Annotated in this window: 38 protein-coding genes (2 of these 38 running past the window's edge); 10 read left to right on the plus strand and 28 right to left on the minus strand. The window is 63.1% G+C overall.

Annotation, left to right across the window (positions count from 1 at the left end):
- On the minus strand, positions 1–756 hold the 5' portion of the coding sequence (locus PW792_15775; GenBank protein ID MDE1163382.1) for a hypothetical protein. Its footprint begins 2,205 nt before the window's first position; 756 of the gene's 2,961 nt are visible here — the first part of the coding sequence; its start codon is at positions 754–756; its stop codon lies beyond the left edge, outside the window.
- Positions 757–826: 70 nt separating this feature from the next.
- On the opposite strand from PW792_15775, the gene PW792_15780 reads away from it, so the two are divergent.
- Positions 827–2,068, plus strand: coding sequence for an MFS transporter (locus PW792_15780; protein ID MDE1163383.1), 1,242 nt, complete (start codon positions 827–829; stop codon positions 2,066–2,068).
- Here PW792_15780 and PW792_15785 read toward each other — a convergent pair.
- The gene (locus PW792_15785; GenBank protein ID MDE1163384.1) at positions 2,065–4,791 is read right to left on the minus strand and encodes a glycoside hydrolase family 31 protein; all 2,727 of its coding nucleotides are present in this window, start codon (positions 4,789–4,791) and stop codon (positions 2,065–2,067) included. The genes PW792_15780 and PW792_15785 overlap by 4 nt on opposite strands.
- 222 nt (positions 4,792–5,013) lie before the next feature.
- On the opposite strand from PW792_15785, the gene PW792_15790 reads away from it, so the two are divergent.
- On the plus strand, positions 5,014–8,220 hold the full coding sequence (locus tag PW792_15790) for a putative Ig domain-containing protein (protein ID MDE1163385.1): 3,207 nt from the start codon (positions 5,014–5,016) through the stop codon (positions 8,218–8,220).
- A gap of 66 nt (positions 8,221–8,286) precedes the next feature.
- On the opposite strand, the gene PW792_15795 is transcribed toward PW792_15790, so the two are convergent.
- The 17 genes from PW792_15795 to PW792_15875 all read right to left on the minus strand — a co-directional run bounded on the left by PW792_15795 (position 8,287) and on the right by PW792_15875 (position 38,122).
- Positions 8,287–9,921 carry a glycosyl hydrolase family 28 protein gene (locus PW792_15795; protein ID MDE1163386.1) on the minus strand — a complete coding sequence of 545 codons (1,635 nt, stop codon included), beginning with the start codon at positions 9,919–9,921 and terminating at the stop codon, positions 8,287–8,289.
- Complete coding sequence (locus PW792_15800) at positions 9,918–11,000, minus strand: hypothetical protein (protein ID MDE1163387.1); 1,083 nt, start codon at positions 10,998–11,000, stop codon at positions 9,918–9,920. Before PW792_15800 ends, PW792_15795 begins: the two co-directional genes overlap by 4 nt.
- Entirely contained in the window at positions 11,000–14,674 is a 3,675-nt protein-coding gene (locus tag PW792_15805; protein ID MDE1163388.1) for a hypothetical protein, read from the minus strand. The genes PW792_15800 and PW792_15805 overlap by 1 nt, the downstream gene beginning before the upstream one ends.
- Before the next feature lie 4 nt (positions 14,675–14,678).
- Positions 14,679–16,925: a GH92 family glycosyl hydrolase gene (locus PW792_15810; GenBank protein MDE1163389.1), complete on the minus strand. Its 2,247-nt coding sequence runs from the start codon at positions 16,923–16,925 to the stop codon at positions 14,679–14,681.
- A 23-nt stretch (positions 16,926–16,948) separates the two neighbouring features.
- Entirely contained in the window at positions 16,949–19,204 is a 2,256-nt protein-coding gene (locus PW792_15815; GenBank protein MDE1163390.1) for a GH92 family glycosyl hydrolase, read from the minus strand.
- 10 nt (positions 19,205–19,214) lie between these two features.
- Positions 19,215–20,783, minus strand: a complete 1,569-nt coding sequence (locus tag PW792_15820) for a VWA domain-containing protein (GenBank protein MDE1163391.1) — start codon at positions 20,781–20,783, stop codon at positions 19,215–19,217.
- A gap of 144 nt (positions 20,784–20,927) precedes the next feature.
- Entirely contained in the window at positions 20,928–23,480 is a 2,553-nt protein-coding gene (locus tag PW792_15825) for a hypothetical protein (GenBank protein ID MDE1163392.1), read from the minus strand.
- Positions 23,481–23,732: 252 nt separating this feature from the next.
- Complete coding sequence (locus PW792_15830) at positions 23,733–26,099, minus strand: hypothetical protein (protein ID MDE1163393.1); 2,367 nt, start codon at positions 26,097–26,099, stop codon at positions 23,733–23,735.
- A 338-nt stretch (positions 26,100–26,437) separates the two neighbouring features.
- A complete protein-coding gene (locus tag PW792_15835) occupies positions 26,438–28,126 on the minus strand; it encodes an alpha/beta hydrolase fold domain-containing protein (protein ID MDE1163394.1) in 1,689 nt (562 codons plus the stop codon).
- A gap of 14 nt (positions 28,127–28,140) precedes the next feature.
- Positions 28,141–28,896 (minus strand): SGNH/GDSL hydrolase family protein, encoded by a 756-nt coding sequence (locus tag PW792_15840; GenBank protein ID MDE1163395.1) that lies wholly within the window; start codon positions 28,894–28,896, stop codon positions 28,141–28,143.
- Positions 28,897–28,995: 99 nt separating this feature from the next.
- On the minus strand, positions 28,996–30,459 hold the full coding sequence (locus tag PW792_15845) for an FGGY family carbohydrate kinase (protein MDE1163396.1): 1,464 nt from the start codon (positions 30,457–30,459) through the stop codon (positions 28,996–28,998).
- Positions 30,456–32,672, minus strand: a complete 2,217-nt coding sequence (locus PW792_15850; protein ID MDE1163397.1) for a bifunctional rhamnulose-1-phosphate aldolase/short-chain dehydrogenase — start codon at positions 32,670–32,672, stop codon at positions 30,456–30,458. Before PW792_15850 ends, PW792_15845 begins: the two co-directional genes overlap by 4 nt.
- 102 nt (positions 32,673–32,774) lie before the next feature.
- On the minus strand, positions 32,775–33,977 hold the full coding sequence (locus PW792_15855) for a TIM barrel protein (GenBank protein ID MDE1163398.1): 1,203 nt from the start codon (positions 33,975–33,977) through the stop codon (positions 32,775–32,777).
- On the minus strand, positions 33,974–34,609 hold the full coding sequence (locus tag PW792_15860) for an LUD domain-containing protein (protein ID MDE1163399.1): 636 nt from the start codon (positions 34,607–34,609) through the stop codon (positions 33,974–33,976). The genes PW792_15855 and PW792_15860 overlap by 4 nt, the downstream gene beginning before the upstream one ends.
- Positions 34,606–36,069 carry a LutB/LldF family L-lactate oxidation iron-sulfur protein gene (locus PW792_15865; GenBank protein MDE1163400.1) on the minus strand — a complete coding sequence of 488 codons (1,464 nt, stop codon included), beginning with the start codon at positions 36,067–36,069 and terminating at the stop codon, positions 34,606–34,608. Before PW792_15865 ends, PW792_15860 begins: the two co-directional genes overlap by 4 nt.
- Positions 36,066–36,824 (minus strand): (Fe-S)-binding protein, encoded by a 759-nt coding sequence (locus PW792_15870; GenBank protein ID MDE1163401.1) that lies wholly within the window; start codon positions 36,822–36,824, stop codon positions 36,066–36,068. The genes PW792_15865 and PW792_15870 overlap by 4 nt, the downstream gene beginning before the upstream one ends.
- Before the next feature lie 134 nt (positions 36,825–36,958).
- Positions 36,959–38,122, minus strand: a complete 1,164-nt coding sequence (locus PW792_15875; protein MDE1163402.1) for a glycosyltransferase — start codon at positions 38,120–38,122, stop codon at positions 36,959–36,961.
- A 58-nt stretch (positions 38,123–38,180) separates the two neighbouring features.
- Between PW792_15875 and PW792_15880 the strand changes: the two genes are divergently transcribed.
- Positions 38,181–38,942: an alpha/beta fold hydrolase gene (locus tag PW792_15880; protein MDE1163403.1), complete on the plus strand. Its 762-nt coding sequence runs from the start codon at positions 38,181–38,183 to the stop codon at positions 38,940–38,942.
- Here the strand turns inward: PW792_15880 and PW792_15885 are convergent.
- Positions 38,923–41,286, minus strand: coding sequence for a hypothetical protein (locus PW792_15885; GenBank protein MDE1163404.1), 2,364 nt, complete (start codon positions 41,284–41,286; stop codon positions 38,923–38,925). The two genes, PW792_15880 and PW792_15885, sit on opposite strands and share 20 nt — an antisense overlap.
- Positions 41,273–42,514 carry an O-antigen ligase family protein gene (locus PW792_15890; GenBank protein ID MDE1163405.1) on the minus strand — a complete coding sequence of 414 codons (1,242 nt, stop codon included), beginning with the start codon at positions 42,512–42,514 and terminating at the stop codon, positions 41,273–41,275. The genes PW792_15885 and PW792_15890 overlap by 14 nt, the downstream gene beginning before the upstream one ends.
- Before the next feature lie 40 nt (positions 42,515–42,554).
- On the opposite strand from PW792_15890, the gene PW792_15895 reads away from it, so the two are divergent.
- The 6 genes from PW792_15895 to PW792_15920 all read left to right on the plus strand — a co-directional run bounded on the left by PW792_15895 (position 42,555) and on the right by PW792_15920 (position 49,611).
- On the plus strand, positions 42,555–43,427 hold the full coding sequence (locus PW792_15895) for a 4'-phosphopantetheinyl transferase superfamily protein (protein ID MDE1163406.1): 873 nt from the start codon (positions 42,555–42,557) through the stop codon (positions 43,425–43,427).
- A 250-nt stretch (positions 43,428–43,677) separates the two neighbouring features.
- A complete protein-coding gene (locus tag PW792_15900) occupies positions 43,678–44,772 on the plus strand; it encodes a WecB/TagA/CpsF family glycosyltransferase (GenBank protein MDE1163407.1) in 1,095 nt (364 codons plus the stop codon).
- A gap of 54 nt (positions 44,773–44,826) precedes the next feature.
- Positions 44,827–45,891, plus strand: coding sequence for a polysaccharide export protein (locus PW792_15905; GenBank protein ID MDE1163408.1), 1,065 nt, complete (start codon positions 44,827–44,829; stop codon positions 45,889–45,891).
- Positions 45,892–45,895: 4 nt separating this feature from the next.
- Entirely contained in the window at positions 45,896–48,061 is a 2,166-nt protein-coding gene (locus PW792_15910) for a hypothetical protein (GenBank protein ID MDE1163409.1), read from the plus strand.
- Positions 48,062–48,100: 39 nt separating this feature from the next.
- Entirely contained in the window at positions 48,101–48,613 is a 513-nt protein-coding gene (locus PW792_15915) for a serine acetyltransferase (protein ID MDE1163410.1), read from the plus strand.
- Complete coding sequence (locus PW792_15920) at positions 48,610–49,611, plus strand: glycosyltransferase (GenBank protein MDE1163411.1); 1,002 nt, start codon at positions 48,610–48,612, stop codon at positions 49,609–49,611. Before PW792_15915 ends, PW792_15920 begins: the two co-directional genes overlap by 4 nt.
- Before the next feature lie 9 nt (positions 49,612–49,620).
- Here PW792_15920 and PW792_15925 read toward each other — a convergent pair whose 3' ends face one another.
- Genes PW792_15925 through PW792_15940 form a run of 4 tightly spaced genes read right to left on the minus strand, consistent with a single transcriptional unit; the run spans position 49,621 to position 53,783 of the window.
- Positions 49,621–50,883 (minus strand): glycosyltransferase, encoded by a 1,263-nt coding sequence (locus PW792_15925; protein ID MDE1163412.1) that lies wholly within the window; start codon positions 50,881–50,883, stop codon positions 49,621–49,623.
- Positions 50,880–51,491: an acyltransferase gene (locus PW792_15930; protein ID MDE1163413.1), complete on the minus strand. Its 612-nt coding sequence runs from the start codon at positions 51,489–51,491 to the stop codon at positions 50,880–50,882. Before PW792_15930 ends, PW792_15925 begins: the two co-directional genes overlap by 4 nt.
- A 22-nt stretch (positions 51,492–51,513) precedes the next feature.
- Positions 51,514–52,503, minus strand: coding sequence for a glycosyltransferase family 2 protein (locus tag PW792_15935; GenBank protein MDE1163414.1), 990 nt, complete (start codon positions 52,501–52,503; stop codon positions 51,514–51,516).
- On the minus strand, positions 52,500–53,783 hold the full coding sequence (locus PW792_15940) for a glycosyltransferase family 4 protein (GenBank protein MDE1163415.1): 1,284 nt from the start codon (positions 53,781–53,783) through the stop codon (positions 52,500–52,502). The genes PW792_15935 and PW792_15940 overlap by 4 nt, the downstream gene beginning before the upstream one ends.
- A gap of 128 nt (positions 53,784–53,911) precedes the next feature.
- Here PW792_15940 and PW792_15945 point away from each other — a divergent pair, with 128 nt between their 5' ends.
- Entirely contained in the window at positions 53,912–55,018 is a 1,107-nt protein-coding gene (locus PW792_15945; GenBank protein ID MDE1163416.1) for an acyltransferase, read from the plus strand.
- 87 nt (positions 55,019–55,105) lie between these two features.
- Here the strand turns inward: PW792_15945 and PW792_15950 are convergent, their stop codons facing one another.
- The 3 genes in view from PW792_15950 to PW792_15960 are tightly spaced (each overlapping or abutting the next) and all read right to left on the minus strand, a layout consistent with a single transcriptional unit that may run on beyond the window.
- A complete protein-coding gene (locus PW792_15950; GenBank protein ID MDE1163417.1) occupies positions 55,106–56,368 on the minus strand; it encodes a glycosyltransferase family 4 protein in 1,263 nt (420 codons plus the stop codon).
- Positions 56,365–57,339, minus strand: a complete 975-nt coding sequence (locus PW792_15955) for a hypothetical protein (GenBank protein MDE1163418.1) — start codon at positions 57,337–57,339, stop codon at positions 56,365–56,367. Before PW792_15955 ends, PW792_15950 begins: the two co-directional genes overlap by 4 nt.
- A protein-coding gene (locus tag PW792_15960; GenBank protein ID MDE1163419.1) for an amino acid adenylation domain-containing protein crosses the window boundary here: on the minus strand, positions 57,336–57,671 show its final stretch. The gene runs 3,651 nt beyond the window's last position; only the last 336 of its 3,987 coding nucleotides appear in the window; its start codon lies beyond the right edge, outside the window — the gene reads right to left on this strand; the stop codon is at positions 57,336–57,338. The genes PW792_15955 and PW792_15960 overlap by 4 nt, the downstream gene beginning before the upstream one ends.

A 57,671-nucleotide genomic window follows, 5' to 3' on the forward strand; every position in this document is an offset into this window, starting at 1 on the left:
CATTCCCAGCGGCTGAATCGGCGAGTGCATCGCCCCGCAACCCAGTGTCAGCATCACGGTCACATCATGCTTCTGCGCCCATCCCAGTTCGCGCTCCAACCGCGCCTGCTCCGTCTTGAACTCTGGATCACCTGGCACATTAAAACCCGCCCCCGTACGCACGCCCTTGATGCCCAGCTTCTGCATCAGCACATAAACGCCTTCGTTCATGTTCTGCGGCCAATCCGTATCCAGCGCGTACGTCGGAAACTGCACACGACCCGCATCGGGAGAGATCACACGCGCCATCGTCGCAGCAAAGGTGCGGCCGCGCTCCGGCACATCGAGCACCAGCGCATAGCCGCCATATCCAGCCGGAATCTTCGGCTCTACCGTCACACGCTCTTCGCCACCACCATGCAGGTGCAACTCCACCGGTATACCCGGCTCCTCGTCCATGCGATACACATGCGGCTTCCACACATCGCCCGCCGGAACCGACGTGCGGTAATGCACCACGCGTAGATAGGCCGTCCCCTCGAACGCCTTACCGCTGTTATGCACCAGCAGCGTCAGCGTCGGCTGCTCGGTTCCAGTCAGCACGTTCGCCATCGTGCCGGAAGGCGTCGTTACCGCCAGCTCCTGCACGGTGAAGCCGCTGTCCTTCGACAGCGAAAACGCTTCGGCATACCCCGGCATACGAGCACCCGTAACCATCTGCGCCGTAGCTGGAACAGCCAAAACGGCCAACGCGCCAATACCAAGCAAAACTCTCACTGGAAACCTTTCCATCATCGCTGGAACTATACTTGCTCCGCACTCAAACTGACAACGCTTTCTGCACCCAATGACGTCTCTCTCTTCCTCGAAGCCGCTCTCTCTCCGCGCCGCCGTTGTGCTCGTCACCTCGCTCTTCTTCACCTGGGGCTTCCTCGTTGCGCTCAACGACGTTCTCGTCAGTGCCTTTCGCGCGCTCTTCCATCTCAGCTATCGAGAGTCAACAGCCGTCCAGCTAACGTTCTACCTCACCTGCTTCGTCATTTCGTTTCCAGCCAGTCGGCTGGTTTCGCGCCTCGGCTACCGCCACGCGCTGACGGTGAGCCTCGCCATGATGGCCGCCGCCACGCTGCTCTTTGCCCGAGCGTCGACCGCTGCGTCCTTCCAACTCTTCCTCGCAGCGCTCAGCCTCATGGCCGCAGGCATTGCTGCGCTGCAAACAGCCGCGTCGCCCTACATCTCCCTGCTGGGAGACGCGACCACAGCACCCAGTCGCTACAGCCTCGCCCTCGCCGTCAACTCGCTCGGCTCCATGCTCGCCCCCATCTTCGGAGCGTGGGCCATTCTTCCGCGAGTCTCCTCCACTGCCGGTTCCCTAGGCTTCCGCACGCCGTACCTAGCCATCGGCGCTGGCCTGCTGGCTCTCGTACTCGTCGTAGCCTTTGCCAACCTGCCCGACCTCCGGCCCGTTATCGCCGCAAAGTCTTCCACCAGCTACCGTGCACTGCTGCGGCAGCACAAGCTGCTCTTCGGCGTTACGGCCATGTTCTTTTACGTCGGCGCAGAGATCGCTATCGGCGGCCTGCTGATTAACTACCTCTGCCTCAGCACGACACTTGCCACCACGCGCGAGCACGCTGCATTTCTGGCTTCGTTCTACAACGGCGGAGCTATGGTCGGCCGCTTCGCAGGCTTCCCGCTGCTGCGCCGCATGAACCCACAGCGCGTGCTCACAGTGCTCGCCGCCGCGGCCACCGTCTGCGTCCTGCTCTCCATCGTGACGACCAGCGCACTCGCGGCCTCGCTTCTGCTCGGCGTTGGCCTGTGCAACTCGCTGATGGTGCCCATCACCGTCACAACGTCACTCGAAGACCTCGGTCCGCTCATCGACAAAGGCTCCGGCCTGCTCGTCGCTGCGCTCATCGGCGGAGCCATGATCCCGTACCTGCAAGGCATCTTCGCCGACATGGCCGGACTTCGCGTGTCGTTCCTCCTGCCAGCACTCTGCTACCTTCCGCTCGTCGCCTTCGGCCTTCGCTACGCTGGACGGCCGCAGCCCATCGCTGCGGCCGGTCCCGTGCTGGAAGCCTAGCTCTTCGCCGCAGCCGCCAGCGCTGCACGCGCTCTCTTCAAGCGAACCTGATTGTCCGCCTGCTTCTTCTTCTGAGCAGCCGCGTCCTCAGCGTCCTTCGGCTTCGGAGCGACCTTCCAGTCCTTGTCCTCCTGCACCGCGAACTCTTCCACACCGCGCTGCGCGCTTTGGATCAAGGCAGGCAACGCCTCCACTTCCTGCAGCGCTCGGTCTGGACGATATCCCATCCGGTCGCCCGTCTGCGAAGCCGCCACCAGATCATTCACCGGCCAGATGTCGTTCATCTGTGCGTAGCCTCGGCGCAGGTCCACCATCTTTCCGGGGAACCCTTGCAGCAGCGACTCACGTTCCATCAGCGCCGGGTCACGCTCCACGCGAATCGTCACCTCCTTCGACGTTGCAAACGAATCCGTCAGCACCACCGTCGTCAGCGTATTGCCCTGGAAGCTCCATCCACGCTCATACAGCGCCGTTACCAGCGGCTGCTTGACGCCGTTCACCAGCACCGTCGAAGGCGGCCAGCCATCAGGAAGCTCAAGCTGGATCGCCCGCGAGCGCACCATGCCTGCATAGCTCCCCTTCGCCGGATGCACCGTAATCGTCGTCACCGCACCATCGCGCTGTGCGCTCAACTCTGTCCGGGCAAACGCAGCGTCTTCATAGCCACGACCTTCACTCGAATCCTCATACAGCGAGTAGCTGGAGCGCTGGTGGTCAGCCAGCGGCGCCACGCGCACAATCAACGGATCAACAGGCTTTTCCCCCACATGCAGCATCGGTGGCTGCATCGGAACGATCGCTCCTGCACGCAGAAACACCGGCGTCTGCTCCAGGGAGTACTCACGCTCCACACGCAGCGGCCCCATAAAGTGCTTGCCGCTGCTCTGCTCAATCCACTCTCCCGGCGGCAGCCAGAGGCTCTCCTTCGCCAACCCCGTGATGCTGTCTACCGGCGTTGTCACCGGAGCCACGATCACACTCTCGCCAAACAGAAACTCATTCGACGCCGTATAAGCTGCGTCCTGCTCAGGCCAGGAGTAGTACAGCGGCCGCAGGAACGCGACACCCGTGTCATACGTCCGGCGCGCCTCCGTGTAGATGTACGGAATCCACGCCGCTCGCTGACGCAGCGTCTCCTGCATGATGTCGCTGTACGGTTCGGGATACGCCCACACCCGACGCTCGGCCTCCGGGTTCTTCGTCGTATGCGTACGCAAAATCGGGCTGAACGCGCCAAACTGCAGCCAGCGCAGATACAACTCCGGCTCGATCGCGCCCGGCATGTGCCCGCCAATGTCGTGGCTCCAGTACGCATAGCCAACGTTTGCAGCGGTCGCCGTAAAGCTCGGCTGAAACTGCAGCGACTCCCACTTCGAAATCGTGTCGCCGGAGAAGCCGATCTGGTAGCGGTGGTTGCCCAACCCGCCCCAGCGATGGAAGAGCATCGGCCGCTTTCCTTCGCGCTCCTGATCGGTAAAGTGCAGGTAGTTCAGCCAGAACGTCGGATCAACACCCGCTGCATCGGTATGCGCCTCCTGCTGCCAGTCCAGCCACCAGAAGTCGATCCCCTGCTTCTCCAGCGGATGATGCAGGATGTCGAAGTAGTTCTCGACAAACTTGCGGTTCGTGATCTGGAACGGAACATACTTGCCATCGGTCTGCCCCATAGCCTTGGCCATGGCTGCGTACGGGGCCTCAAACGTCTGCACGCCCGATGCCGGATGCAGATTCAACGTCGCATGCACACCCTCTTCATGCAGCCGGTCGAGGAACATCTTCGGCTCCGGGAAGAGGTTCTTGTTCCACGTATAACCCGTCCAGCCCTTGCGATGCCCCGACGCGTCGTTGTCATGGCCACGTACCGCAATGTGCCAGTCCATGTCGATCACCAGCACATCCAGCGGCAGGTTGCGCGAGCGGAAGCCGCTCACCAACTCGTTCAGTTCCTGATCGCTATAAGCCCAGTAGCGCGACCACCACATGCCGAACGCGTAGCGCGGCGGCAGCGGAATCCGACCTGCCACGCGGACAAAGTCGCCCATCTCCTTCGCATACTCATGCCCGTAGCCAAAGAAGTACCAGTCCACCCGCTTGCCCGGCATACGCTCGGCAAACCACGGCCACTCGCTCGACATCCCTTTGCTCATCGAGAAGTCCGCCGAATCAAACAGCGGCCGCGCTGAGTCATCCACCACGCTCCAGCCATCGCGTGAAAGCAGACCCTGCTCCAGCTTCACATCGTTGCCTTTCACGCCATCGAGTGTTCGCGCCGTGCCCATCAGGTTGCCCGCAGCCGACATCCCAGGCTTCCACTGCTCGTCTTTGCCCGCCACCGTCAGCGCGATGGAAAGGTTTTCTGCAGTGAACCCCTCCCCAGTACCATCAGGCCGGTAAACAAGGCGCAATTTTCCTGTGTCGATTGTCAGCTCTTGGTGCTCGCCCGAGCCCTTCACATGCTGCGTAAACGCCGGTACCGCCAGGTGACGGTTGAGAAACGCGAACGATGCGCGATCTTCAAAGCGCCCATCCGCCGCCCACTCCATGCGGACCAGTTGCGGCGTGAGCACGGTGAAGCGAGCATGCTCGAACACTACCGTAGCCGCACGAGCAGCCACCGGATCGTACTTCTCGGAACTACCCACCGAAGCACTCCCCGCAGGGTGCTGCGCAACCGCTGCCGGCACAACCAGCAGGCACAAAAGACAAAGCAGAGGATTTTTCACAACAACTCCATAAGGAAGCGGGATACACACTCAAACTACCTGCCGCAAGAAGCTGGTTGACTCCCCATGATGGCAGAAGGTATAAGGTGCTCGCTCGCAAAGTGACTGAACTTCAGCATGGAAACGTTACCACTTCTCCGTGCCGTTTGGCGATTCCCTGTCTCCTGCGATGCACATGTCGTGAAGTCCACCGGTCGTGGGCTTCAGAAAGAGTTCGTTCTCATGCGTAAGATCTTCGTGGCTGTTCTGCTCACCGTTGGCTCTCTCCTCCCGCTCTCTGGCTGCGGGAGTTCCAGCACCGTCACGATCACAGACTCCATCACGCCCTCCGGCACACTCGCGCTCGACGCGGGACAAAGCGTCGCCTTCACCGCCAAGGTCAACAACGACCCCGCCAACGCGGGCGTCACCTGGCAGTTGCTCGATAGCTCCGGCGGCCAGCTTACCCAGATCACCAAGACCTCTGCGACCTACGTCGCGCCTGCCACGCTCACCGCGCAGTACATCACGCTGGTAAACGCCTTTCCCGTCAACGCGCCGCGCTCCTCCGCCACCACGACGATCAACGTCTTCCCGGCGCTTGCTGCAACCACGCCCACGCTGACAGCCGGCCGCGTCGCCGCCGCGTACACCTACCAGTTCGCCTCCAGCGGAGGCGCCGCGCCCCTCGTGTGGAAACTTGCCTCCGGCGCTCTGCCCGCCGGGCTCACGCTCTCGGCCTCCGGCCTGCTCTCCGGCATGCCCACGGCCAGCGGAACCTTCACCTTCTCGGTCAGCGTTACGGACTCCGCCACCACGCCACAAACCATCCAGATCTTCGAAACGCTCAACATCGTCGCCGCGAACCTGGCGATCACCACCGCCACCGTTCCTGCCGGGCTTACCAGCCAGCCCTACAGCGTCACGCTCACGAGCCAGTACGGCACCGCACCCGTTACCTGGGCGCTCGCCGCTGGCAGCGCACTCCCAGCGGGACTCACCCTCAGCTCCGCTGGCGTCATCTCCGGCACACCCTCCACCGCTGGCAGCACGATCTTCAGCGTGCAAGCCACCGACTCCAGCACGACGCCGCTGAAAGCCAGCGCCACCTTCACCATCAACATCTACGCTCCACTCGCCATCACCACAGCATCGCTGCCTGACGGTTCTGTGAAGAACGCATACTCGCAGCAACTCACCTCCACAGGCGGACAAGCGCCCGTCACCTGGAGCCTCACCTCCGGCACGCTGCCCGCCGGGCTCACGCTCTCCCCTGCCGGACTCATCTCCGGCACACCCACCGCAGCCGTCGCGAGCACTCCACTTACGTTCAAGGCCACAGACGCTTACAGCCCTGCGCAGACCGCCACCGTCAACCTCACACTCAACATCGTGCTCAGCACGCTCGCCATCACCACAACCACGGTCCCCAGCGGCACAACAGGCCACGCCTACAGCACGCAGCTTACCTCCACCGGCGGCAACGCACCCATCACCTGGTCGCTCGCTACAGGCTCCACCCTGCCCGCAGGCCTCACGCTCTCCAGCACCGGCCTGCTCTCGGGCTCGCCCACAGCGGTCAGCACAACCACCTTCACCGTGCAGGCCACAGACACCACACCGGCCACCGTCACGCAAACCTACACGCTCAAAGTTGTCGCCGCTTCGCTGCTGCAGATCGACACGGCCTCACTACCCGCTGGCAACATCGGCAGCCCGTACAGCACCACGCTTGTGGCCTCGCTCGGCACAACGCCGTATACGTGGACAGTCTTCTCCGGCGCTCTACCCAGCGGCTACACACTGTCCTCTGCGGGCGTCCTCTCTGGAACCACCTTCATCGGCGGCACCTACAACGTCACCTTCTCCGTGGCTGACAGCACCGGTGCAAGCGTCACCAAAGCCTTTACGCTCACCATCGGCAGCACGCTCTCCGGCGGCACCGCGAACGGCCTGCTCAAGGGCAGCTACGCTCTGCTCATCACCGGTCGCACAGCCCCCGCCACCGTCGGCGACGGCAAGTCCTACGGCCGTGGCACACTCGGCAGCTTCACCGCAGACGGCAACGGCAACCTCTCCGGCATCGCGGACGTCAACGACGGCCCTACTGGCGTGCAAACCGCGCAGGCTCTCACCGGAACGTACGCAGTGAACACCGACGGACGCGGCCTGCTCTCCATCACCCTCGGCACGCAGAGCTCGGTCTACGCCGTCGCGCTCTCCAGCCAGGTCAGCGGTATCGCGCAGTACGCCGCCTTCACCGGCTTCGACAACTCCACCGGCACTGGTCTGCAAAGCAGCGGCTACGCCCTCGCGCAAACCACCTCCACCTTCGCCGCCAGCACCGTGAAGAACACCTTCGTCTTCGGCCTCTCGGGCGAATCGGCTTGCTCCACCTGTGCCACCGCGGTGAAGTACGGTCCTATCGCCGCTGCTGGCCTCCTCACCGCAGACGGAGTCTCCACCATCAGCTCAGGCACAGAAGACATCTCCGCCTACGGTGGAGGAACCAGCAACTACAGCAGCCTCGGCATCACCGGCACCTTCACCTCGCCTTCCACTACCACGGGACGCGGCACGTTGAAGCTCACCTACACCGGCACACAGATCGGCGGCGCGCCCACCAACTACACCTACATCATCGTCAACGCCAGCCAACTCCTTCTGCTCTCCAACGACACGCACACCACGTCCGCGTTGCTCTCCGGAGAAGCCCGTCTGCAGCAGATCAGCTCCTACACTTCGGCCAACGCCTTCCCTCTGCTCTCCGTCGGCTATGAAACGCAAGCTGCAGGTGGCGATGGAGCCACAACCTACCCCGGCACCTCCAACGCCATCCTCTCCGCGCTCAACTACACCTCCGCCGGCGTTGGAACGCTGCTTGTCGATGCCAACCACGCCGGAACCGTTACCCTCTCGCAAACCAAGTCCCTCAGCTTCACCACCGGCACAACCGGCCGCAACGTCTTCAACGTCACCGGAGCTGTCGCGCAAACCGTTTATCTCTACGCGCAGGGTTCGGGCTTCGGCATCGACCTCTCGACAGCCACGACCTACCCCGCGCTCATCCACTACGAACCGCAGGTACCCAACACCACGGCGCAGATGCCGCTGCTCTCCGGCACCTTCGCCTTCGGCACACCGTTCGTTCCCGTACTTGCAACCCTCGACTCCGGTCTTTCGACATGGAGCTTCTACTCCGGCGGAGTCAACGCGCAGGTCCTCGGCAAACTCTCCACCACCACCGACGTCAGCACGCCCTCAGGTTCGCTGACGCAGGCCCAGACCGCCAGCGATACCTACGCCGAAGACAGCACCGGTCGCCTGGTGATCGCCGACAGCACCAGCGCCACAACCGCTGTCGCATACGGCATCAGCGGAACCCGCAGCGTGAGCCTCCCAACCTCCACCACCAACACGACTCCGGTCATCACCGTCTTCCAGAAGTAGTCCTCAGGAAGGAAGGCCCGCTCTGCGATCGCAGAGCGGGCCTTCCTTTTGCCTTCGGTAGAAGATCTACTGAACCTTTACCGCTTCGGCCTTCGCACCCTGGACAAGCGCCGCAACCTTCGCAGCGCGGCTCACTTCATTGCCGAACAGCGCAATCTCTGACGAAGCCTCACCAGCTACCTCGACAAACACCGCCGTCCCCTTTGGAGCACGCGTCCCCGACACCGAGGCTTCCTGCGTGCTCCGCAAGCGAATCAACGGCTCACCCTCCGAGGGGGCCTGCGCTGTAATCTGGCGCAACTCCAACGCCTGCACATCGTCCGTTGCAATCACCGGACGCGCATCCGCCTGCGACGAGTGGAACGTCACATCGCTGATCGAGATGCCACGCGCGTGCCGCACATACACTCCCGAAGCTGGTAGACGACCAAACATCCTCGCCTCCGGATAGAACTCGCGCTGCTCTGGCGGCGTCGCGTGGGCCCACGCACGTTCGCCCTTCTCCACCGAATGAATTGTCACATCGCGCACCGAAACATTCTCTACCGGCATCCCCGGCACGCCCATGATCGAACTCGTTAGCAACGCGCCACTCGCTTCGATCCCACGGATCTTGATGTCCCGCACAAAGCTCTCATGTCCCTTCGTGCGCTCACCAAGCCGTATAAACAGCGGCGTACGCACATTCTCCATGCGGATATTCGAGATCACCACGCCTTGCAGCGATCCGCCATCGACCATCTCCAATGCCACGCCCGCGATCACGCGTTCGTTCAGCGGCGAAGACGCCTCGTTGTAGATCACCGAGTTCGAAAAAGTAATGTTCTCAATACGGCCATGCGTCGCCGTTCCCACCTTGAAGCCGTTACAGCACGTCGTGAGCACACAATTCGTCACCGTAACATTCTTCGTCGGCAACAGCTCGCCATAAGGGTTTTCGCTCTTGAGGCAGATCGCATCATCGCCCGTCGCGATATCGCAGTCGGAGATGAACACATTGCGGCTCGCCGTAATGTCCATCCCATCCGTATTCGGCGCATAGATCGGGTTGCGCACGCGCACGCCACGAATCCAAACTGACTCACACGCCACCGGACGCATCGTCCAACTCGGCGCATTCGCCAGCGTCACGCCCTCCACCCGCACATTGCGGCATCGTGCGAACTCCAGCATCGGCGCAGGACGCCTGGGCGTCGCCGCCTCATAATCCCACGCGATCACATCGCCCCACATATCTTCCGGCTTCGGCGCAGGACGCCCCTTCTTATGCCAGAAGAACGAGCCGTTGCCATCAATTGTCCCCGCCCCTTCCACCGCAATGTTCTCTGCGTCGAGGGCAAAAATCAGGTGACGCCCATTCGCATCGCCTTCTTCCGGTGGCCCCGGATGATACGCATAATCGTCCACGCGCGAACTCCCCAGCAGCTTCGCTCCAGCCTCCACCCGCAGCGTGACGTTGCTGCGTAGCTGCAGACCTCCGCTCAGATAAACGCCGGGCCCCAGCACCACAACACCGCCACCCGCCTCATGCGCGCGATCAATCGCCCTCTGCAGCGCGGTCGTATTCAATGTGCGTCCATCGCCAACAGCGCCCTCGCTTGCAGCGACAAAGAGCCTGCTTTGCGCAGAGGCAGCCAGCGTTGATGCTCCCGCCACTCCTGACAGCGCAAGAAACCGCCGCCGATTCATCTCCGTGCTCACGACGCACTCCCCTTCGCAGCATCCAGCGTACTCATCAGCACCCACTCCTTCTCCTGCCACAGCCGCAACGGTCCAGCAGGCGCTCCCTGCTGCCCCGGAGGCACAAACCCATACGACGGCTGCGACCCATCCCAGCGATCACCCTTCTTCGCCAGCTTCGCTGTCGCCGCAATCTTCGGTGCAGCCTCAGCAGCTTCCGCTTCGCTCACAAACTTTGCCAGCCACAACGTACTCCCATACGCCCTGCGATGCAGCCCGAACGAGTAGTTATCAAACGCTGCCACCGCGCCCTTACCGTCCCACGCACCCGCCCGATAGTACTTGAACCGATGTATCTCCGTCGGCTCCACACCCGTATCCTCCAGCACGCCGCGATACTCATCCTCTGAAGCCTGCACATACGCCACACGCGTGTAGCCATCCACCGCTGTCGGCGCTAACGCCTCCTGCAACTCAAACTTCGGCACCAGCGGATCGCGGTCCAGCAGAGTCACCTCCGTCCGCTTCCATCCCGGCGAAGCCACCACCCCATTCACCAGGCCGCGGTCCACAAACGCACGCAAGGCCAACGCGATCGCCGCATCCGTCGTGCCCGTGATCGTCACCACCTCTGTTTCGTACGGCGCGGTCGGTATGTTGATCGCGTGCAGAAACGGATTGCGGTCCGCCTCCACATACCCAACCTCACCACTGAAGCCGCCAAATCCGTAGACATACACACCTTTCTCAGAGAACGTTGCCTCGCGCTGCCAGGCCGCCACCACTAACGGATCATCCGGCCGGCCCAGAACGATCAGGTGGTTGTACGCAAGGTCCTTCGGCGAACCGAGCAGCTTCTTCGTATCCGTAACCTGCAGCTTGCCCGTCGCCCCCATCGCCCGCAACAGAGGATGCGTCGCCGCAGCCTCCTGCAGCGACGCAATCGCCGTCGCCAGCGCAGAGCTCACACGGCCATCCACCGCCAGCAGCACACCGCGCGCCGGGGCAGCCGTAGCCTCAACAAACGCATGAAGCGCAGGCGTCTGCATAGCCAGCGCCAAACCACCACCCGCCACAGCTAAAAAATCACGACGACGCATCAGGCAATCTCCCGCAAAGCAATGATCTCCGCGTCCGCCGGACGCATCGGAACCGTAACCACCCAGACCTCGCCCTCACGCTTTACCTTGAACGGCACATGGTCGTTGACGCCACAGGCCTGCGCCGACTTCGCCGCTGCGTTCTGCACCTTCACGCGCACCTCCAACTCCCGGCCGCTCTCCATCCACTCTTCCACGACCACCAGGCTCGTCGTCCCCGAACGGAAGCCATATCCCGTCGCGCCCGCAGGCAACGTAAGTGGAGCCGCAAGAGCCTTCGTGATCTCCGGCTCCAGCTTCATCGCATCCATCGCGCTGAACGTCATGGGATCAGCCGCCAGTAGAGGAATGCCCATCTGCTTCAGCGCATCCACCCCCGGCCCGGCATCGCCGCCGCCAAAGCCCACCATCTTCACCCCGCGTTTTTGCAGAGCACCCACCGTTGCAATCTCAGCCTTGTTGAACATCGCAGGATTCAGCAGAACCAACGGAGCATCCCCTGTCCACTTTTCCAGCGTGCGCACGTTCGCTCCAAACGCAATCGGAATCCCCGCATTGCTCAGATACTCAAACGCACGCGAGTACACCGGGATCAACTCATTGGCTTCCAGCGCATCGCCACAACTGAACTTCACATGCGCCGGCTCGGCGTAGTAACTGCTGCTTACCACCAGCCCCGCGCCCAGCGGCGCTTCCGGAGCCAGCAACGTGTGCCGCTCCAGCATCAGCCACCACTGCTGCCAATCGTTGTCATTCATCGTGTACGCGATGCCGACGTTCGAGTTATAGCCGTACGTATACACCGAGCTGAACTGACCATCGTCCCAAACCATCCCACGCCATGCGCGGTCATACATCGCTCGCCGCGAAGGCTCCGTCGTCGACACCGGCGAGTGCCAATGCTCATTGTTCAAAATGCTCGACGGATAGCCCCACATGCCCTGCGTCGACACCTTCCACGCCGGGTTGAACGCAATCTCTCCAAGCTGCCGCCCCGTCGTCAGCGGCGAACTGTCCGAGATCATTCCCCACGTCGAGTCATCGCTCATCCCGCGAATCGTCGGAGCCAGCGCCGCAGCGGCCTCCGCACCCGCCACAATCGGCAAACCCTGCGCAATGATCGTCAGGTCTTTCTTCTCCGCCGCAAACGCTTCACGCATCTTGGTTACCGCATTGCAGTAACGCCCCAGATGCCACGCCTGCCATTCGGCTTCATGTTCGGCATGAATCTCCGCACCAACCTGGCTGCGCGTCTTGCCCTTCAACCCAGCCTTGCCCTGGCGACGCAACTCGCGATCGAACTCCACGTAATCCTGCCAGCCATGAAGCGCCGTTGTATCCGGCCCCGTGTCCCAGCGGTCAGAGAAGTCCATGTGCACCATCGGCGACTTCGTCCAGTTGGGATGCGCCTTCATGTGCTCCACCAGCAACGGCGTTGCGACATCGAAGAAGAACTGCCCATCCGCAAACGACTTCCACGGCGACGAGTAATGCCGCATGTCATCTTCCGACAGATACAGCCGACCAGAAGCTGTTCTCGCCCGCTGTCCAATCTGCTTCAACTGACGCGCATACGCCCACACCAGATCATCAGGCTGTCCCCAGCCGGAGACAATCTCAGCCGTACCCGTGCCAGTGTTGAAGACGTTGCGAAAGCCGCGCGTTACGATGAAGCCCAGAGCCGCACTCTCCACCGGCACAATGTCCGTAATGGGCTTCAGCGACCTCTCTCCCCGCGTCACCAGCACCGGCATCGACGACTCGCTGTGCCCCGCAACCGCACGCAAACGATAGAAGCCAAGCTCCGTCTCATTCGGCAGCTTGCACGGCACCTTCATCGCCTGGCGCTCACCGCCAGCCAACGCCACCTCCTGCTTCAGCAGCGACTTCGTCTCCCCGGTCAACGCGTTTTCCAGCGTCACCTCCAGCGTCTCCTTCGCTGCAGCAGGGGCCTCACCAATCCATCCCGCGATCCGGATATCTCCCAGCCACGGAGCCTGCCTGCGCTTGCCCGGCTGCGCGTTCACCCACGGAAACCGGATCGTCAGCTTCGTCACAGCCGCTGGCTGCTTCAACGGCACATACGCCTGACCATGCCCCGCGACGAACGCCTGCTCCAGCGGAGCACGCAACACTTCCTTGTCATCGAACTGGACAATCGCCATCAACGGATTGTGCTCCTCACCATCTCTGCTGCTGCCATCACTGCCCACAATGGTGAACGACGCCACGGTCACAGGCTTCGGAAACATAAACAGCAGCACATTGTCCGAGTTCGCCTTGCCCTGCCACGACGCCCACGCGTTAATCGCATCCACCGGACCCTTGCGATAATTCGTGGCCTCATCGTTCAGCGCCATCACCGACAAATTCGTTTTATCCACCAGGTCCACAACCGCAGCAAAGGGAGCAAGGTTTCTTAGGCCGTTCGACAACGTCACGCTCGCGTTCACCGTAGCTCCCGGCGGATACGCATAGCTCCCCACCGCGGCGCCCATGCGATTGCGGAACGCTCCAAAGTTATTCTCGTCCGGCTTATGAAACGGTGTCGTCACCGAGCCAACAGCGTCCGTATGCAGATGCACGCGCATCCCCGGACTCAGGTCCAGAGTCAACCGTCGCTCCGCAAGGATCGTTGACTCATCACCCGACAACGCCGCGATACGAACATGCACCGCATCGCGATACTGCAACGCCTGATAGCCCGTGCTAGACGCATGAGGCACCTGCAACTCAACCGGCACAGTCGCTCCCGGAGCAACGGTCACCACCGTCTTCGCAGGAACCACATCACCCATCAACGCGCCTTCCCACGTCAGTACGCGGGCAAACAAACGTACGTCCGCCGGTGCCGTCCCGGTGTTCTGCACCTGCACCACCACGCGCGATCCGCTTGCTCCCACGGAGATCTTCACCGCAGAACTCTCCGCAGCATCAACCTTCGCCGAGAGAGCACGCTTCTCCGTCAACCAACCAAGGAAACCAGCCCACAGGCCCCCTGCCTGCGGGGCGCTATCGAAGTTCACCACCGAACCAGCCAGCACCGCGACCCGGCCCGCGCCGTACTTGCCCGTCACCAGCAAAGGCTGCGCCGAGCGGTCGCTCGCGCTCACGCGGACCTGCCAGTCATGGTTCAACAACGGCCGTGTCCAAGCCTCGTTGTGCGGCTTTACCACGCGGTCCATCTTCGGGATGCGACGGTCGTAACGCTCATAGCGACCCTCCCCACGCTCCACCGCAGAGAACGGTCTGATCGGGAAGAAGTACGGCAGGTGAAGGCCCTGTGGTTCGCCCTTCGCAAAGAGCGTCTTGTCCCACGTCCCGGCTTCGATTGGCCTTTCATTCTGCGACTTGATGTAGCCAATCTGCGCGCCCCAGCCAATCGTCGGCAGCATCGCACTCATCCGTGCTGGCAGCTTGCCTGCGTTCCGCCCCAGTGACAGCACAAGGTTCGCGCCCAGCCGTACTGCCTCCTGAAGCTGCGCAATCTGTGCGTCGGTAAAGTCGCCGCTCGCCGGTGGCGAACCCGCTTCCCAGAACACAACATCCCCGGGGGCCGCAGCTATTACATCGGCAACACTCTGTCCGTTGCTCGCCTGCAAGCCAAGCTGCGCGGCCGCGCTAGCCAGATGGGCAGCGTCCGTTGCCCGAAAGTTTGTCCGCAACACACCCATGCGCCTACTTCCCTTCCTTGCTGTCGGAGACCGACGGAGGCATCGCTCCCGTTGGCCACGCCGACGGCTTTGCCGCCATATGCAATACCAGGCTTCCACCGCCGATCACATCGCGGTGCCGGAACCAGGCCCGATCCAACGGCTTGCCGTTCAACTCCGCATGATCCACATACTTGTTCTTGGCAGAGACTCCAGTCGCGGTAATCGTAAACGTCTTGCCGTGCGCCAGGTGCAACGTTGTGCGCGGCAGCGAAGGGCTTCCAATCAGATAGACATCCTGCCCTGCGTTTGGATAGATGCCCATCACACCAAACAGATACCAGCTCGACATCGCACCGGAGTCGTCATTGCCGGGAATGCCCGAACGCGTGTCGTTGTAGCTGGCAGCAAGAATGGACCGCAGATGCTCCGGCGTTTCGTCGGCATGGCGCGTCCACAGGTAGAGATACGGCGCCATGAAACCCGGCTCATTGCCCACGTCATAGCGGTCCTTGTTGCTCAGAAAGAGATCGAGACGATGCGCAAACGCATCCCCTCCACCAGCCAGCGTGACCAGCCGGGCATTGTCCTGCGGAACGAACGTCGAATACGTCCACGAGTTGCCCTCGTAAAACGTCTCTCCACCCCAGGTGCAGCCTTCAGCCCCCTTGAAGTTCGCACGCCAGCTTCCATCCGCATGACGCGGCCAGATAAAGCCATGCACACCCTCTTCCTCATACGCCGGGTTCCAAAGCTTCTCCCAGTTGCGCGAGCGTCCCATGTACTTCTCGTACTCCGCCTGCTTGCCCAGTCCCTTTGCCAGCACGGCTATCTCGTAATCGTCCGCGGCATACTCCATCTGCTTGGAGCCGGAGCGGTCAACGCCTTCGATCGTCAGATAACCCTTCGCCTTCCAGTCCGCAAGCCCGCCACGCCCCTCCATCATCTGATCCGGCGGAGCGTCTTCGGCATCATGCTGCACGGCGCGAAACGCGTCCTCCCAGATAATGCCCGGCAGGCCTTTCACATACGCGTCCGTAATCTCGAACTCGGCGTTGCTTCCGCCCTGCGTGCGTCCGTTGCTGTTGCCGCTACGCGCGTCCGGCAGCCATCCATCGTGACGGTAGATATCGATCAGCGCACCCACCATCCCGGCCTGTCGCTCCGGGGCGATCAACGTCAGCAGCGGGCCCGAGGTACGGAACGTGTCCCAGATGGCATAGAAGTCGTCGTAGTACGGCTCACTCGAACGCCAGCCGGGGTTCTCTCCCGTACGATCGGTCGGCATCAACATCGTGTGATACAGCGCGGTGTAGAACATCTTCCGCTGCATATGGCTTGCACCCTCAATCGCAATAGAGCCAAGCGCAACGTCCCACGCATGGCGAGCGTTTTCAAGCGCACGCGCAAAATCAAAGCCCGTAATCGCTTTTTCCGCGTTCGCTCTCGCCTGTGCTTCGCTCACGAACGAGATGCCCACCTTTACACCTACGCTTCGCGAAGCATGAGCGCCAAAGCCAACCCAGACGCCGGAACGCACACCACTCACGCGGCTCCCCACCTTTAGTGGGAGATCATCCTCAGCATCCTGCCAGCCGCGCATCGACACCATCGGTGCGTCCGTCATCAAGCTGAAAAAGACGCGATACGGCTTCTTCTGCAGGTTCCAACCGCCTACGACCGTGGTGGATCCATCGATTTCATGTGTGCTGACGATGTGCGCTTCTGACGCCACCGTTCGCTGATCTTCCCCCTGGTTGGGATAGCTGCTCAGGCAATGACCTGCATCAACCAGCAGGCCGTGCTCGCCACCTGTCGTGGGATATTGGAGGCGATAAAGTGCTGCTCGCGCGCTTGTCGTGAGGTCGACGTCTGTGGCGTATCGGTCCAGCCGAACGTGATACAGACCAGCCTCTACACGTTCGCCAGAACGCGGCGAAGCTGCATGTTCATGGGCGATTTTGCCAACTGTGGGTTGCAGGAGGATGTTGCCGTACTTGGCCCCGCCGCCCGTTCCGCTGACGTGCGTCTGGCTGAAACCATTGACGTCTCCTGCAGGCAGCCAACCGCCGTTGCCGGTGTTATCACCCACGTCAGGACCGGCTTTGACCATGCCGAATGGGACGGCGGCGCCGACGAAAACATGCCCTCCGCCTTCGCTGCCGATATAAGGGTCGACCCAGCGCGAAACCGGTTTTTGGGCAAAAATCGCGGTCGAAAATGACACCAAAACGGCGAAAGTGAAACGTTTCCATTTGAGTTTTTGCAGCATGCTAAATCGCCTTTCCTACCGGCTTATTGTTTTGACTGTCTTGTTTCGTACGAAGGCGAGGAGGCGGAGCTGCTCATCGAAAACGTGAGTTTCGCTCCTCGAACAAGGTCTGCATGGTCCAACGTCGTGGTCTTCACGGGGCGGCCATCGAGAGTTGCGCCAGAGACGTAGAACTTTGCTACAGACGCTCCAGGAGCTTCCATAACGAAGTCCTTGCCCGAGGGCTGATGGATCACGACCTTCGCAAACATCGGCGTGCCGAGTTCGTACTTCGTCGTGCCCGGGCAGGAGGGGTAGAAGCCCATGGCGCTGAAGACGAACCAGGCGGACATCTGCCCCGCGTCGTCGTTGCCAGGAAGGCCGCTTGCGCCGGTGGAGAACTGGCTGGCGAGGATTTCGTGCACATGGCTCTGCGTCTTCGCAGGATCGCCCGCAACGTTGTAGAGGTACGCAATGCCGTGGCTGGGTTCGTTGCCCTGATCGTAGAGACCGTGCGCGAAGAGGCCGTCGAGCTTTGCGACGAAGGGTTGATCGCCGCCCATTGCAGAGATGAGCCCGGGGACGTCCTGCGGGACGAAGAAGGTGTACTGCCAGGGCACGCCTTCGGTGATGTAGCTGGCCGGTTTGGCAGGATCGAAGGGAGTTACCCAGGTACCGTCAGCGTGGCGGCCACGGGCGAAGCCGACGGAGGGGTCGAAGACGTGACGCCAGTTGCGCGAGCGCATGAGCAGCACGTCGGCGTCTGCGGCGTGGCCGAGGGCGCGGGCGAACTGCGAGGCGGTGAAGTCGTCGTAGGCGTATTCGAGCGTGCGGGAGACCTGCTCGTTGCGGTGAAAGGCGTCGAGCACGTGTTCTTCGAGCGGCACGTAGCCGTAGTGCATGTAGCTATCGAGCGCGCGGCGACCTTTGCCGTCGGCGTAGACATCTTTGGGCGGAAGCGACATCGCGTTGCGCAGCACGAGCGTGTAGGCCGTGGGGACATCGAAGCCGCGCAGGCCCTTCACGTAGGCATCGACGATGACCGGCACGGCGTGATCGCCGATCATCTCCTGCGTGTAGCTGTTCCAGGTGGGGAAGATGGGCAGGAAGCCGCCTTGAACACCCTTGTCGACCAGCGACTGCACCATATCCTCTTCCCGCTTGGGGTCGAGGATGGTCAGCAACGGGTGCAGGGCGCGGAAGGTATCCCAGAGCGAGAAGTCGTCGTAGTAGGCCTTGCCGGGCGCAGCTTTGTGAAGCTGCCCTTCCTGTGCGAAGCCGTTGTAGGTGCCGTCTACGTCGCTGGCTACACGCGGAGCCAGCGAGGAGTGATAGAGGGCGGTGTAGAACTCGGCCTGCTGAGCAAGGGTGCCGCCCTGCACCTCAATGCGATGGAGCCACTCGCGCCAGTTCTTTTCGGTTGCGGCGCGCAGCTCGTCGAACGAGCGTGTCCCCACCTCTGCGTCGAGGTTCTTGCGGGCCTCGTCGAGGCTGGTGAACGACATGCCAATCCGCACGACGAGTTCGTCTTTTGGCAGAGCACCGAAGCGAACGTAAGCGCCCACGGCATCGCAGCCTTTGCCGTCCTGCTGCGCGGTGGCGTCATGCGTCTGTGCGCCGCACCATGTGCCGAAGCTTTTTGCCGTTGCCGCATAGCGAAGCACGAAGTAGCCACTGAAGCCTGCGGCCTTTCCTGCGCCCATGTAGATGCGATGCACCGGGTTATAGCCGACGATCTCATGCTGCGCCGGATGCACTTCCACGAAGCCTTCGCCCGGTCTGGAGTAGGGCTGGACGAGCAGGTTGCGTGCAGAGGACTTGCCGTCGAAGTGGATGCGGAAGATCGCAGCGTGGGAGGCACCGGTGATTTCAACACGGGTGTTGTAGCGGTCTTCGTCGACGGCGTAGTACGCGGGGCTCATCGTCTCGGTGCTGTGGCGATAGGCAGAGGCTCGCTGTTGCGGGGCGGTCTGCAGGTCGCCGGTAGTGGGCATCAACGTGACGGAGCCGTACTCCTGCGTGCAACTGCCGCTGAGGAAGTGGCTGCCGCGAAAGCCGGTGAGCTTGTGGTCGGCGTCGTAGTACGGCGCGATGCACTTGGCCTCGTTCGGACGCGTTTCCGGCGTCCAGTTGGTCATGGCAAAGGGCTCACCGACTGCAGGAAAGGTCTGCCCGTCGTGGGCGGTGCCGATGCGCGGATCGACGAGCGCGTAGACGTCGCGCGACTGCACCTGCGCGATCAATCCGCTGAAGGACGACACTGCCATGACCACACCTGCGAGCTTCCAACCGTACTTCAAACGAGTTCTCCTATCTCTTCTCTGGTGCATCGGCAGGGGTTCCCGAGAGGTGCACCTCTGTGGTGCCGAGGTGGCCTGAGGCGGCATCCCAGACGACGAAGCGGACGCGCGAAGCCCCCGCGGGCAAAGCTGTCTGGACCTGCAGGCGAGCGGGTTCGGAACGGCCGCCAGAGCCGCCAAACGGACGATGCTCGGTGAGGTCTTCGCTCTTGCGCTGCAGAAGCTTGCCGTGAGGATCGAAGACCGAGGTTACGAGTTTGAGGTGAGCCTCTTCGTTGTCGGCGAGCGGGTTCCAGGTGATTTCGTTCTGCGGGACGCCGACGACGAAGCTTCCTGCGGACTCTGGCTTTTCTACCGCACGCAGGTGCAACCCTGTGTAAACGAGACGGTTCTCCGCAGCCGCGTCAAGGTCGTACTTCGAGCGCGAGGCGTGGTTTTCAGGCAAGAGCTCGTTGCGGGCGTAGTAGCCGTCGCGGAAGCCTGCACTGAGCGACGGATCACGCAGCGTGACCTTGATCTTGCGGTATGCCTGGGCTGCGTCCGAGTGACTGGAGGGGCGGTAGGTGAGCGTGTAGAAGCTGGCACCATACTGTGCGCTGCGCGCGATCTGCCGATCAATGTCGTTGCGGCGACCGAAGATCTTGCCGCCGCTGGCGGTGGCAAGCTTGCTGAACGCGACGTCGGAGACGAAGGGGTCTTGCGAAGAGACGTCGCCGACCTGCGTGCCCATAGCATCGTTGGTGATGCGGATGCCGGTTTCAGAGGTCATGACGGCGGGGTCGATGGTGTAGAGCGTGACCCGGGCGTCGCGCATCATGTTCAAGGCCTGCTGCACGCCGGAGGTGATGCCTGCGACGGAGTTCTGGTCGAGCCCGGGGGCGGTGAGGTCGATGCCGGGAAAGCCGTGGCCGATCCAGAGGACGTTCTTGTGGCCGGGGTGACCGGCGGCAGCCTGGGTGACCTGCTCCAGGCCGCCGAGCGTGACGGCGAGTTGCTCCATGCGGCCGCCGCCGACTTTCAGGTTCCAGGGAAAGTGTGCGAGATGTTTGGCGAGGCCGCTTTCAAGCGCGGTGCGGTCCTGCGTGTAATCGACGATGACCTGCAGCTTCTTTTCGTTGACAGCGACGAGCATGGTGGGGACGGTGAGCGTTCCGGGCTGGCTTTCGAGATACTTCTTCAGCGCGTAACGGGAGTAGGCCATGTCTTCGTACGCGGTGTTCAACTCATCCAGAACAACGATGGTGGCGGGCGCCTGCGGGGCGATGCGTTCGAGGTCCGCGGTGGAGCGGATCTGCACGCCGCTGGGAACCTGATGCTCAGCCGGAGTTTCGAAGTGCGTGATGGTTTGCGGATCGCCATCTTCCGTGACGGAGAAGTCTTCGCGCTTCAAATCATTCCGAACGTCGCACTTGGCGTCCGTGACGACGACATCCAGCACGACGAGACGAGACTGCACGACGAGCCCGGGTGCCTGCGGCGCTTCAGGCTTGGTTTCCTGCGCACGCGAAGCTACTGCCGCAGAGAGCGAGAAGAGCAGTAGCGCGGCGAAGTGTTTTGTTATCGTTTTTGCTTCGTTCACCCGACACCTGTGAAGACTGAGACGAGACCACACGGCTTTCGTATGGTCTCGTCGTTCGTTGGCATGAGCCAGGCTTTGCTCTGCGAAGAGCCTGGCATGTGGCCCCGGTTGCCCGGAAAGGCGGACAACCGGATGGGATGTGGCCTAGGGACGCTGGCCAATCTTGCCGTTCTTGATTGCGAGCGACATCGGTTGCACGGTGGGACCGGCAGCACCGACAACGACTTCAATGAACGCAGCCGCCGAGCCACCACCAACGGTGAGCACATTGCCTGCGACGTCGAAGATAGGTTTGAGGCCACCGTAGCCGTTGGTGGCGCGGGTGTAGGTGCTGGCCGCTTCACCACGGAACTTGCAGTTGGTGCAGACAGAGCCACGGAAGCCGGGTTCGCCGCTTGCAGGAACTGGCGAGAGAGCAGCGCCGCTGTTGCTGAGTTCGCCGAGTCCGTGCGAGCCGTTGATGATGAACCACGCGTTGCCGTCACCGTCGATGGAGATGCTGCGTGGCTGGTAGGTGGAGCTCATGCCTGCGGTATAGAAGTACTGGAAGTCCGTGGTGCTGGCGACCATTTGCGCAGGAGTAAAGGCGGTGCCGTACTGCGGCAGAGTCTTCGTAAGGGCAACCGGAACGGTGCTGTTGGAAGGATCGATCGTACCGGCACGAGCGACCCAGAGGTAGCCGTTGCTGTCGAAGGCGAGGTCCTGCAGGCTGGCGCCGAGGGGGTATGCCGTATCGCCAGCCGTGGCGCTGGCCGCTTTGCCAGCGAGTTGCGTGGTGCCACCCGCCGGTGAACCGACGGTGTTGACCGCTGCAGCGCAGCCGGGGTGGGTGCCGCCGTTGAGCATGACGTTGAGGAGGTTGGAAGAGCCCTCCTCCCAGAGGAACGGACCACCGGTGATCGGTGTGTTGACGCCGCCGCTGGTCGTGTAATCCGTCTTGTTGGGATCGACCACGATCGTTGCAGGGCTCTGCGAGTAGTAGACCGAACCGTAGACGAGACCGTTGGCGGGGTCCCCGTTCACGAAGCCGAGGGTGCCGGTGTTGATGGTGCCCTGCATGACGGAGAGGCTGGTGGGAGGCGCGCTGCAGTTGCCCGCCTTGCCGGTCTGTCCGACGTTCGCGATGTAGGGTGTGAGGTTGGTCCAGACAGTGTCGTTCCCGTCGACGAAGGTGATGGTCGGGCCGGAGTCTGTGGGGAGCGCATAGCCTGTGGCCCCGCTGCCGCCGGTGTCACCGAAGTTGCCGCCGTTGTAGGCGACGCCGCTGCCGGTGGCGCCGGAGCCGTTGACCTTGACGACGTTGGTGTTCTGGCGATCGCTGAACCAGAGGTTGTTGTTGGTGTCGATGGAGCCCTGGAACTTGCCGAGAGTCGAGGTGAGGACGGTGCCGGAAGAGTTCTTCTGGTACTGGCCGCCGATGGTGACCGCGCTGCCGCTGACGCCGTAGTTGCTGATGATGTAGTTGGCAGCAGTGGCGCCGGTGGCCTGGCCTGCACGAATGGGCACGCCCGCGTCGGTGAGTTCTAGCACCGTGGCTGGGTAGGTGCCGGCGGTGGTCTGCTGCGTGATCCAGAGATTGCCGTTGCCGTCAGGACTGAGCCAGGTTGGCATATAAAGCAGCTCGGTAGAGGTGCCGGGGATGACGGGCTTCATCTGGATGGCGATGGAGAAGTCATAGATGGAAGCCGCCGTGGTGACGTACGGAATGAACGGCGCGGTGGGTGGAATGATGTTGTAGAGATTGGTGACGTTGGTGGCCGCGAGCGCGGGATAGAGCGCAAAGTCGAGTGCAGCCTGCGCCGTATCTGCCGGAGCGGTGCCGCCGTAGGCCGTGACGTTATTGAAGAGCACGCCGCAGTTCGAGGTGGTGTCGCTGCTGCCCGCGAGGCCAGCGGAGTTGACGCACGCCGCGAGGATGTCAGCGATGGTGTTTACCTGCCAGAACTCGGCGACCGCTCCGGTGGCCCCGACGCTGCCGGTGCCCGAGACGGTGAGCGGAGAGTTCAACGCTCCGTTCCCGTTTGTGCCCGGGGAGATGCCGCTGTGAGGCTCAACGAGCAGGTTGTACATGTCGCTGGCGGTCTTGAGGCCCTGCATGTTGGTACTGCTGGTGGCGAAGTTGATGGAAGGCGTAGCCGCTGCTGCGCTTTGACCAGCGAGCGCGGTGCCGAAGAGGCTGGTGCGGCCGAACTGCGCGAAGGCATACGCCATGGCGACCGTGGTCTCTTCGTTGATGGAGATGAAGCCGTAGGTGGGCAGGTTCTCGCAGAGGCCGACGCTGGCCATGAGCGTGGAGCTGTTGTTGACGCCGGTGTTCAGTCCGGGGTCGCCGCCCGCTGCCGTGATGTAGAGGTAGCTGCCGGGTGTGCAGTTGTAGAGGCCGGTAATGTCGAACGCACCACCAGAGTTCGTGGTGACGCTCTGCGAGAGCAGCGGCTGTGCGCTGGCCGTATACGACGAGCCGGAGCCGACGCCGATCTGGTAGAGCTGAATCTTTGCGCCGGAGATGGGGTTCTGGCCGCCGATCAACGAGCCGCCGACATGGCCGGGCTGCAGGGCCTGCGTCACGCCGCTTCCGTTGCCAGCGGCGGAGCCGTCACCCTGAAACGCACAACCGGAGAGCGCCATAGACACGCAGCCGACAACGGCTGCGGAAACGATTTTGGAAGAAGCTGAACCGAACCAGCTGGAAGACATGTGGGACCTCAACGTTGATGTAGTTCTTACGGGAAACCTTGCAGCAGAAGCGATTGGGTGTTGGCCCCCGTAAAAGTTACGGACCGGGGCCTGAAGGGAGGGACGAGAATCAGCCCTTCCACCTGGCGCATCATGGGAACGTTTCCACGAATCGCCGAAACTATACATACAGCTCCTTCGCTTTGGCAACAATCTTTGTAGAGTCTCTGCGAGGTTCTTGCCTCGCCTTTGCCGGAAGCAACAATCCGCCCCTTATTGCACGGTCAGAGCAATGGTCTGGGTGGCCGAAATCGGAGTTCCAGAGTTGTTGGCGGTTGCCTTTACGGTCACGTTGTAGGTACCGGCGGTGGTGCCGCTGATAGGCAGGCTGGTGCTGGTGGTGCTGCCTGAAGAGCCGCTGCTGCAGCCTGCGAGCGGAAGAGAAAAACAAGCCACCAAGGCAAGCGCGAAGACGCCCCAGCTGCGGCGTTTGCGGCCGAAGGCGAGAGCAAGGACAGGCACACCGAAGGCGAGAAAGAGCGGGGCCTCCGTGGGCAGCGTGCGAGGCATGGCGGGTGCCTTTGCCTGTGCGCTGCTGGCGGCCTGGGTGAGGATGCCGACGGTCACGTTTGCGGATGTGCCGTCGGTCATGACGACGTTTTGACTGGAGAGGGTGCAGAGCGGAAGCACGGTGGCGGTGGTTCCCGTGGCCGCGGCGACGGCGCAGCTTAGCGTAACGGTTGCGTTTAGACCGCCTCCGGACTTCAACGTTAGCGTGTCTGTGTTCGAAGAAGAGGCCCCGGCTTTGAGGGCGATGCTCTGCGATGAGGTGGTCATCGAGAGCGTGGCGACGGGAACGATGAGCAGCTCGACGGCGTCATCCGCGATCGGGAAGGTGACGTTCTGGCCGGTCTGCGTGAAGGCGACGGAGGTGCGAGTGGTGAGGTTGGTTGCCGAGGAGGCCTTCATGCCTGCGGGCAGCGTGATGGTCAGCGGTACGGCTGCGGGCGAGGCCATGGTGAGCCAGCTCAGTGTCTGGTTTGCAACGATGGAGCGCTGCCAGGCGATGAACATCTGCGAGTTCGATCCGACGGTGGCCGAAGTGGAGCCGGTGACCTTTGCGATCGAGAGGTTGTAGTAGCCGGTGTAGCTGGCGACGGTGGGCAGGTTCGCCGCGGTAAAGGTGGGCGTGGCCGTGCCGGAGATGGCGGCGACATCACCCATGAAGCCCTTGATGGCGAGGTAGGGCTGGAGGACGGTGCCGGGCGTGGTGGAGGAGTCGACGAAGCCGTAGCCGGGCTGCGGCGTGGCGAGCTGGAAGAAGTCGATCCACTTCATGCCGAGCGCCATGTACATGGGAAACTCGCGCATGATGAAGCGGGCTTTGGCGTTCTGGTCGCCGGTGGAGGTACCGGTTTCCGTGATGCCCTGATCGATGCCCCAGCCGTACTTCTGGATCTGCAGCACGTTCAGTTGCACGGCGTATTTGAAGTTGGCCGCAGGGTCGTTGCCGTCGAGATAGCAGAGGCCCCAGGCGGTACCGGCGGCGAGGCACTGCGGGTTCCAGCCACCGTCTTCAGGGTCGTTGCCGTAGGGGTGGAACGACTCCGAGTTGAGGTTCATGGAAACCGACGCTTGTGTGACGCCCGGATTGCGGGAGCCGAGCAGCGAGTTGAAGCCGCTCTTGTGGGTGTAGCCCCACTCGTACCGGATGCCGTCGGGTGGGGTCTGGGCTTCGAGCGCGGTCACGAAGCCGGATTGATCGAGCGCCTGCGAGACGTCCGAGGGGATATTGGCGTCGTAGAAGTGCTGGCGCATGTCCCAGGGGTCGTGGGCCCAGGTGGGCTCGTTCCAGATTTCGACACGGCCGGTGAGGCCGTAGTCCTTCATGGTCTGCGCGAGGAAGCCGACGTAGCCACCGTAACCGACCGTCGCAGGGCCTGCATACGCGGCGATGGATGGGTCGGTGGCGGTTGCAGTTTTCACGCTGGGATAGAGAAGCTGGTTGACCGTGAGCAGTGTGCCGGAGGGGATGGCGACGGAGGTGACGGCCGAGATGGTGAGCGTGCTGGCACTGGTATCGACCGCTGTGATGAACGAGCCAGCGTAGGAGTTGCGGCCAAGCGCGGTGAACTGTACGCCGTTCTGCTGGAGCACGTGGCAGTACGGAACGTTGATCTGCGCAAGCGTGCCGGAGGTGGCCGTGACGGGGATGGTGTACGTGCCGACGGGTACGTCTGTGGTGGTCTTGAGCGTGACGATGGCGTGGTAGGGCGGACCGTAGGCTGCGATCATAAGCGGGCGCAGGTTGTAGGTCTTGGCCGCCTGCATGGCGGTAACGCAGCCGGCGGGCAGCACATAGCCGCCGGAGGTATTCTGCGCGGTCTGCACTTCGGTGGCCTGCCAGCCGCACTGGATGCGGACTTCGGTGGCTCCGGCGGCGGCGGCCTGCTGCAGCTCCCATGCGTTGGCAGGGTTCACGTTGAAGCCGAGGCCGTTCTTGATGGTGGTGGCGGTGACGACACCGTAGTCTTCCACCTTGGTGACGGACTGTGCGGAGGCTACCTGCATGAAGCTCAGAGTAAGAGCGATGGCGCCGACGTTACGGATACGTTTCCACAAAAAGTTTGAAGCCTTCATGACAGGTCCCTTTTCTCTTCTCTCTCGCAGTACAGAAGTGGATGGCGAGGCAGCGCCATCAGGCTTTGGAAGCAAGTACCTTTCGCAAAGCAGGAGCCACTATACGCACAGGTTTGTGGAGGTGGGAAGAGAAAAATGGAATCGTTTCCGTTTTGTGATTATGGCTGACTTGGATAGACAGGAAAAGCGAACACAGAGGTCGCGGAGATACACGGAGGAGCACGGAGAGTTTGGTGTCTACGTGCGCGTACGTGTGGTTATGCGCGCGACAAACAGGTCCCTCGCAGAGCGAGGGATGACGAGGATATTGGGCTTCGGTGGCGGAGTAGCGCGGCGGTTTATTCGGTGTGGGACATCCAGCCGTTGCGTTGGAGCCAGGTTTCGAGCAGTTGCGGCCAGGCCTGGGCGCCGGGGGTTGTTCCGGCGAGGCCGAGGCCGTGGTTGCCGTGCTCGAAGATGTGCATTTCTATGGGGAGGTGATGCTGCTGGTAGGCCTCGTAGAAGCGGATGGAGTTGAGCACGGGGACAACGCGATCATCGGTGGTGGTGAAGAGGAAGGCAGGTGGGCTATCGGGCTTGACCTGAAGCTCGTTCGAAAGGGATTTCACGAGCGCGGGGTCGGGATGCGGACCGAGGAGGTTGGCGAGAGAGCCGGGGTGCGAGAGTGCGGGATCGCCCATGGAGATGAGCGGGTAGCAAAGGATGCCGAAGGTAGGACGCGCGCTGAGGCTGTCGATGGCGTCTGGCGTGTAGGGCATGGGGGGAGCCAGGGACTCTGCGAAGTGCGTGAGCATGAAGGAGGCGAGATGGCCCCCGGCGGAGAAGCCCCAGATGCCGACGCTGTCGGCGTTGAAGCCCCACTCTGCGGCGTGGGAGCGGACGAGGCGCATGGCGCGCTCGGCGTCGAGCATGGGAGCGGGATATTGGTAGGGCGCGACACGGTAGTGGAGCACGATGGCCGCGACGTTGCGCGCGGCAAGCCAGCGGCCGATCTGCGCGCCTTCGTGGTCGAGCGCGAGGCCAGCGTAGCCGCCGCCGGGGAGCACGAGGACGGCGGTGTGCGTGGGGTTAGAAGCTGGCAGATACGCCTCGAGGAACGGGGTGTCGGCTTCCGAGTGACCACGAGCGAGTGGAACGGCTGCGGGCCAGACCGGCAGGCGGACGGGAGCGATGGCGGCGACAGGTTTGCCCTGCCACTCCTGCGCGAGCATGAGGCCTGCCGCTTTGTGCGTGGCGGTAGAGGGGTGGTCGCGGTGGTAGTAGAAGAACGTTTCCGGGCTGGCGCAGGGAGTGGTGTCTTCGTGGAAGATGGCACGGCCTGCGCAGGGGTTCTTCGTGTCGGTGATGCCGTAGGTGGCAGGGGAACGCATGACCGCGTCGAAGTAGAGGCCCCAGTCGCTGCTCTGCACCGTGGCGCCGGGGAGCTTGTGGCCGATGTCTTTGGGGATCATGCGGAGCGAGGTGTTGAGCCGAAGAGCGACGGCGCGAAAGCCGGGGATTTGCTCTGGCAGGGCGGCGACGCGGAAGCGGCGAGCGCCTGCGGCGTAAAGCTGCTGAATCTCTTCTTCGAGGTGCTGCACGGTTTCGAGCGTGGGAACGGTGCGGTCGTTACCGCCGCCAGCGAGGAAGAAGAGGGTTTCGTCGGGATTGAAGCGAAGCTTGCCGCTGTGGGCCAGATCGACGAACTCGTCGACCTGGTTGGCCATGCCGAAGCCGAGCATCGCCTCCTTTGTGACGTTGTGTCCGGGAGAGCGGCCGGTGGGAGCTCCGCTGACGGCGAAGTTGAGGCTGTCGTTCGGGGTGAAGGAGTGGTTCGGAGTCTTCAGCTCGATGCCGAGCTGCTGCGCGGCGTACCAGACGGCGGTGGGGCCGTTGCCGTCCACGTAGCCGCGACCGGTGTCGGAGTAGCTGTCGCCGAAGACGAAGACGCGGTGGATGGGCGCGTCGGGCTTCGGGGCACTTTGCGCAGCGAGCGGAAGCGAAGCAGAGGCGATAGCGGCGGTGGCGAAGAGCTTGCGGAGGTTCATGGCGGGGGTCTGGCCTACGGTTGCGTTTGCAGCGTTTTTTCGAGGGCGGGTTCGGCGAGCGATTCCATGATGGCGTAGCCGGGGGCCTGCGGGTGGACGCCGTCGAGCGTGAGTTCGGGCTTCAGCGCGCCATCAGGAGTGGCCATGGGCGTCCAGTAGTCGACGTAGACGATGCCCTGCTCTTCTGCGTACGACCTTATCCACTTGTTGAGCGCGACGATCTTCTGCGCGGGTTGGAGGCCGCGACGCCAGCCGTAGTCGGCCGAGGGCAGCAGCGAGCAGAGCACGACGCGGATGTGGCTGGCGCGAGCGATCTCCACCATGGAGCGGATGTTGTCGGCGATCTGGTCCTGGGTGCGGACGCCGGTGTTGCCCGCGATGTCGTTGGTGCCGGCGAGGATGACGACGGCTTCGGGGTGGAGGTTCACGACGTCCTGACGGAAGCGGACGAGCATCTGCTCGGTGGTCTGGCCGCTGATGCCGCGGTTGACGTAGGGCTTGCCGGGGAAGAACTTGCCGCCGTTACGCGTCCAGGCGTCGGTGATGGAGTCGCCGTAGAAGACGACGCGGCCAGGCTGATGGGCGGGCAGGGCGGCGTCAGCAGCGGCGTAGCGATCGAGCTGCGCCCAGTCGAGCTTCGAGAGGTCGGGGCGGGACGGCTTCGCGGCCTGCGGTGGTGCCGGGAGCGGAGCTGCCGGGACGGGCACGGTTTGAGCAGACGCTCCAAGCGCCATCGTGAATACTGCGGCCAGCAACGCCTTCGACTTCATGTGCTTCTTCTCCAGTAGCTCCGGTTGAGCGACCGGGCAGCGCATTCATCTTACATGCGGAAACGTTTCCATTGCGTCGCATGCAGCGGGGCGAGAGGTCTAGGCGACCGGGGAAGAGTCGCAAAGCATGGCAGCGTAACGATGTGCGCGTTCGTGCGAGGGTGCGGTGCTGGCGTCGAGCGCGGCGAGTTGCAGCGCGAAGTTGCCGACGGTGCTGCTTTCGGGCGAGCCGAGGAGGACGGGTTTGCCGGAAGCCTCTTCGGTGAGGCGGCGGAGGAAGGCGTTGCGGCTGGCACCGCCGACGGCGTAGATGCGAGTGAACTGCTTGCCGCTGAGGCGTTCGAGCTGTTGCAGCAAGGTGGCGTAACGAGCGGCGAGGCTGTGGAAGATGAGCGAAGCCATGGCAGGAGCGGCGGCAGAGGATTCGTCGAGCGGCGTGAGGTCGCGGGTCTGACGCTGGGTGTTGATGCGGGCGGGCATGTCGCCCATTTTGAGGAGCTCGGGGTCGTCGACGTCGAGGAGCGTATCGGGCGTGGGAGCGAGTTCGGCGGCAGCGCAGAGCGCGGCGATCTCCCAGGGGCTTCCCTGCTCTTCCCAATGCAACATGCATTGCTTGAGGAGCCACATGCCGTTGACGTTCTTCTGCAGGAGCGTGCGGTCGCGGTCGAGGCCGAGGTTGGTGAACTGCTCGGCGCGAGCTTCTTCTCCGTTGCAGGGCTGCAGGACGGGCGTGCCGACGAGCGACCATGTACCCAGGCTGATGTAGGCCCAGTCTTCGCCCGCGGCGGGAATGCCCGCGACCGCGGAGGCGGTGTCATGGCAGGCGGGCGCGATAAGCGCAGTGTCTGCGAAGGCCGGGAGGTCCGCGAGCGGGCCGCGGAGTTTGCCGACGAGGGTTCCGGCGCAGACGATCTCGGGCATGGTCGCGGGAGGAAGTTCTGCGGTTTGCAGGATCTCCGGGGACCAGTGGCGCGTTTGCAGGTCGATCATCTGGGTGTGCGTGGCGTTGCTGTACTCCGCAACGGGGCGGCCGCCCCAGCGGTGCAGCAGGTACTCGGGCAGGTTGAGCCAGACGGCGCCGTCGGGTTTGGCGGCGAGGTGGTCGGCGAAGCGCTGGTAGAGCGTGTTGAGCGGCTGGAGCTGGAGGCCGGTGATCTCGCGCAGGCGGTCGGGGCTGATGCGTTGATGAAGCTGATCGGCGGCGGCGGCGTTGCGTTCGTCGCGGTAGCAGAAGGGAGCTTCAAGAGGGTTGCCGGAGACGTCAAGGCGAACGTAGTCGACCGCCCAGCCGTCGACACCGAGGGAACGAATGCCTTCCGGGGCAAGCTCTGCACAGAGGCGGAGGCCGTGGTCGACGCCGCTGAGGATTTGATCCAGCGGCCAGCGCATGGTGCCGTCGGGGGCGAGGACGGGGCCGTTGGCGAAGCGGTGGACGAGCTGCATGTGCGGGAGGCCGTTGGCCCAGCGCAGCAGGCTGACTCGGCAGCTTTCTGCGCCGAGGTCCACTGCGACAGATGCCCGCGTCGCCGCGGGCATCTCTTCGCGTTGTTGGGTCGAACTCACCGCAGGAAGGCCTCGATGAGGCCGCCGTCCACGGGGATGAGATGGCCCGTGGTGCAACGGGAGAGCGGACCAGCGAGGAAGAGGATCGCTTCCGCGTTGTCCTTGGGGTCGATGGGGACGTGGGTGAGGGTGCGCTGCGCGTAGAACTCGGCGAGAGCGTCGCGGAGGTCGTCGTCGCTGGCTGATTCCGCGAAGGGAATGTTGTACTTCGCGAGCGAAGCCTTCACACGGTCACGCGGGAACATGGTGGAGCCCTTGACGACGGTTGCGGGGCTGATGCCGTTGACGCGAACGAGCGGAGCCATCCCCACGGCGAGCTCGCGCACGAGGTGGCTGAGCGCAGCCTTGCTGACGTCGTAGGCCTCGCTGCCGCGCTTGGGCACGACGGCGTTTGCAGAGCTGGTGAGCACCAGCGTTGCGGGCACACCCTGCTTCTTGAGCAGCGTGTTGCATTCTTCCGCGAGGCGGAAGTTGCTGGTGACGTTGATGTCGAGCGTGAGGCCCCACTGGTCGTCGCTGATAACGCCCGAGGGCGACGACGGGAAGATGGCCGCAGTGTTGACGACGATGTCGAGGCCGCCGAAGGCCTTCACCGTTGCGGCGAGGGCTTCGCGGATGGCTTCGCGCTTCGTGATATCGATGGAGGTGAAGGCGACGGCTTCCTTGCCGGCGATGGCCTTGCACTCTTCCGCAACGCGCTCCGCCCCAGCGACGTCGCGGTCGGCGACGACGACGTGTGCGCCGCGTTCTGCAGCCAGCAGAGCTACTTCACGGCCGATGCCACTGCCACCACCGACGATGAGAGCGATCTTGCGGCTGAGCTGCTTCTCGGGTGGCTGGCGACGGATCTTCGCTTCTTCCAGTGCCCAGTACTCGATGCGGAAAGCCTCGCTGGGTGGGAGGGCGACGTAGTTTTCAAAGACGGTGAACTGGTCGGCGCTGGCAGCCGGACCTGCCTGCGGAACGTCTTCACACTTCACGCCGCCGCCGAGCGCGCCTGCACCTTCCATGACACCGATGGCGTTGATGTAGAACTCACCGGTGAGACGGGCTTCGGTCTTGTTCTTGCCGAAGGTGAACATGCCAACGCCGGGAACGAGCACGACGGTGGGGCTGGCGTCACGCTGCGCGGGCGACTCCGGCAGAGCGTGCCTGGTGTAGTACTGCGCGTACTCGGCGCGGTAGGTTTCGAGCGCGGTCTCCACGATGGAGGCAAGCTCTGCCGCATCGCCAGAGGGGTTCCACTTGAGGAACATCGGGCGGATCTTGGTGCGGATGAAGTGGTCGGGGCAGCTGGTGCCAAGGTGCGCGAGCGGCTCGGCATGGTCCGAGTTGACGAAGCGCAGAACCTGCTCGGTGTCAGAGAAGGAGCCGATCCAGCGCTGCTTGCGCGAGACCGCGCCACGCAGAACGGGCATAAGCGCTGCCGCGATTTCGCTGCGGTCGGTGCGGGTCTCCGCCTTCGCACCGCCGAAGGACTTGTGGCCTTCGCGGAGGCTGTGACGCTCAATGAACTGGCCGAGCTGGTCGATGATGGTGATGGTGTTGAGGTAGCACTCGCGCTGCGTGTCGCCCCAGGTGAAGAGGCCGTGGCCGCCGAGGACGACGCCGTCGCAGCCGGGGGTTTCTTCAACGATGCGGCGAAGCATCATGCCCAGCTCAAAGCCGGGGCGCTGCCAGGGGAGCCAGGCGAGCTTATGGCCGAACTCCTTGTTGAACTCTTCCATCTTGGCCTTGCCGTTGGCCGACGCCGCGAGGGCGATGGCCCAGTCGGGGTGAAGATGGTCGACGTGCTCGAACGGAAGGAAGCCGTGCAGCGGCGTGTCGATGGAGGCTGCGGTCGGGTTGTTGTTGAAGGTGACGAGCGGATAGAGCGCGACCATGCCGTCTTCTTCCGCAACGCCCTTGTACTGCTTTTCTAGCTGGAGCAGACGGTCGAGGTAGAGCGTAGCGAAGCCGGCGCGCTTGATGGAGCCGAGGTCGCCGCCGGAGCCCTTGACCCAGAGCACCTTCACAGGCTGCTGCGAGACGGGGTCAATGGTTTCCAGCTTGGAGCTCGTGTTGCCGCCGCCAAAGTTGGTGATGCGGAGATCAGAGCCGAGGAGGTTCGAGCGGTAGCGGAGCAGCTCAGGTGCGTCCAGTTTTGCGGCTACGGCGTCGTCCCAGCGATCTTCCAAAAACTTCAGTTGTCCGGTGTTATTTCCCTGCTGCACGATGGTTCATCCTCTCTATTTCAGGCGTCGTCATGATCTCACGACGAAAACCAATATGGCAATTATTTCTCATTTGAATTTTGCGTCACCCTACGACGCAGGCTAGGCGTAGCTGCCGACTGCGCCACTGTTGGCTGCGGCGCGTTCCTGGCTGATGCGCTCGACATAGCCGCCTTCGTTGAGCGCCTGCAGCGGGTTTTCGTGCAGACCGTGCTGCTTGCGCCACGCCTTGACGAGCGGGCGGACGTCGGTCCAGAAGGCTTCGCGGAAGAGCTCTTCGGCATCGACGAGGCTGCAGGACTGCTGCAGATCGGCGAGCTTTTCCTGGTCAATGAGCGCGGCACGGGCGTAGAGGTCCTGCGCGGCCATCACGCTCTGGATCATCGCCTCGATCTTGCCCTTCATGTTGTGGCTCTGGTCGATCATGTAGGCGACGTCGTTGTCGGCGCCAGGGCCCGCGCTGTGCAACTCGTGGAAGATGCGGAAGAGCTGGTAGGGGTCGATGGAGCCGAGCGTGAGGTCGTCGTCGGCGTACTTGCGGTCGTTGAAGTGGAAGCCACCGAGGGCGTTGGTGTGGATGAGCCAGCAGACGATCTGCTCGATGTTGGTGGCGGGAGCGTGGTGGCCGGTGTCGACCAGGACCTTGGCCTGCGGGCCGCAGAACTGCGAGAGGTGGGCGGCCATGCCCCAGTCGGCCACGTCAGTGTGATAGAAAGCGGGCTCGAAGGGCTTGTACTCGATGAGCATTCGCTGGCCGGGAACCATGGCCGCGTAGGAAGCGGCGAGGGAGTCTTCGAGCCAGCCGATGCGGCGGCGCATGCTCTGTGTGCCGGGATAGTTAGAGCCGTCGGAGATCCACATGGAGATGTCGCGGGAGTTGAGCGCGGCAGAGATTTTGATGGACTCGATGACGTGGTCAACGGCCTGCTTGCGGATGCCCGCGTCTGGGTTGGCGATGGAGCCGAACTTGTACTCCTGCAACTGGAAGAGGTTGGGATTGATGGAGCCGGGGGCGATGCCGTTGGCTGCGGCAAGCGACTTGATGCTGTCGACGTCCGCGAGGCCGTTGGGGAGGTCCCAGAGGACGTGCAGCGCGACCGTGGGAGTGCAGCCGGTGAGGCGATTCACTTCGCCCGCGTCGGCGAACTTCTCTGCGATGGTGTTCGCTGCGCCGGGCTGAACGAACTTGCCGAAGCGCGTGCCAGTGTTGGCAAAGCCCCAGGAAGGGATTTCGATTTTGAAGCGGTCGAGCGCTGCGAAGACCCGTTGCTGCGCGTTGCTTTGTGTGGCGTCCATCTGTGTCATGTCCCTTCTTTTTCCACCAAAATCACGTACAGGAACCGGGGTCCGTGTACGCCTTTGACTCGTGTCATTTCGATATCTGCCGTCGCCGAGGGGCCGGAGACGAAGGTTGTCGGCATGGTTGCCGTGGGCGCGAGGCGCGCAATGGCTTCAGGCACGGTGGCGACAACCTGGCCGGTGCGGATGACGCAGAGATGCGTGTCCGGCACCAGGGTGAGCGCGCGGCGGCCTTCAGCAGGGCCGTGCTGCAGAACGAGGGTGCCGGTTTCTGCGATGCCGACGGTGCAGAGCGTGAGGACGCCGTCGAGTGTGTCCAACTCCGCGTGCGTGAGTGCGGCGTCGTCAATAAAAGCAACGTCTGCGGGACGCCAGGCCTGCGGGAAACCAGCAGGCAGGCCGACGCGGCTGGCGGCTGATGCAGAGATAGCAGCCGCGACGGTCTGCGCGACCTCTGCCGAAGTGCAGCGGAGAACGTGCGCGTCGTAGTCGAGGAGGCGGTCGATGAACTTTTCCAGGACGGCTTCGCGAGAGCTTTCGCTGGCGGCGCGATAGTCGCGGGGAATGGCGGCCTCCGCAGCGTGGGCTGTGGTGTTGGCTCGGGTGATGGCGGCGAGAATGTCTGCGCGTGCGCTCATGAACGCGGCTCCTTCTGGTCGCGCTGCTCCCACCATTCGCGGAAGGTTTGACTAGGCATGCCGGGGAGGTCGCGGGTGGCGGTCCACTGGCCGAGGAGGCCGGGGAGCCAGGAGACCCAGCGCTCGCCGGTGGGGTCTTCGCGCTCGAGCACACGCTGGGTGATGCGGCCGAGACGTTGCGCGGCGCGGAAGCGGCGTTCGCTGCGGAAGAGAAGGCCTGCGGTCTTCATGGCGACGGCTTCGGGAGCGAACGAGGATTTGCGGAGAACGACTTCGTGGCGAAGATGCACGAGCACTTCGGGGATGTTGATCTTGACCGGGCAAACCTCATAGCAGGCACCGCAGAGCGAACTGGCGTACGGCAGCGATTGTGCGTGCTCCAGGTGCATCAACTGCGGCGTGAGGATGGCACCGATGGGGCCGGAGTAGACGCTGCCGTAGGCGTGGCCGCCGGTTTGTTTGTAGACAGGGCAGGCGTTCTGGCAAGCCCCGCAACGGATGCAGTGCAGCGTCTGGCGGCCGTGCTCGTCGGCAAGGACGTCGGTGCGGCCGTTGTCGAGCAGGATGACGTGGAACTCCTGCGGGCCGTCGCCTTCGCGAACGCCGGTCCAGATGGAGTTGTATGGGTTCATGCGCTCGCCGGTGGCGCTGCGAGGGAGCGTCTGCAGGACGACGTCGAGGTCGCTGTAGCTGGGCAGCACCTTGTCGATGCCCGCGATGGTGATGAGCGTCTTCGGCAGCGTGAGGCACATGCGGCCGTTGCCTTCGCTTTCGACGACGCAGACGCCGCCAGTGTCGGCGAGCAGGAAGTTGGCACCGCTGACGGCGACGGGGACGCGCAGGAAGCGTTCGCGGAGGTAGAGGCGAGCGGCCCCGGCGAGTTCGATGGGATCGTCGCTGAGGTCGGTAAGGCCCATCTCGCGGCGGAAGATCTCGCGGATCTGCTGACGATTCTTATGCAATGCAGGCACGACAAGATGCGAAGGCTGGTCTTTGCCGAGCTGCACGATGAGTTCGGCGAGGTCCGTCTCGTAGGGGTGGATGCCAGCGCGCTCGAGAGCGCGATTGAGGCCGATCTCCTCGGTGGTCATCGACTTGATTTTGAGAACTTCGGGCTGGGCTTCGAAGCGATGCAAGGCTTCGGTTACGAGCCGAATGACGATGGCGTTGGCTTCTTCCGAGTTCCGCGCCCAGTGGACCTGTCCGCCAGCCTGAATGCAGTTGGCTTCAAAGCGCTGGAGGTTTTCGCTGAGCGTTGCCATGCTGTGGCGGCGGATGGCTTCGCCGGCCGAGCGGAGATCCTGCCACTCCGGCAGTTCGCCGACGACACGAGCGCGTTTGGCCTGGATGACGTCGGTGGCGTGGCGGACGTTCTTGCGTAGCTGCGAATCGGCTACGGCTTTGGCCGCGATGATGGGAAATGGGGCCGCAGTGCGCGGGTCGAGGGCGTGATCGCTCATCGTGCCTCCGGATCAGATTCGTCGGAGGCGAGAATTTCAGCGAGGTGCATGGCCTGAACGCCGGTCTGCTGACGGTGCAGCGCGCCCTCCATGTGCATGAGGCAGCTGTTGTCGGTGGCGGTGCAGAACTCGGCGCGGGTGTTGAGCACGGCGTTCACTTTGTCGGCCAGCATGGCGCTGGAGACGGCCCCGTTCTTGACAGCGAAGGTGCCTCCGAAGCCGCAGCACTGGTCGGCGCGTTCGAGTTGAACGAGGTCGATACCGCGGACGTTGCGCAGGAGTTCGGTGGGGCCGTCGCCGAGGCCGAGGCCGCGGAGGCCGTGGCAGCTGGGGTGGCAGGTGACGCGATGGGGGAAGTAGGCGCCGACGTTCGTGACGCCGAGGCGTTTGGTGAGGAGCTCAGAGAACTCGAAGACGCGTTCGAGGATGGCGGCGGTGCGCTGCACGATGCCGGGGTGCGAGCCGGTGGCATCGAGGGTCTTCGCCATGCCGGGGTAGTGGTCGCGCATCATGGCGACGCAGCTGGAAGACGGGACGACGACGGCGTCGGCGTCCCAGAACTGGTCGATAAAGCGCGGGAGCAGCGGAAGTGCGTCTTCCTGGTACCCGGTGTTGTAGTGCATCTGTCCGCAGCAGGTCTGACCGGCGGGAAAAGTGACCTCGTGGCCGAGGCGCTCAAGCACCCGAACGACAGACTTTCCTGTGTTGGGAAAGAGGGTGTCGTTGTAACAGGTGATGAACAGCGCGATCCGCATGAGGCCTCCGCCGGGCAAATAGCCGGGCAGAGGATGTGTATCACAACGGAAGATTCAAATGCGAATTTATTTCTAAATTGGATACTTCCGCGGGGGTTTAGGAGCGCTTCCCTGAAGCTGCGGAAAGGCCGTGGCTACTGGTTGCGCTCGGTGCGAACCCAGCTGGCGGAGCCGTCGGCGGCGGCGCGGGTCTGCTTGCGGAGAACCAGCTTGAAGAAGAGGTACTTTGGCACGCTCAGAAGAGCGCGGAACATGGCAGCAGGCTGCTGCGAGAGGAACGCTGAGACGACGACATAGGGCACGATGCTGAAGAGGCCGAGCGCAGCGTAGGCGCGTGTGATGCCGACGGGAAAGAGCAGGCCGAGCACCAGCAGTGGAACGGCCGAACCTACGGGCAAGGCGAGGAGGTCGAGCAGAGGCTCCAGCAGAGCAGGGCGGCCACGGAGGACTTCGCGGAAGAGCGGCCCGGCGAACTGGCGGCGCATGGCGGAGCGCCCCCCCTCCCAGCGAGCGCGCTGCGTGCCTGCGGCGGCGTTGTTGTCGGGCACTTCGCCGTGGACTTCGGCGGCGTCGAGGAAGGTGACCTTGCGGCCTGCGCGGACGAGGCAGAGGTGATACTCGAGGTCTTCGACGAGCGAGTGGGCGGTGTAGGGCAAGGCGCGGAGCGTGTCTGCCGAGAGCGCGAAGCCGTTGCCGAAGATGCCGCAGGAGAGCCCGAGGTTGGCGCGGCCACGGGGGCGCAGCACGTTGAAGCCGTAGAGGCCGAGCGCGAGCAGGCGCTGGCGGTCGTTGTCCTGGGCTCCGGCGGCGATGTAGCGGGCCTGCACCGCGTCGGCTCCGGCAGCGAAGGCGGCACAGGCCTGGGCGATGAGCTGTGGCGTGACCTGGGAGTCTGCGTCGACGACCATGACGGCGTCGGCGTGGCGGTCGAGGGCTTGCGCGAAGCCGTAGAAGAGGGCAGCCCCTTTTCCCCGGCTGCCGTCGTCCTGCAGCGGGAGCACGGTGGCTCCGGCGGCGAAGGCTTGCTGGGCCGTGGCGTCAGAGCAGTTGTGCGCGATGACGAGGGTGAGTGCAGGCGAGACGCCGGCCGCGAGGACGCTTTGCACGCAGGCGGTGATGAGCTTTTCTTCGTTGTGACCGGGAATGATGACGGCAAGCCGGAAGGCTTCGGAGTCCTTGGCCACAATGGGTGTTGCGGGCCAAAGGGCGGCGAGCGAAAGCGCAAGCAGCTCCACGACGAGGGGAAGGGTGGGCAGCAGGAGGAGCGCGGCGATGAGGGCAAAGGCAACGTGCAGCACGACTTCTCCTGGCGACAGGTGCAGGCGCACCGGATGGCTAGATTCTAGACTGGAGAGCGTGAGCCCCTGGATACAACTTCGGAACCTGACGCCTGCGACTCCCGGTGCGCCAAACCTTTTCTGTTTGCCCCATGCGGGAAGCGGGGCTGCGGGGTTTTATCGGTGGCGTCGGGCGCTGGGCGGGCTGAACGTTTGCCCGGTGCAGTTGCCGGGGCGCGATGCGCGGATGACGGAGCCAGCAGCCACCAATGCCAGTGCGCTGGTGGAGATGATGCACGCGGCGCTGGTCGAGCATCTGCAAGTGCCGTACGTGATCTTTGGACACAGCATGGGGGCGTTGCTGGCGGCGCTGTGGGCGCAGAAGATTCAGCAGCAGGGTCTGCCTGCTCCGCTGGCGGTGGTGCTTTCCGGGCGAGGTGCGCCGGGGACGGTGCCGGTGTTTCCCCAGCTTTCGGAGATGAGCGACGAGGAGCTGGCGGGCGCGCTGGATGCGCGGTTCGGCGGGAACTCGGGCACGATGCTGATAGCTGACCCGGAGCTGCGGGCGCATTACATGCCGCTGCTGCGGGCGGACCTGGCGCTGGTCGACAGCGCGGACGCGGCGAAGTTTACGGAGCGGTTGCAGGTGCCGGTGGTGGTGGTGCGTGCGGCTTCTGACCCCGCAGTGCCGGAGGACAAGGCAGAGGCGTGGCGCGAGTTTACGGCGAGGACGTTTCGTGTGGAGACGTTGCCGGGTAACCATTTTTCGCACTTTGCGGAGAGTGAAGGCGCGATGCTGGAGCTGTTGCAGAGAGTTGCAACTACGGCTGCGTCCAGCTAAAGACGGTCATGGAGAAGGGCGACAGCGGTAGCGTGGCTGCGGCGTCGATGCTCTTCTCTGCCGTGTCGCGAAGCTTTACGTGCTCGCCGTTTTCGTTGGAGTCTTCGATGTGGTCGGCGGTGAGCGTGGTGACCTGCACGCCGTTGCGATTGGCCACGATGCCAGCGAGATGCACAGGCAGAGCGCGGTCGCGGCTGAGGTTGAAGACGACGAGCGAGTGCTTCGCCCCGTCAGCAAAGGCGAAGCTCTGCAGCAGAGGAATGTCGCCAGCGGCGATCTTGTCGTTGGTGCTGGCGGGCTGATGCCAGGTGGGGTTTGCCCCGGTGGACTCGGTTGCGACCATGTTGCCAAGCAGGGCGCGGTTGATGGCACTGAGGGCGAGGAAGCCGGGGCGGCGGAGGTTGGTGGCTCCGCCCATGTCGACCACACCGCCCCAGAGGGGCGTGTTGCGCTTGGGGCCACCCCTGGAGGTGAAGCCGTTGGCGTACTCCGGCAGAGCGAAGAAGCACTGGTCGGTGATGCCCTGCTCGCGCAGCATCAGCAGCATGTGGTCGGCGACGGCGAGACCGCCGCCGAGCGAAGGCACGGTCTGGTCGATCTGCTGTTGCGTGATGTTCGGCGAACCGGTGGCGGTGCCGAGGTTGACCTCGTAGACGTTCAGACGCTTGCCGTGCGCGGCCTTCTCAAGAGCGGCGCGTTGCTGCGCGAGGCCGCCGCCGGAGGTGTCCCACTCCGAGGGCTGCGCGAACATGGAGCCGAAGATGGATTCGCGGCTGGCGGCGTCGTTGAACTCGCTGAAGAGATAGGGCGCGACGGAGAAGGAGTCTGCCTGCCCGTTGGCGGCGCGAGCTTCCTGCTCGGTCCACCACGGCACGGCGAACCATGAGCCTGCGATGAGATCAAAGCGCTGCGGATGGAAGTAAGGCGAGGTGCGGGCGGCGCGGTAGACGCTGGCGATGCGCTGACCGTAGGCGGTGGGGTCGTGCAGCGCGGCACCGGAGAAGGACATGGAGTTCCACTGCTCGTTGCCGAGTTCGAGGTGGATAACGGGGAAGGCGTCGGTCCAGGGTTTGGCGTGACCGAGCGCGGCACGGCGGCCGCCGTAACGGGTGCTGGCGGGGGCGGAGAGGAACTCGATCAGGCCCTGCATCTCCCACGGCGAGAAGCCTGCGGGGAGAGAGATCCATGGTTCGGCACCGATGGCCTGTGCGAGTTCGAGCACCTCCGGCACGGAGTAGGCGATGTCTTCGTGGGTCTTGTCCTGCGTGCTGTAGCCGGTGCGGCGGCGGGAGAAGGAGGGCGCGAGGAGGTCGTCGAGCGAGGCGCCGAAGTTGCTGCCGTTATCCATGAAGCGGAGGATGCCGGGGTGCGCTTCGCGGAGGGCAGAGACGACTTCGTCGCGGAAGGCGGTGGGGTTGCCGGGGGTGCGGGCGGGGGTGAGACTGACGTCGTCGAGCAGAGCAGAGGAGTTGTCGAGCACGAACTGGAGTCGCACGCTGCCGAGCGCGCCGGGCTTGTCGTCGGCGCGGAAGCTGAAGGTGTACAGGTGCCAGGCGGGCGTCAAGGGGATGGACTTCTCGAAGAAGTGCGCCGCGCCGTGATGCGTGTCCAGACGATCGAGCGCGAGGCGAAGGGTGTTGGCTCCGCCAGCGGCTTTGGCGCGGAAGCTGAGCGTGTAGGTGCCGTGCAGATGAACGAAGGAGTGCGTTTCGAGGGTGTCGAAGTAGCTGGCGAGTTCCGCGTGGCCGCAGGCACCGGCTGCGTTGACGCGAACGGCCTGATGCGAGGCGCTGCCGGGAGGCAGATCGCCGCGTTCGGCGACGGCTGTGGCTCCGCAGGCGAAGCTTGTCCACCAGCCGGCGGTGGGGTCGCCGGGCTTGTCGGCGCGGACGAGCAGGAAGTCGTTGTCCTGGGGCTCGCGGTCGAGCGTGTTGAAGGCGAGCGAGTAGCCGAGCGGAGGCGTGGCGGCGTGGCTGTCCGTGACGCGGGAGATGGCTCCTGCGGCGGGGCCGCTGAGGACCTGGACCCAGGCGCCATCGAGAAAGTGGTCGGGCCAGACGGTGTAGGGGTTTTCGTCCGAGCAGGAGGACTGGCCGAAGTGTTTGCAGCGGAGGATCGTCTGCCAGGTTTCGCCTTCGAAGCCAGGGTTGCGCTGGATGAGGTTGCGCGCCATCTGGCCGGAGTCGTAGAAGGTCTGTCCGCTGAGGTTGATGCCGAAACGCTTGACGCCGGAGTGCAGCACGCGCGGTGTGACACGGATGGTGGTAGCGTCCTGCGCTTCGCTGACGCCAACGGAGGCGAACGCGGACAACGCCAGCAGAGCGAGGCTTCTACGCGAGAACATGGTTGAACTCCAGATGGCGCTCGACGGGGTTGACGCGGTTGAGGACCTGCGACCAGCCAGCGATGAGGAAAAAGAGCTGATACGGCTGGTTGCCAAGGAAGACGGTCGCGATGGTGAGCAGGATGCCTGCGAAGGCCCCGAAGAGCGAGTAGGCGAAGAAGCGGTCCATGCGGTTCTTCGCCACAACAGCGGCGAGGATGAGACGGACGAGGCACTCAGCGGCGAGCAGGCACATCGCGCCTGCGCCGACCCAGCCCTGCACGAGCCAGACGAAGAGGTACTCGTTGTCGATGGAGTCCTGGCCGGGGGCGCGCGGGAAGTCCTGTCCCCAGCCAAAAGCGCCGCCCTGCTTGGCGATGGGAATGTAGTTATCGAGGAGTTGCTGACGGTACTGCGCGGTCTGGGCTTCGTTGCTGGCGGGGTTGGGGTCGCTGACGAACTTCTTCGCAGCAACGTACCCTACGCCGAGCAGCGGTAAGGCAACGAGCGCAAAGAGAAGGCTGTTGCGCCAGATGCGCTTGCTCTTGCCGATAAAAGCGATGGGCAAAGCGAAGACACAGCCGAGCCACGGACCACGGGCCTGCGTGGTGAAGAGGAAGACGAAGAGCACCATGAAGATGAGCGTCTTGACGTTGAGCGGATGGTTGAACCACGGAAGCTTTTCCGGCCAGGGCTTCGCGTAAGCCAGCCAGACGGCGAGCATGATGGCGAAGAGGATGACGAGGCCGGCGAGTTCCGATTGACCGTAGGGACCGGAGACGCGGCCAAAGCCCCAGCGCAGTTGCGTCTTCCACGCGAAAGACTCGTTGGGGAAGAAGCGACCCCAGACGAGCGTAAAGGGGTTGATGCTCATGCGGTACTCATAAAACGAGATGAGCGCGCAGACGATCATGAGCTTGACGACGCGGCGAGCGGTTTCGAGACGAAGCCCGGCCTGCTCGATCAGCGTCTTGCCGATCATGTAGGGGATGACGCCTTCGACGAGGTTGTTGAAGAGGTCAAAGATGGAGCCCGTGGTGTGGCCGTTACGATAGTCCGTGACACAGGTGCTGAGCATGAAGAGCGCGATCCAGAGATCGGCCGTGGTCCAGCGCCAACGCGGCATCAGCTTGAGAAGGATGGCGATACCGATAGGAATCAGCGCCGACTGGCCCACCGTGATCGGCGGCAGAGCAGCGACTTTCCAGAAGTAATAGGACGGGAAAAGAATGAAGAGCGGAAGGTACACGCTGAGGAAGACGTGAGGCAGCGGGCGCCGGAAGAGCGCAATGAATGCAAATCAGACACGGAAGAAGGACAATGATTTGCATGGTGACAAACTGGGGCGAGAGCGGCCTGGCTTCATGCTACAGCGCATGGCTATCGTTGCAGCCAGGGTGGGTATCTGCAATGCCACCTTGCGGGCAGAGACAGAGGGGGCGGACGGTATGAGTTTTCTGCCTGCGGTGCCCGTTTTGCCAGGCATGCTCGAGGACGACGTCATCCTGTTGGCGTTGCTGCCGATTGCAGATGCGACAGAAGAAGAGTTGCAGCGGGCAACAGCTCTGCTGCCCGCTGAAGAACAGCAACGGGCAGTGCGGTTTGTTCGCCAGGAACCACGAGCGGAGTTCGTGTGGACGCGGCTGCTTTTTCGCACGATTGCGGGCAAGCTGCTGGGCTGTCGCCCACAGGAAATTGCCGTACGAATTGCCGCTGGCGGGAAACCCGAGTGTGAGGGATTGAGCTTCAGCCTGTCGCATACGCGTGGGCTGGTGGGCTGCGCGATATCGCGAAACGTGGCCGTGGGTGTCGACCTGGAACGCGAGGACATGACGCTGGAGGTGCTCGACATTGCACGCACAGCGTTCAGTGAGGCCAATGTGCGCGAACTGGAAGCCTCGCCCGACGACGAAAGCCGGATGCGGAGCTTTCTGCTACTGTGGTGCGAACGAGAAGCTGTGGCAAAGTGCGTGGGCCGAGGAATTGCGGAGCCTGCGGCGCTGCTTGGCTTATGGAAAACTGTCGATTTTCGGACGCAACCTTTATCTCTTCCAACAGGTTTTCAAGGAAGTTTGGCGTATCAAAACGACTTTGCGATGCGGGTGCGGCAGCCAGGGCTGCAGGGCCTGTATAGCGTTTCAGCGTTGCTAGAATCAGCCTAAATCCCTGCCACAAAGATGGCAGAACGGGCCAAAGGAAACGTTTCCCTTACGTTTCTGTCCAAAATACGGACAAATGGTTACCAACGGGTGAGTGTCCCTGCGTGCAAAGTGGCATGGGATCGTTGCCTCACTCGTGGAACCATCATTACTCTGCGGTACTGAACGTTTTTTCTACCGGAATCTGTCTACGATGATGCGTCGAAACTCTAGAGTTGTGTCCCTCTTCGGACTACCCATCTGCAATGTTGCGATGGATCGCGCAGTCGCGAGCATTGAGTCGCGCATCCGCTCCGGTGGAACGTATCAGATTGCGACAGCGAATCTGGACTTCGTTCGCAACGCTCGCCGCAACCCGGAACTGCACCGCGTGATCTGCGATTGCGCGATGGTGCTACCGGATGGCTTCCCGCTGGTGTGGGCCTCAAAACTGATGGACCGCCCGCTGCGGGAACGCGTTGCCGGTTCAGACCTTACGGTAGAACTCGCAAAGCTTTCAGCCGAAAAAGGCTATGGCATCTTTCTGCTTGGCTCGTCCGATGCCAGCGCGCAGGAGTCCATGCGCGTGCTCAGTGCGCGCTTCCCTGGCGTGAACTTTGTAGGACAGTATGCCCCGCCGCCCGCATCGCTGGACAAGATGGACAACACCGAGATTCTGCGTCGGGTCCATGCCGCGCATCCGCATATTCTGCTGGTGGCGTTTGGCAATCCGAAGCAGGAGTTCTGGATCCATCGCCATCTGGAGCAGCTGCGCGTGCCGATTGCGATCGGTATCGGCGGAACGCTGGAGATGATTGCAGGGACGTTGAAGCGCGCGCCCAAGTGGGTGCAGGCGCTGAATATGGAGTGGGCGTACCGCATGATGCAGGAGCCCGCACGTCTGCTGCCTCGCTATGCCCATGATTTTGGCGCGCTGCTGCGCTATCTGCCGCGCGAAGTGATCGCGCAGCGGATGCAGAAGAAGCGCAGCAAGGGCGACATGATCCGCATCGACCAAGAGCGCGGACACCTGGTCGCACAGGTGCGTGGCGCGCTGACCGGGCCGCTGTGCGGACAGATGCGCGATATCGTTTCCGATGCCATTCGCCGTGGCGATAACGTCACGATCGACCTTGCGGATGCTTCGCAGGTTGGCGCGGATGGACTGGGCTGCCTGCTGGATGCACGCCGCAGCCTGCATAGTCGAGGTCTCGATTTCTACCTTGTCAGCCCGAGCGGCAGCGTTCGCCGGGTGCTTGATGCTTCCGCACTTCGCTCGCTGCTGTATGAGCAGAAGACGCCGGAAGAGAAGAAAGTTCAGCAGTACCCAGAGGAGTCGTTGCCGGCCGTTGATCGCATGTCTGCGTAATCAACTTGATTCAGCAGATGTTTCACTGCGGGGCCAGCCACCTAAGATATGTCCATGCCTTTCGGGATTCACGAACGCGCCGCACGCGCCATCACGCTTCCTGTGATGTTTGCTGCACTGTTTGCGGCCAGCGCGCAGGCGCACTCCCAAAGCACACCGCTTACGACTCCGACTTCGACAGAGAGTGGAGCGATTCCCGCAAGCGTCTTCTCTGATCTGCTGCAGACGCAGCCCGCAGAGAACCAGCCGTATCAACTGGGGCGCGGCGATGCGATCAGCGTGGTGGTCGAAGGACGGCCGGAGCTTTCGAGCAAACAGATTGTCGGACCGGATGGCAGCATTACGATGCCGCTCGTCGGCTCGATTGTGCTGGTAGATAAGACGCGCGATCAGGCGTCCGAAGCGATTCGCCAGTCACTGCTGAAGTACTACACCTTCCCTGTTGTGACGGTCACGGTGGAAGGCTACAACTCCAACCGCGTGCTTCTGCTGGGTTCGATTTCGACCCCGGGGATGCAGGTGTTTGACCATACACCGACGCTGCTGGAGGTTCTGGCGCGTGGCGGTGGAGCGACCCATGGTGGCTTGAACAGCCGAAGCGGCGGAGGCTATGGCGGCAACAGCGGTGGCGGAAGCAGCGATCCGATGCCGGACAAAGCCATCATCTATCGCAGCAACGAGACGGCGATTACGCTCGAGGTTCGCAAGCTGATTGCGAGCGGAAGCCCGCTGGCGAACATTCGCCTGAAGCGCGACGATGTTGTGTTCATTCCCTCCAGCACGGACCGCTTCGTTTCGGTGCTGGGACAGGTGCAGCGCCCGGGTTCGCAGATGCTGGAGCAGCAGACGACGCTGGCACGCATTCTTTCGGACGCTGGCGGGTTGCTGCCACAGGCAGGCAAAGACCCCAAGATTCGCATTATCTCCGCAACAACGGGCAAAGAGCAGGATGTGCTCTTTAAAGACGTGCTGAGCCCGCGCACCTCCGAGGTGAAGCTCGAGGCCGGAGACATTATTTATATCCCGCAGAGTGGCTTCAACTCTGTGACATACACGATTGAACGGCTATCGCCGCTGGCAACCATCTTCACAACCGCAGCTCTACTGAACCAGCACTAAAACGATGAGCAACGACCTCAAAAACGGCACGATCGTCCGCGGAACGGACCAGGACTTCGCCTCGGGTGAAGCGGGTGCGCGTGCCGGTCGTAGCGCAGGCGCAGCGGCGTTTCGGCTGGACATCCGCCGAGCGTATGCGATGCATCGCAAGGCTGCATGGGTTGCGGGACTGAGCGTGTTTCTGCTGGTGCTGGCGTACGGCGTTTCGCGGCCAAAGAAGTACGAGGCCGAGGCGGTTTTCTATGTCGCGCCGGTGCAGCGCGATGTGCTGAACACGAACAACACGCAAGGCTACGACGACGCCAAGTACAACGCGACGCTGCAGCAGTTGATGCAGACGATGCAGCGCGTGGATGTGGCTGAGACGGCCGTGAAGACGCTTCCCGAAGGTGTGTGGCGCGGGAAGAAAGAACCGGTTCGGCTGGCGGCGATTCGACTGATCAGCGGGCTGACGGTGCAGCGCGCAGGCAGCAGCTTTCAGCTGGTTGCCGATCTGCAGGGCGATGACGCGGAAGGCACTGCGGCGGCGTTGAATGCATTGTCAAAGGCGTTCATCGAGCAGGTGAAGACAGAAGCTGCCGGGCCGATTGATCAGCAGCTTGTGTTGCTGAACAGTGAGAAAGATAGCGTGACGGACGCGCTGGTGAAGGCCCGTGCGCAGCAGGCGCAGCTTTCCTCCGCACTCGGTGTAGCACGGCTGAACACGGACGCCAGCAACCCGTTTGATGAGAACGTCAACCTGATTCGCCAGCAGATTTATTCGTTGCAGCAGAGCCGCCAGATGCAGGGCGGAGGCTACGGCGAACAGTCGGGTGGTGGAGCGGTTTCGTCTACCGGCAACCTGGTGAACTCGCTGAGTTCGCGCAAGGCGCAGCTGCAAAGCCAGATGGCTGGCATGACGCCTGCGAACCCAATTTATCAGCAAGACCAGGCCGAGCTGGCCGTGACAGAAAAGTCATTGTCCAACGCAAGTGAGCGGTTGGAACAAGAGAACAACGAACGCGATAGCCGTCGCCAGCGGGCTTCGGACGAGCGTGCAAAGAGCCTGGAAGCTGCGCTGAAGGCACAGATGGAGCGCCAGAGTGCGACCGCTGCTGCCGCGGCCCCGCAACTACAGCAGTATGCTGCTCTGACGAGCGAGATCGATCGGCTGCAGGTGCGTTCCAATGCGATTGACGAGAGCGAACGCACGATCGAACTGGAGCGGCGTTCGCCCTCGCAGGTTCGCGTGGCTGTGCCTGCGAGCACGCCCCCGGGCCCCGTTCCGGGCAAGCGCAAGCTGATTACGGCGGCGTCCTTCCCACTGGGACTTCTGGCTGGAGCGATTGTAGCGCTGCTGGCGCATACGCGTGATCGTCGCATCTTCCTGAGTCGCGATATCGAGCAGATACTGGGCTTCCGCCCGATGGCTGTTCTGCCTGTGGCTACAGAGGTTTCGGAGCCGGTCCACAACTCGTACCTGCTGCGACTGGCGGCGGCGATTGAAAACTCCTATCGCAATGGCGGAGCGCGGACGTTTGTCTTCACTGCGCCAAACCCGGAGACAGATGTCGAAGACCTCGTCTTCCATCTACAGCTCAAGATGAAGGACCTGGGATACTCTGCGCTTTGGATTGACAGCGAAACGCTGCTGCGCGCGGAGAAGGACTTCGAAGAGGCGTATGGCCGCGGACCTTCGATGGACGAAGACACGCGGTACTCGGAGAAAGGCACCGATGGCTACGCCGCCGCGCGCCTGGCATGGCTGCAGCGCGACTATGACCTGGTGCTGATCGATGCTCCGGCGCTGACGATCTCCGGAGAAGCTGAGTATGCGGTTCGCCGCTGCGATGCCACCGTGCTGGTAAACGAGAGCGGTGTGACGACGCGCGATGATCTGCAGCTTGCAGGCGAGATTCTGGAGCGGATCGGTCTTGGCGGCGTGGGTGCGGTCGTGAAGGACCTGAAGCTGGAGAACGCGGATGTGATCTTCCAGAACGCGGTGCGCAAGGCCGAAGCGGATCATGCTCGCCGGGTTCCACGTGAGCCGCGCGACAATGAAGGATCCTGGCAGGTGCTGGAGGCGGGAACGACACGCGAACTGGTGCTGCCGGGTGATCCTGTGGCGCGCAGTCGCCGTCGCAAGCGCCCCGAAAATGCGGCGTATCCTCGTTTTACGCAGACACGGTAAACGTCTGCTACCCAGTCCACGTCGTTCCCGGTACCCATCATGTTTGAACATATTCGCGAAGACTGGCGAGCACATAACCGGGACTGGACGCGGCAAGGCTTCTGGGTAATGGTCGTCTACCGCTACGGGCGCTGGCGCTATGGCATTCGGCCGCGCGTGCTGCGTGTTCCGTTTTCGTTCCTCTATAAGTTCATGAAGTTCTGGGCTGACTGCGTGCTGGGTGCGGAGATTCCGTGCGAGGTGCAGATCGGCCGGCGGTTCGTGCTGGAGCACACGGGAACGATTGTGATCAGTGGCGATGCGGTGCTGGGCGATGATTGCGTGCTGCGCCACGGCGTGACCCTGGGGCTGAAAAACCGCGGGCTGCGCGGCTCACCAAGGCTGGGCAATCGCGTGGATGTTGGCGCAGGGGCAAAGCTGCTGGGGCCGATCGTGATCGGCGACGATGTTGCGATAGGCGCGAACGCGGTGGTGCTGTGTGATGTTCCAGCGAACCACATCGCGGTGGGCAATCCGGCGGTGATCAAGCCGCGCAAGGTTTCGGCGCGATGAGCCAGATTGCCAGGCTTTCGGTGGTGGTGATCGGGCGCAACGAAGGCCCGCGGCTGGAGCGCTGCCTGGCGAGCGTTCGCGCAATGCGCAACGATGGTTGGGAGAGCGAGTATCTCTACGTCGACTCGGGTTCGACCGATGACAGCCTTGCTATTGCAGAGCGCAATGGCTTCACGACGATTCCCTTGCCTGCTGGAAAACCTACGGCTGCGCGCGGACGCAACGCCGGATGGCGTGCCGCGACGGGCGATGTGGTGCTCTTCCTCGACGGCGATACCGTGTTGCACCCGGAGTTCGTGGCCGAGGCGTCGCAGTCGTTTGCTGACGCGGAGACCGCGGTGATCTGGGGGCATCGGCGTGAGCTGTATCCCGAGCAGACGATCTACAACCGCGTGATGGACCTGGACTGGATCTACGCGCCGGGATGGACGCCGTTCTGCGGAGGCGATGCGCTCTTTCAGCGCAACACGCTGCTAGCGGTGGACGGCTTTGACGAGACGCTGATTGCGGGCGAGGAGCCGGAGCTTTGCCGCCGGATTCTAGCGCGTGGCGAGCGTATTCTGCACGTTGACCAACCGATGACCGGGCATGACCTTGCACTGCGCTCGTTTCGCTCATACTGGCAGCGCGCGGAGCGGGCAGGACATGCGTATGCCGAGGTGGCTGCACGGTTTGCCGAGAGCGGATCGCCGTTCTGGCAGGATGAGGTGGCGCGCAACCGCAAGCGGGCCATGCTGCTGATGGGGCTGCCGCTGGTTGGGTTGGTGGTCTCGCTGCTGTTTCTTTCGCCGTGGCCGCTGCTTGTGGTCGCTGCGCTGCTGCTGGCGCTGCTGCTGCGGACGGCGTGGAAGGCGAGATGGAAGTCCAGCAACAAGCTGACGCTGCTACTTTACGGAGCGCACTCCCACTTGCAGCAGATTCCGATCTACTTCGGTCAGCTTCGCTTTGCGCGCAATCGCAAGGCGGGCCGCAAGGCCGATCTGCTTGAGTACAAGTAACCGTCTGAGCTAAGCATATTTGCGGATGAGCGCGGCGCGCTCGGCGAAGACGGCTTCGTCGGTGAAGCGCTGACCGTTCTGTGCGGCTGCCTGCATCAGCGTGACAAGTTGCTCGCGGTTACGGCTGAGGTCCGCAAGGAGCGTGCCGAGTGCGGCGGTATCGTGCATCGGGACAAGCTCACCACCGCCGTGGCCCTGGAGAAGATCTTCGGCGAAGGCGTTGCGGTAGCCGAGCATCGGCGTGCCGGTGACGAGGGTTTCAAGCAGGATGCGCGGGGACTCCGGCGTGATGTGCGTGAAGAGCAGGACGTCGGCGCTGCGGAGGTGATCGAGCAGCACGGCGCGGTCGGCGACGAAGCCGGGGTACTGCACGATGTCTTCGAGGCCGAGACGCTTGCGTTCGGCGAAAGCTTCGTCATGCAGCGGACCTTCACCCAGCCAGATGGCGTCAAGCTCAGCACCGCGGTTGCTGGCCTCTGCGACAGATGCCAGCCACTCAAGCGGGGCCTTCATGGCGTCGAGACGCCCAGCGTAGACGACACGAAGACCGCTACGGGTGCGAGCGTCCGCGACCTTCGCGGTGAGTTGCTGGGTGGTGATGAGGTCTGCGGGTTTGGTGTGGACGTCGTGGATAAGGTGGTTCGCGCCTTTGCGAAGCCACGGGGCATAGGCGCGGAAGCAGTCGTCGCCGTGCCAGAGTCCGAGCGTGGCGTGCTGAATGACGTGGCGATGGTAACGCTCCATCAGCGGGGCTTCGACGGCGACGCGCAGACGACGCGCGAGGCTGGCTCCGATGGCGGTTTTGCGGATCAGGTCATGCTCTACGCGGTCGGTATGGATGGAGTAAGTACGCTTCTGCGCGATAGCTTCGAGAGCCGCGATCGCTGCCCAGTCGCCGACCGTTCCACCAATGGCAAACTGCAGATGTCTGGATTGGCGAACGCCTTCGGCGAGTGTTGCGCGGGTGGTCTTGTAGGTCTTCGCGAACTCTTTTGGCGAGTAGGCCCAGGGCAATGGATCGCAGAGGAGGCGGTCGGCGTGCTGCAGTTCGCTGACCTTGCGCCAGGTGAAGCCGGCGAGCGAAGGGATGAGGCTTTCCGGAATGACAGGCGCGGCAATGCGAAGGGGGCTGAAGGATTCGGCCCAACGATCAAGGCCGTTACCTGCCTGCGACTCGACCCACAATTCGCCTTCGTGGAGACGGAACGGCACGGGCAACACAAGGTACATGCTGCTGAGTTCTTGCGAGGCTTGCACGGCGGTGGAGGTCACAGGCGTTCACCTCGTAGGTCTTGCGCGGAAGCGCCGATTGGCCTTGCAGGAACGCCTGCGACGACGGCGTTGGCAGGGACGTCTTTTGTCACCACGGCGTTTGCGCCAACGGTGGCGCCGTCGCCGATGGTGACACCACCGAGCACGGTGACGCCGCGGCCGATCCAGACTTCGCGGCCAAGCACGATGGGCTTTGCCGTGTGACCGGCGTCGCGGAGAGGGATGCCTTCGACGCGGACGTGGTTTGCGTCGCGCAGGCTGGCGTACTCGCCGATCATGGAGCCGTCGCCGATGGTTACGCCAGCCATGGCGACGAGGTGGACGCCGCGCGAAAGTACGCAGCCCGAGCCAACAGTGATGGCTGCGGCTTCCTGCGTTTCAAGATGCGTGCCGGGATAGAGCAGGCAGTGCTCGCCGAAGCGAATGCGGTGGGTTCCGTAGACCCATTGCTTGCCGAGCACGACGGTAGAGCTGGGCAGAGACTCTCGCAGTTGGGCCGCAAGGGAGGCGAAGCTGAACAGGCGGCGCGTGGCTTCGCAAAGACCGGCGCTCGCTCGAAGGAGCGCGACCAGAGGAGCGGCCAGAAGCTGTTTGCCGGAACGTGTCATGCTGATTTGCCTTACCCCTCTGCTACCACGGTGCGGGCGGCGATATGCGTCCACCCTTTGTCTCATCCCACGCCTGATCAAACAAGCGGCTTAATGTTTTGAAGTGATGCGCGCGGGCCTTGCGCTCCGGTGTGCTGCTGAGGTCGTTGCGCCAGGCGCTGGCCGTGTAGAGAAGCTGCTCCATCCACTTGGCCAGGCGGGCTTTTTCTCCGTGGTGCTTGCGGTAATAGAGCAGCGTGCTGCGCATGCGCCACAGCACAACCTGCGCGGCAGCGGAGGAGAACTCCAGCGTCTTGAGCGAGCGCGAGCTTTCGCCGCCGATGTGCGTGACGACGATCTCGGGCCAGTACCAGATCTCCCACCTAGCCTGCTTGAGGCGATAGCAGAGGTCGACCTCTTCGTAGTAGAGGAAGAATGCGGGGTCGAACGCTCCGACTTGCGCGAGGGCTTTGGGACGAAGGATGGCAAAAGCTCCGGGAACCCAGTCCACTGCGGCCGCGACGTTCTGGTCGGCCCAGGTGCGATCAAGCCCTCCGAAGAGACGCGAGTGTGGATAGCGTGTGGAAAGCCCGGTGAGCACCGTGGCATCGACCCAGAGGCCGTGGAAGGTGCGAGCGGAGGGCTGCCAGCCGCCGTCGCGACCGATGAGGCGAGCGCCGCCCATGCCGCAGCGCGGCGTAGCGTCCATGCGCTCCATCGCCAAACGCAAGCCGCCGGGAGCGAGGAAAGCGTCCGTGTTCAGCAACACGATGTAACGGCCGGTGGCCTCTTTCAGAGCGACGTTGTTCGCGTTGCCGAAGCCGAGGTTTACGTTGCTGCGGAAGAGCCGAACCTGCGGAAACTCGCGCTCAATCATCGAGGCGGAGTCGTCGCGAGAGGCGTTGTCGACGACAAAAATTTCGGCGGTCAAGCCTTTCGTCTCTTCGAGCACCGCCTGCAGACACTCGCGGGTCAGCGACTCGGTGTTGAAAGAGACAAGGATGATGGAAACATCGAACGCAGGGGTACTCATGCGTCGACCGCCTCGCGAGCCAACTCTTGCCGGAAGATGTCGGCGAGCTTGCTGTGGTTGCTCATGAGTCGGTAGTGCCCAAAGACGCGGGCGCGCGAGGAGTTGCCCATGCGGGCACGCAGTTGCTCGTCGGTAGCGAGAGCGCGTAGCGCCGCGGTGAGACCGTCCACGTCGGCAGGGGCGACAAGCAGGCCGTCCTGGCCGTTGCGGATAAGCTCGCTGATGCCTGCGACCGTTGTGCTGATGCAGGGGATCTCCAGCGCCATCGCTTCCATGAGCGCGACGGGGATGCCTTCGGCGAAGCTGGGCAGAACGAAGAGGTCTGCGGTTTTGAGCAGGGCAAGTGTCTCAGGATGAGATTGCGCGCCGGCGAAGTAGACCGAGTGCTCCAAACCATGAGTCTGCGCGAAGCCCTGTAGAGTCGCCAGCTCCGGGCCGCCGCCAACAAGTGTTGCCGTGATCGCGAGACCTTCCGCACGGAGAGTGACGATGGCTTGCAGCAGCAGGCGCTGGCCTTTCTCCGGCACGAGTCGCCCCACGCAGACGACGTGCGGCGTATTGGTTTCGCGAGCGACGATGGGCTGCTCTGCCAGCATGGTTTCCGGCACGCCGAGGCGAGCGACGTGGAGCTTATGCCACGAAGACGGCGGGAGACGCTGCATCAACTGGCTCTTGGCAAACCAGCTGATACATAGGATGAACGCTGCCTGCTGCAGCTTCTCGGGCATCTGGTACGTCCGGAAATCCTGCAGCTCTTCCGGGCCGTGGATGGTCAGGCTGTATGGAAGCTGCCAGGCGATGGAGGTGAGGTAGCCCACGGAGGCGACAGCTCCGCCGAAGTGTACGTGCAGATGCTGCAGCTTCTGGCGGCGCATCCAGTCGCCGACCAAAAGAGCTTCGGCAAGATAGGCGAGCCACATGAGGCGCGTCTTCCAGACAAGCCCGCGCACGCGCAGCACAGCGCCGAGGCCGCGAAAAACAACGCTCGGATGAGCAGCAGAAAGAAGCAGCAGACGGGACAGGAGCGCAGCTTTTGATCCGGCTTTGACGTAAAACGTTGCGGACGCTTCCTTCGCTTCGAGCTCCGGCAAGTGCGCCATGGGGCGGTCGGGAGCGTTGATGGACGCGGTTTCGATATGCAGGCCGTGGCCGCGAAGCCCGAGGACTTCATGCAGAAAAAAGGTATGCGAGATGGCAGGATAACGACTCAGCAGATACGCCATGCGAGGCGTACTCTGGTGCTCCTCCACGATGTCAAACGCTACATCGCCTGCAGACATCGCATCCTCTCGTTGTGGCATGACGGAAGTATACCGAGGGCACTCTACTGCAATGCATGATCTCATCTGCGACTTGTGTGGCATCGGTAACACTTGCACAATGTTGCAGCGCCAGCAAAGATAGGATCGTGCCCCAGCAACAGCCCAGCACTGTCGCTTCCCCGTGGGAAGCACGCCATAACAACTTCGACGCTTTGCGCCTGGCGCTGGCGTTGCTGGTGCTGGCTTCGCACTGCGTTCCGCTCACCCTGGGTTCAGAGAACAGCGAGTGGATCGCGCGGCTCACACATCGCCAGTTGACCGGAGGAGCGATTGCGGTCGACCTCTTCTTCGTGATGAGCGGCTTCATGATTACGGCGAGCATGGAACGCTCCAAGACGGCGTGGCAGTTCGCCAAGCGACGTATTACGCGTATCTATCCGGCCTTTCTCGTGTGTGCCCTGCTTGGCTTCTTTGTCTTTGCCAGACTGGGGCAGGCGGAGATGCTGGCGTCGCCGCTGCATCGGTTTGGCGACTTTCTGCTGCAGACGTTGCGGCTGCGTGAGTTCACCTATAGCAACGCGTTTCTGACGAACCCCTACCCCGGCCATGCGATCAATGGCTCGATGTGGTCGATCCAGTATGAGTGCTGGTGCTACGTTGGCGTGATGCTGCTGGGCGTCGGCGGGCTGCTGCGCCGGCGGCTGTTGCCGCTGATGTTCTTTGCGGCTGCGCTGGTGATGAGCGTGTTGTTTCTGACGCGCGGCTGGATTCTGGGCGGCAAGTTTTTGGGCGTTCTGCTGGGCTCGCCGCAGTTGTGGGCACGGCTGCTGCCTTATTACCTGGCGGGTGTGGTCTTTTATCTTTACCGCCGTAACATTCCGCACCGTGCGGTGATGGCGCTGGTGGCAGTCGTGATGCTGGTGATTGCGGCGCGGGTTCCGTATGGCATTGCAGCGGTCTTCCCTGTTGTAGGGACGTACCTTGCGTTCTACCTGGCGTATGCGCCGTGGCTTCCGTTGAAGCAGGCCGGGCGCTTTGGGGATTTCTCCTACGGGCTTTACCTGTATGCGTTTCCAGTGCAGCAGATGCTGGTGCTGGCGGCGCATGGGCGGATTACTCCGCTGGCGCTATTTCTGCAAGCGGCTCCGTTGACGCTGCTGGCCTCGGTAGGTAGTTGGTATCTTGTAGAGCGACGGTTTCTGCGGCGTGGGCGCGGACATGAGTCGATCGTGCAGGCGATGAAGCAAGGATAGATTGCCTGCCACGGCGAGCAATTATGTGCCGGGCCTTTCGCCCTTGAAATCTTCGGAGAGACTATCTGGGGCGAAGCCCAGGCTGATCTATGGCGCGCCGTTGGCGCTTGTGACTTGCAACTCGAGTTGCAGGGCTTCGGCGTAGAGCTCCAGCACGCGGTCGACCTTCTTCTCCCAATCGAAGTGCTGCTCGATGCGGTGGCGGCCTGCTTGTCCCATCGCGGCACAACGCTCTGGTGAGTCGGCGAGCGAGCGGAAACCTGCAGCAAAGGCAGCGATCATGCTCTCGCGGCTGGTGGGCGGGACGAGGATGCCGCAAGTGGCGTCAAGGTAATCCGCCGGGCCGCCCCAGGCGGTGGCGATGACAGGTTTGCCGACGCTCATCGCTTCCAGCACGACGGCTCCGCCGCACTCATAGATGCTGGGCAGAACGAGAGCGGTCGATTGCGCGAGCAAGGCGGCGCAGTCCTGCTGCGAACGCCAGCCGAGGAAGCGTACGCGATCCACAAGCCCCAACGTTGCGGCGAGTTCTTCCCAGGCAGAGCGCATGGCACCGTCTCCGACGACGTCGAGCGTGGCTTCGGGAAGTTGCGCGAGGGCTTCGAGCGCGATGTCGAGGGCCTTCCAATCCACCAGGCGCCCCATGAACAGGAAACGCGGTGTCTGGCTCCCTGCAATCGTTGCAACGGCTGGCCAACGGGCGAGGTCAACGCCGTTCTCGACGAGTTCCACAACACGGCCGCGTGGCTGCACAGGCAGAGCTTCGGCGGTGCGCTGGTTTGCGACCAGCAGCAGAGCGGCTTTGCGCTTGCCCGGCAGAAGGCGATTGCCTATCCCGCTGAAGAGGCGGCCGAAGGAAACCAGCGCGCTGACGACGGCCGACTCTGCCTGACGAAAGGCTGCGGGGTACTCCATGCCGCCGTTCATGGGGCCGATGATGACCGGTGCGCCGACGTCGTAGATCAGCGAGGGGAAGCGCGGGGAGACGGGGATAGGTTGGTGAACGATCGTTCCCGGCACGATAAGTTTGCGCACCATACCGCGCTGTGCGCGCTGGGTGAGCAGCTGATTGGCGAGACCGAAGGTCGCCTCGGAGATGCGGCGCGGCAGCAGCAGGGAGAGACGGTAGAAGAGCTTCTGCAGCGTCATGTCCGGGACGAAGAGCAGACGGTCGAGTTCGGAGGGAAAGAGCTCGTGAAGCTCTGCGCGTGTGCGTTCGTGCGTGAGCAGATAGGCGTCTACGTCGCGTGCGCGGAGCACGCGGAAGTAGTGGTACGGCAGAGAGGCTTCACCGCCGAAGCGCACCGAGGCGTGCTCTGCGACGATGACGACACGTCGTACTGAACTCATGCGCCAGAACCGAAGAGCTTGTAGTAGCCGAGCTTGCCGATGAGGCCTTTGAATGCCTGCTCGCGCTCGTAGCGTTCGCGGGTGAGCTCGACGAACGGCATAGGCTCGCGCTGCATGGTGGCTGCGAGGTCCTGCGCGGCGCGGCCCTGCTCGACGATCTGAGGAAGCCACCACTTGGCTTCGCCACCGGCGTGGAAGCACTTCAGCGAGCTCCACGGTTCGGATTGCAGGATGCGCTTGCCGGTTGCGCCAAGCTTGACGCGTACGCGCTTGAGTTGCGTACGGTGCCAGCAAACCCACAGACTGGGGTCGAGATAGCCGCCTCCGCTGCGCATCGCAATGGCCGCCCACATGATGGCCTCAACGTGCATTTTGCGCGGCAGGGGCTTGCCGTCGGCGAGCTTAGTGACGAGCCAATCCACCCACTCGAGCTCGCTCATCTCCGGCGTAAGACGCCAGTGCGCGACGCCGATGTCGACGTGGCGAGCAAGTGGGATGCGAGCGTTGAACGCGGCGCGAACGGTCTCCGGAGGAAGCAGGCAGTTGGGCTGCTGCCACATCAGCAGAAGGCCGGGATCGGGCGTCTGCTCGAAGCGGAAGCGGTTGGGAAAGTAAAGGTCCGGATCGAGCAGGATCATCTCTGCGCCAGGATCGGTGAGCAGAAGAGGATCGGTGATCTTACGCCAGCACGGGTGCCCGTGACGGAAGGCGCGGAGGTTTGGGTAACGCGCGAAGCGGTCGGCTTCAGCGTCGTTGAGGTCCGCCTCGGAGTGCACACTGCAGCTATGCCGCGAGTCGGGCGCGATCTCTTCGAGCACGCGCTCGAGCTGCGTGCGGTCCTCGGCTGAGTCCGTGATGAGATGCAGCGCAAGATCGTCAGCACTCTGCGCAAGCAGTGTTGTGATCGCAAGCCGCGCGTAGTCCAGCGAACGCGGCGAGAGAACCATGTAGACAGGTCGAAGTTGGTTCATCGCTGCACCTTCTGCAATGTCTTGACGATAGCGGCGGCCATGTCATCCACCGCGGGCTCGAGGAAGATGCGTTCGTGGTCGCCGCGGATTTCGTGGATCTCGACGCCTTCGGGAAAGTACTCGTTCCAGCCGAGATCACGCGGCCCGGAGGCGTAGTCCTGATCGGTGGCGCGGAAGAGAATAAGCTTGCCGCGGTACGGATGCTGCTGGTAGCGCTGCATGGCAACGTGGTTCACATCCCACGCGACCTTCAACGAAGAAGGCATGCGACGCGAGCCAAGCGACACCAGCGCGCGGGCCGTAAAACGAGCGGCGCGTGTGGCGAGCTTGCT

It is taken from the genome of Acidobacteriaceae bacterium (assembly GCA_028283655.1).
Classification (GTDB): domain Bacteria; phylum Acidobacteriota; class Terriglobia; order Terriglobales; family Acidobacteriaceae; genus Granulicella.

Excerpts from the sequence above, each read along its gene's own strand:
- PW792_15780 (MDE1163383.1), top strand. The coding sequence starts at position 827 with ATGACGTCTCTCTCTTCCTCGAAGCCGCTCTCTCTCCGCGCCGCCGTT.
- PW792_15790 (MDE1163385.1), top strand. The coding sequence starts at position 5,014 with ATGCGTAAGATCTTCGTGGCTGTTCTGCTCACCGTTGGCTCTCTCCTC.
- PW792_15800 (MDE1163387.1), bottom strand. The coding sequence starts at position 11,000 with ATGCGTCGTCGTGATTTTTTAGCTGTGGCGGGTGGTGGTTTGGCGCTG.
- PW792_15805 (MDE1163388.1), bottom strand. The coding sequence starts at position 14,674 with ATGGGTGTGTTGCGGACAAACTTTCGGGCAACGGACGCTGCCCATCTG.
- PW792_15810 (MDE1163389.1), bottom strand. The coding sequence starts at position 16,925 with ATGCTGCAAAAACTCAAATGGAAACGTTTCACTTTCGCCGTTTTGGTG.
- PW792_15825 (MDE1163392.1), bottom strand. The coding sequence starts at position 23,480 with ATGTCTTCCAGCTGGTTCGGTTCAGCTTCTTCCAAAATCGTTTCCGCA.
- PW792_15830 (MDE1163393.1), bottom strand. The coding sequence starts at position 26,099 with ATGAAGGCTTCAAACTTTTTGTGGAAACGTATCCGTAACGTCGGCGCC.
- PW792_15835 (MDE1163394.1), bottom strand. The coding sequence starts at position 28,126 with ATGAACCTCCGCAAGCTCTTCGCCACCGCCGCTATCGCCTCTGCTTCG.
- PW792_15840 (MDE1163395.1), bottom strand. The coding sequence starts at position 28,896 with ATGAAGTCGAAGGCGTTGCTGGCCGCAGTATTCACGATGGCGCTTGGA.
- PW792_15855 (MDE1163398.1), bottom strand. The coding sequence starts at position 33,977 with ATGACACAGATGGACGCCACACAAAGCAACGCGCAGCAACGGGTCTTC.
- PW792_15860 (MDE1163399.1), bottom strand. The coding sequence starts at position 34,609 with ATGAGCGCACGCGCAGACATTCTCGCCGCCATCACCCGAGCCAACACC.
- PW792_15865 (MDE1163400.1), bottom strand. The coding sequence starts at position 36,069 with ATGAGCGATCACGCCCTCGACCCGCGCACTGCGGCCCCATTTCCCATC.
- PW792_15870 (MDE1163401.1), bottom strand. The coding sequence starts at position 36,824 with ATGCGGATCGCGCTGTTCATCACCTGTTACAACGACACCCTCTTTCCC.
- PW792_15885 (MDE1163404.1), bottom strand. The coding sequence starts at position 41,286 with ATGTTCTCGCGTAGAAGCCTCGCTCTGCTGGCGTTGTCCGCGTTCGCC.
- PW792_15895 (MDE1163406.1), top strand. The coding sequence starts at position 42,555 with ATGAATGCAAATCAGACACGGAAGAAGGACAATGATTTGCATGGTGAC.
- PW792_15900 (MDE1163407.1), top strand. The coding sequence starts at position 43,678 with ATGGATCGCGCAGTCGCGAGCATTGAGTCGCGCATCCGCTCCGGTGGA.
- PW792_15905 (MDE1163408.1), top strand. The coding sequence starts at position 44,827 with ATGCCTTTCGGGATTCACGAACGCGCCGCACGCGCCATCACGCTTCCT.
- PW792_15910 (MDE1163409.1), top strand. The coding sequence starts at position 45,896 with ATGAGCAACGACCTCAAAAACGGCACGATCGTCCGCGGAACGGACCAG.
- PW792_15915 (MDE1163410.1), top strand. The coding sequence starts at position 48,101 with ATGTTTGAACATATTCGCGAAGACTGGCGAGCACATAACCGGGACTGG.
- PW792_15920 (MDE1163411.1), top strand. The coding sequence starts at position 48,610 with ATGAGCCAGATTGCCAGGCTTTCGGTGGTGGTGATCGGGCGCAACGAA.
- PW792_15930 (MDE1163413.1), bottom strand. The coding sequence starts at position 51,491 with ATGACACGTTCCGGCAAACAGCTTCTGGCCGCTCCTCTGGTCGCGCTC.
- PW792_15935 (MDE1163414.1), bottom strand. The coding sequence starts at position 52,503 with ATGAGTACCCCTGCGTTCGATGTTTCCATCATCCTTGTCTCTTTCAAC.
- PW792_15940 (MDE1163415.1), bottom strand. The coding sequence starts at position 53,783 with ATGTCTGCAGGCGATGTAGCGTTTGACATCGTGGAGGAGCACCAGAGT.
- PW792_15950 (MDE1163417.1), bottom strand. The coding sequence starts at position 56,368 with ATGAGTTCAGTACGACGTGTCGTCATCGTCGCAGAGCACGCCTCGGTG.
- PW792_15955 (MDE1163418.1), bottom strand. The coding sequence starts at position 57,339 with ATGAACCAACTTCGACCTGTCTACATGGTTCTCTCGCCGCGTTCGCTG.